49 protein-coding genes, 1 tRNA gene and 1 pseudogene (2 of these 51 cut by a window edge) are annotated in these 57671 nt (G+C 56.9%); 31 read left to right on the top strand and 20 right to left on the bottom strand.

Translation table 11 applies throughout. The annotated features are described in order from the left end of the window. Window positions 1-1497: the 3' portion of a YifB family Mg chelatase-like AAA ATPase gene (locus tag RD1_RS05500; protein WP_011567463.1), read on the top strand. 3 nt of this gene lie to the left of the window's left edge; the window shows 1497 of its 1500 coding nt (coding positions 4-1500); its start codon lies beyond the left edge, outside the window; it ends in the stop codon at window positions 1495-1497. A gap of 4 nt (window positions 1498-1501) precedes the next feature. Here RD1_RS05500 and gshB read toward each other — a convergent pair whose 3' ends face one another. The 3 genes from gshB to rsmI all read right to left on the bottom strand — a co-directional run bounded on the left by gshB (window position 1502) and on the right by rsmI (window position 3862). Continuing rightward, entirely contained in the window at window positions 1502-2443 is a 942-nt protein-coding gene (gene gshB, locus RD1_RS05495; protein WP_011567462.1) for a glutathione synthase, read from the bottom strand. A 175-nt stretch (window positions 2444-2618) separates the two neighbouring features. Then, window positions 2619-3008, bottom strand: a complete 390-nt coding sequence (locus tag RD1_RS05490; protein WP_011567461.1) for a YraN family protein — start codon at window positions 3006-3008, stop codon at window positions 2619-2621. Beyond that, the gene (rsmI, locus tag RD1_RS05485; protein WP_011567460.1) at window positions 3005-3862 is read right to left on the bottom strand and encodes a 16S rRNA (cytidine(1402)-2'-O)-methyltransferase; all 858 of its coding nucleotides are present in this window, start codon (window positions 3860-3862) and stop codon (window positions 3005-3007) included. Before rsmI ends, RD1_RS05490 begins: the two co-directional genes overlap by 4 nt. Window positions 3863-3947: 85 nt before the next feature. Between rsmI and RD1_RS05480 the strand changes: the two genes are divergently transcribed. The 3 genes from RD1_RS05480 to murJ are packed head-to-tail and all read left to right on the top strand — an operon-like array spanning window position 3948 to window position 9467. Further along, a complete protein-coding gene (locus RD1_RS05480) occupies window positions 3948-5117 on the top strand; it encodes a penicillin-binding protein activator (protein ID WP_011567459.1) in 1170 nt (389 codons plus the stop codon). Window positions 5118-5127: 10 nt separating this feature from the next. Further along, the gene (locus tag RD1_RS05475; protein ID WP_050759059.1) at window positions 5128-7905 is read left to right on the top strand and encodes a [protein-PII] uridylyltransferase; all 2778 of its coding nucleotides are present in this window, start codon (window positions 5128-5130) and stop codon (window positions 7903-7905) included. Beyond that, complete coding sequence (gene murJ / locus RD1_RS05470; protein ID WP_011567457.1) at window positions 7902-9467, top strand: murein biosynthesis integral membrane protein MurJ; 1566 nt, start codon at window positions 7902-7904, stop codon at window positions 9465-9467. Before RD1_RS05475 ends, murJ begins: the two co-directional genes overlap by 4 nt. Here the strand turns inward: murJ and RD1_RS05465 are convergent. Next, entirely contained in the window at window positions 9442-10128 is a 687-nt protein-coding gene (locus tag RD1_RS05465) for a rhomboid family intramembrane serine protease (protein ID WP_044032966.1), read from the bottom strand. The two genes, murJ and RD1_RS05465, sit on opposite strands and share 26 nt — an antisense overlap. Before the next feature lie 80 nt (window positions 10129-10208). On the opposite strand from RD1_RS05465, the gene trpS reads away from it, so the two are divergent. The 4 genes from trpS (at window position 10209) to RD1_RS05445 (ending at window position 13756) form a co-directional block, all read left to right on the top strand. Next, complete coding sequence (trpS, locus tag RD1_RS05460; RefSeq protein ID WP_011567455.1) at window positions 10209-11222, top strand: tryptophan--tRNA ligase; 1014 nt, start codon at window positions 10209-10211, stop codon at window positions 11220-11222. A 124-nt stretch (window positions 11223-11346) separates the two neighbouring features. After that, window positions 11347-12447 (top strand): class II histone deacetylase, encoded by a 1101-nt coding sequence (locus RD1_RS05455; RefSeq protein WP_011567454.1) that lies wholly within the window; start codon window positions 11347-11349, stop codon window positions 12445-12447. Between the two features lie 14 nt (window positions 12448-12461). Beyond that, the gene (locus RD1_RS05450) at window positions 12462-13040 is read left to right on the top strand and encodes a nitroreductase family protein (protein WP_011567453.1); all 579 of its coding nucleotides are present in this window, start codon (window positions 12462-12464) and stop codon (window positions 13038-13040) included. Then, window positions 13037-13756, top strand: coding sequence for an EI24 domain-containing protein (locus RD1_RS05445; protein WP_011567452.1), 720 nt, complete (start codon window positions 13037-13039; stop codon window positions 13754-13756). The genes RD1_RS05450 and RD1_RS05445 overlap by 4 nt, the downstream gene beginning before the upstream one ends. On the opposite strand, the gene RD1_RS05440 is transcribed toward RD1_RS05445, so the two are convergent. Together RD1_RS05440 and mce are read right to left on the bottom strand one after the other, a co-directional pair. After that, complete coding sequence (locus RD1_RS05440; protein ID WP_011567451.1) at window positions 13692-13988, bottom strand: DUF1467 family protein; 297 nt, start codon at window positions 13986-13988, stop codon at window positions 13692-13694. The genes RD1_RS05445 and RD1_RS05440 overlap by 65 nt on opposite strands. A gap of 22 nt (window positions 13989-14010) precedes the next feature. After that, a complete protein-coding gene (gene mce, locus RD1_RS05435) occupies window positions 14011-14415 on the bottom strand; it encodes a methylmalonyl-CoA epimerase (protein WP_011567450.1) in 405 nt (134 codons plus the stop codon). 225 nt (window positions 14416-14640) lie between these two features. Between mce and RD1_RS05430 the strand changes: the two genes are divergently transcribed. Next, complete coding sequence (locus RD1_RS05430) at window positions 14641-15360, top strand: response regulator (RefSeq protein WP_011567449.1); 720 nt, start codon at window positions 14641-14643, stop codon at window positions 15358-15360. A gap of 12 nt (window positions 15361-15372) precedes the next feature. Here the strand turns inward: RD1_RS05430 and RD1_RS05425 are convergent, their stop codons facing one another. Then, window positions 15373-16095, bottom strand: coding sequence for a GNAT family N-acetyltransferase (locus tag RD1_RS05425; protein ID WP_011567448.1), 723 nt, complete (start codon window positions 16093-16095; stop codon window positions 15373-15375). Window positions 16096-16132: 37 nt separating this feature from the next. Next, window positions 16133-17908: an aspartate--tRNA ligase gene (gene aspS, locus RD1_RS05420; RefSeq protein ID WP_011567447.1), complete on the bottom strand. Its 1776-nt coding sequence runs from the start codon at window positions 17906-17908 to the stop codon at window positions 16133-16135. Between the two features lie 684 nt (window positions 17909-18592). On the opposite strand from aspS, the gene RD1_RS05415 reads away from it, so the two are divergent. From RD1_RS05415 to RD1_RS05390, 5 genes are all read left to right on the top strand, one after another. Next, window positions 18593-18955, top strand: a complete 363-nt coding sequence (locus RD1_RS05415) for a hypothetical protein (protein ID WP_245897210.1) — start codon at window positions 18593-18595, stop codon at window positions 18953-18955. Next, complete coding sequence (locus RD1_RS05410; RefSeq protein WP_011567445.1) at window positions 18952-20013, top strand: Rieske 2Fe-2S domain-containing protein; 1062 nt, start codon at window positions 18952-18954, stop codon at window positions 20011-20013. Before RD1_RS05415 ends, RD1_RS05410 begins: the two co-directional genes overlap by 4 nt. After that, complete coding sequence (locus tag RD1_RS05405) at window positions 20013-20774, top strand: hypothetical protein (RefSeq protein ID WP_044032965.1); 762 nt, start codon at window positions 20013-20015, stop codon at window positions 20772-20774. Before RD1_RS05410 ends, RD1_RS05405 begins: the two co-directional genes overlap by 1 nt. Then, complete coding sequence (locus RD1_RS05400; protein WP_011567443.1) at window positions 20771-21037, top strand: hypothetical protein; 267 nt, start codon at window positions 20771-20773, stop codon at window positions 21035-21037. Before RD1_RS05405 ends, RD1_RS05400 begins: the two co-directional genes overlap by 4 nt. A gap of 460 nt (window positions 21038-21497) precedes the next feature. After that, window positions 21498-24587 carry a calcium-binding protein gene (locus RD1_RS05390; RefSeq protein ID WP_044032963.1) on the top strand — a complete coding sequence of 1030 codons (3090 nt, stop codon included), beginning with the start codon at window positions 21498-21500 and terminating at the stop codon, window positions 24585-24587. Between the two features lie 293 nt (window positions 24588-24880). Here RD1_RS05390 and RD1_RS05385 read toward each other — a convergent pair whose 3' ends face one another. Then, a complete protein-coding gene (locus RD1_RS05385) occupies window positions 24881-25108 on the bottom strand; it encodes a hypothetical protein (protein ID WP_011567441.1) in 228 nt (75 codons plus the stop codon). A gap of 93 nt (window positions 25109-25201) precedes the next feature. On the opposite strand from RD1_RS05385, the gene RD1_RS05380 reads away from it, so the two are divergent. Next, window positions 25202-26116, top strand: coding sequence for a LysR family transcriptional regulator (locus RD1_RS05380; RefSeq protein ID WP_011567440.1), 915 nt, complete (start codon window positions 25202-25204; stop codon window positions 26114-26116). Between the two features lie 196 nt (window positions 26117-26312). Continuing rightward, the gene (locus RD1_RS05375) at window positions 26313-28727 is read left to right on the top strand and encodes a methyl-accepting chemotaxis protein (RefSeq protein WP_044032962.1); all 2415 of its coding nucleotides are present in this window, start codon (window positions 26313-26315) and stop codon (window positions 28725-28727) included. A 1790-nt stretch (window positions 28728-30517) separates the two neighbouring features. Here RD1_RS05375 and RD1_RS05365 read toward each other — a convergent pair. From RD1_RS05365 to RD1_RS05340, 6 genes are all read right to left on the bottom strand, one after another. Continuing rightward, window positions 30518-31054: a J domain-containing protein gene (locus RD1_RS05365; protein WP_011567437.1), complete on the bottom strand. Its 537-nt coding sequence runs from the start codon at window positions 31052-31054 to the stop codon at window positions 30518-30520. A gap of 452 nt (window positions 31055-31506) precedes the next feature. Beyond that, entirely contained in the window at window positions 31507-32796 is a 1290-nt protein-coding gene (gene glyA / locus RD1_RS05360) for a serine hydroxymethyltransferase (RefSeq protein WP_011567436.1), read from the bottom strand. Between the two features lie 38 nt (window positions 32797-32834). Continuing rightward, window positions 32835-33806, bottom strand: coding sequence for a 2-hydroxyacid dehydrogenase (locus RD1_RS05355; RefSeq protein WP_011567435.1), 972 nt, complete (start codon window positions 33804-33806; stop codon window positions 32835-32837). Next, complete coding sequence (gene sucD / locus RD1_RS05350; protein WP_011567434.1) at window positions 33806-34693, bottom strand: succinate--CoA ligase subunit alpha; 888 nt, start codon at window positions 34691-34693, stop codon at window positions 33806-33808. The genes RD1_RS05355 and sucD overlap by 1 nt, the downstream gene beginning before the upstream one ends. Further along, entirely contained in the window at window positions 34690-35889 is a 1200-nt protein-coding gene (locus RD1_RS05345; RefSeq protein ID WP_011567433.1) for a malate--CoA ligase subunit beta, read from the bottom strand. Before RD1_RS05345 ends, sucD begins: the two co-directional genes overlap by 4 nt. A gap of 33 nt (window positions 35890-35922) precedes the next feature. Next, on the bottom strand, window positions 35923-37161 hold the full coding sequence (locus RD1_RS05340) for an aminotransferase class V-fold PLP-dependent enzyme (RefSeq protein ID WP_011567432.1): 1239 nt from the start codon (window positions 37159-37161) through the stop codon (window positions 35923-35925). A 461-nt stretch (window positions 37162-37622) separates the two neighbouring features. Between RD1_RS05340 and RD1_RS05335 the strand changes: the two genes are divergently transcribed. From RD1_RS05335 to RD1_RS05325, 3 genes are all read left to right on the top strand, one after another. Further along, complete coding sequence (locus RD1_RS05335) at window positions 37623-38600, top strand: HpcH/HpaI aldolase/citrate lyase family protein (RefSeq protein ID WP_011567431.1); 978 nt, start codon at window positions 37623-37625, stop codon at window positions 38598-38600. Window positions 38601-38919: 319 nt separating this feature from the next. Continuing rightward, complete coding sequence (locus tag RD1_RS05330; protein ID WP_011567430.1) at window positions 38920-39639, top strand: ABC transporter ATP-binding protein; 720 nt, start codon at window positions 38920-38922, stop codon at window positions 39637-39639. After that, window positions 39636-40427 carry an ABC transporter permease gene (locus RD1_RS05325; protein ID WP_011567429.1) on the top strand — a complete coding sequence of 264 codons (792 nt, stop codon included), beginning with the start codon at window positions 39636-39638 and terminating at the stop codon, window positions 40425-40427. Before RD1_RS05330 ends, RD1_RS05325 begins: the two co-directional genes overlap by 4 nt. A 10-nt stretch (window positions 40428-40437) precedes the next feature. Here RD1_RS05325 and RD1_RS05320 read toward each other — a convergent pair whose 3' ends face one another. Continuing rightward, window positions 40438-40641 (bottom strand): hypothetical protein, encoded by a 204-nt coding sequence (locus tag RD1_RS05320; protein WP_011567428.1) that lies wholly within the window; start codon window positions 40639-40641, stop codon window positions 40438-40440. 164 nt (window positions 40642-40805) lie between these two features. On the opposite strand from RD1_RS05320, the gene RD1_RS05315 reads away from it, so the two are divergent. From RD1_RS05315 to RD1_RS05270, 10 genes are all read left to right on the top strand, one after another. Then, window positions 40806-42380, top strand: coding sequence for a sensor histidine kinase (locus RD1_RS05315; protein ID WP_245897205.1), 1575 nt, complete (start codon window positions 40806-40808; stop codon window positions 42378-42380). A 10-nt stretch (window positions 42381-42390) separates the two neighbouring features. Beyond that, window positions 42391-43071 (top strand): response regulator transcription factor, encoded by a 681-nt coding sequence (locus RD1_RS05310; protein ID WP_044032960.1) that lies wholly within the window; start codon window positions 42391-42393, stop codon window positions 43069-43071. Between the two features lie 97 nt (window positions 43072-43168). Next, window positions 43169-43276 carry a pyrroloquinoline quinone precursor peptide PqqA gene (gene pqqA / locus RD1_RS05305; protein WP_011567425.1) on the top strand — a complete coding sequence of 36 codons (108 nt, stop codon included), beginning with the start codon at window positions 43169-43171 and terminating at the stop codon, window positions 43274-43276. 24 nt (window positions 43277-43300) lie between these two features. Continuing rightward, on the top strand, window positions 43301-44194 hold the full coding sequence (gene pqqB, locus RD1_RS05300) for a pyrroloquinoline quinone biosynthesis protein PqqB (protein ID WP_011567424.1): 894 nt from the start codon (window positions 43301-43303) through the stop codon (window positions 44192-44194). Between the two features lies 1 nt (window position 44195). After that, entirely contained in the window at window positions 44196-44945 is a 750-nt protein-coding gene (pqqC, locus tag RD1_RS05295) for a pyrroloquinoline-quinone synthase PqqC (protein WP_011567423.1), read from the top strand. 1 nt (window position 44946) lies between these two features. After that, entirely contained in the window at window positions 44947-45222 is a 276-nt protein-coding gene (pqqD, locus tag RD1_RS05290) for a pyrroloquinoline quinone biosynthesis peptide chaperone PqqD (protein WP_011567422.1), read from the top strand. Continuing rightward, window positions 45219-46325, top strand: a complete 1107-nt coding sequence (pqqE, locus tag RD1_RS05285) for a pyrroloquinoline quinone biosynthesis protein PqqE (protein ID WP_011567421.1) — start codon at window positions 45219-45221, stop codon at window positions 46323-46325. The genes pqqD and pqqE overlap by 4 nt, the downstream gene beginning before the upstream one ends. Before the next feature lie 63 nt (window positions 46326-46388). Then, window positions 46389-47225 carry a hypothetical protein gene (locus RD1_RS05280; protein WP_011567420.1) on the top strand — a complete coding sequence of 279 codons (837 nt, stop codon included), beginning with the start codon at window positions 46389-46391 and terminating at the stop codon, window positions 47223-47225. 66 nt (window positions 47226-47291) lie between these two features. After that, window positions 47292-47368: transfer RNA gene (locus RD1_RS05275), tRNA-Met, on the top strand. Between the two features lie 449 nt (window positions 47369-47817). After that, window positions 47818-48408, top strand: a complete 591-nt coding sequence (locus RD1_RS05270) for an SLATT domain-containing protein (protein WP_074958852.1) — start codon at window positions 47818-47820, stop codon at window positions 48406-48408. A 558-nt stretch (window positions 48409-48966) separates the two neighbouring features. On the opposite strand, the gene RD1_RS05265 is transcribed toward RD1_RS05270, so the two are convergent. Both RD1_RS05265 and RD1_RS21270 read right to left on the bottom strand, forming a co-directional pair. Further along, window positions 48967-49932: an IS3 family transposase gene (locus RD1_RS05265; RefSeq protein ID WP_245897203.1), complete on the bottom strand. Its 966-nt coding sequence runs from the start codon at window positions 49930-49932 to the stop codon at window positions 48967-48969. Then, window positions 49899-50018: pseudogene (locus RD1_RS21270) on the bottom strand (transposase); the annotation flags it as partial. The gene RD1_RS05265 and the pseudogene RD1_RS21270, both read right to left, overlap by 34 nt. Window positions 50019-50187: 169 nt before the next feature. Here RD1_RS21270 and RD1_RS05255 point away from each other — a divergent pair. Next, window positions 50188-50943 carry a hypothetical protein gene (locus RD1_RS05255; RefSeq protein ID WP_044032957.1) on the top strand — a complete coding sequence of 252 codons (756 nt, stop codon included), beginning with the start codon at window positions 50188-50190 and terminating at the stop codon, window positions 50941-50943. A 146-nt stretch (window positions 50944-51089) separates the two neighbouring features. On the opposite strand, the gene RD1_RS05250 is transcribed toward RD1_RS05255, so the two are convergent. Continuing rightward, a protein-coding gene (locus RD1_RS05250; RefSeq protein ID WP_076611555.1) for an IS3-like element ISRde2 family transposase occupies window positions 51090-52204 on the bottom strand; the annotation gives its coding sequence in 2 pieces (ribosomal slippage) (window positions 51090-51949 and window positions 51949-52204; 1116 coding nt in all). A 777-nt stretch (window positions 52205-52981) separates the two neighbouring features. Next, a complete protein-coding gene (locus RD1_RS05240; RefSeq protein ID WP_011567418.1) occupies window positions 52982-53281 on the bottom strand; it encodes a hypothetical protein in 300 nt (99 codons plus the stop codon). A gap of 228 nt (window positions 53282-53509) precedes the next feature. Between RD1_RS05240 and RD1_RS05235 the strand changes: the two genes are divergently transcribed. Then, on the top strand, window positions 53510-57671 hold the 5' portion of the coding sequence (locus tag RD1_RS05235; protein ID WP_011567417.1) for an NACHT domain-containing protein. 1043 nt of this gene lie beyond the right edge of the window; the window shows 4162 of its 5205 coding nt (coding positions 1-4162); it begins with the start codon at window positions 53510-53512; the stop codon falls past the right edge of the window.

Below are 57671 nucleotides of genomic sequence, written 5' to 3'. Positions count from 1 at the left end.
TCGCTTACCTATTCAGTTGCTTTTCGCGGCGTCGAAGCCTGCCCCGTCGAAGTTCAATGTGCGCTGGCGCCGGGTCTGCCGGGTTTCAGCATCGTGGGGCTGCCGGACAAGGCGGTCTCAGAAGCCAAGGAACGTGTGCGCGCGGCGCTGGCGAGCATGGCCATCGCCTTCCCTTCCAAAAAGGTCACCATTAACCTCAGCCCTGCCGATCTGCCGAAGGAAGGTGGGCATTTCGATCTGCCCATCGCCCTGGCGCTTTTGGCGGAGTTGAGCATCATTCCCCATGACGTGATCCTGTCCGTCGTCTCTTTGGGCGAGCTGTCACTGGACGGCAAACTGGTGCCGGTCACGGGTGCTTTGCCCGCGGCGATGACCGCCGCCGAGGAGGAAAACATCCTGCTTTGCCCTGCCGAGTGCGGCAAAGAAGCGGCTTGGGTCAGTGGTGCGCGGGTCATCGCCGCCAGATCACTGGGCGATGTTGTGCGCCATTTTACCGGGCAGAACCTGATCACGGATTCCCACCCCGGCGAAGTGATCACACCGGAAAAGACGCTCGAGTTGCGCGACGTGCGCGGTCAGGAACGTGCAAAACGCGCGCTGGAAATCGCTGCCGCCGGGCGACATCATATGCTGATGGTTGGCCCGCCGGGATCGGGAAAATCCATGCTGTCGCGGCGTTTACCCGGTATTTTGCCCCCGCTGAGCGCACAGGAAGCGCTGGAAACCTCCATTATCCATTCGATTGCCGGCTTGTTGGACGAGGGCGGTATTTCGCGTCAACGCCCGTTTCGCGATCCGCATCACACCTCATCAACGGCGGCGATCATCGGTGGCGGACGCCTTGCGAAACCGGGCGAGGTGTCACTGGCACACAACGGGGTTTTATTCATGGATGAATTGCCCGAATTCCCGCGCAATGTGCTCGAAACCCTGCGCCAGCCGCTTGAGACCGGCAACATCATGGTATCACGCGCCAATGCGCATGTGAAATACCCCTGCAAATTCATGCTGATCGCTGCGGCAAACCCGTGCAAATGCGGCTATATGACAGATGCCGAACGCGCCTGCGCCCGTGTGCCGACCTGCGGCGAGGACTACATGGGGCGCATATCTGGACCCTTGCTCGACCGGTTTGATCTGCGCGTTGATGTGCCGCCTGTAAGCTATGAAGACCTCGATTTGCCCGCCAATGGCGATACTTCCGAGACGGTCGCCCAGCGGGTGGCGGGCGCATGTGAACGACAGTCCGCGCGTTTTGCGACCCATGACGGCATCCGCTCCAACGCGGATATCGAGGGCGAAGCGCTGGAAGAAATCGCAGCGCCGGATGCGGAAGGACGCGATCTGTTGCTGCGCGCTGCCGAGAAGTTCCGGATGTCCGCGCGCGGGTATCACCGGGTCATGCGGGTGGCGCGCACGATTGCCGATCTCGATCATTCGGAAGGCGTGCGCAAGCCACATGTGGCTGAGGCGATCAGCTACCGCATCAATGCCTAGAGGGTCAGCGCGCCGCTGCCCTGTCTTCAATGGCCTGCCAGATGTGTGCCGCGATGTTCACCTGATCAAATCGTTCAAGTTCCTGAATGCCCGTGGGGGACGTCACATTAATCTCGGTCAGGTAGTCGCCGATCACGTCTATGCCGACGAAGACCTGCCCCTTTTCCTTCAAAAGCGGGCCGATGGCGGCGCATATTTCCTTGTCACGCGCGCTCAGTCCCACCTTTTCAGGACGCCCGCCCACATGCATGTTGGAACGCGTCTCACCAGCGGCGGGCACACGGTTGATGGCCCCAACCGGTTCTCCATCGACGAGGATCACGCGTTTGTCCCCGTTTGAGACATCCGGCAGGAATTTCTGCACAATCAACGGTTCGCGCGAAAATCCGGTAAAAAGCTCGTGCAACGACGTGAGGTTCCGGTCGTTCGCATCCAGACGGAAAACGCCCGCACCGCCGTTCCCGTAGAGCGGTTTGAGAATGACATCGCCGTGCTTTGCCTTGAAAGCCTTGATCGTGTCCAGATCGCGCGCGATCGTGGTCGGCGGGGTCAGGTCCGGGAAATCCAGCACCAACAGTTTTTCGGGATAGTTGCGCACCCAGAACGGGTCATTCACCACCAGCGTCGTGCTGGCCAAACGATCCAGCAGGTGGGTCGATGTAATGTAATGCATGTCAAAAGGCGGGTCCTGCCGCAGCCAGACCACATCGAATTCCGCGAGGTTCACCTCGCGCATGGCACCCAGCGTTGCATGTGCGCCCTGCACGCGCTGGACCTGCAGGTCCTGTCCCTTGGCGGTGATGCGCCCTTCCTGATAGGCCAGATGATCGGGCGTATAGAAAAACAGGGTATGGCCGCGCGCCTGCGCCTCTTCGGCAAGGCGGAACGAGCTGTCTGCGTTGATGTCAACCGCATCAATTGGATCCATCTGGAAGGCGATTTTCATGGCAGCTCCTTGCGTTTATGCCGCTTAATGCGTTGTGCGAAAAACCTGGATCACCCAACGGTGCCTGACATCAAAGATGTCAATGCGTTGGGTACTGCACGATGCCTCAGGTATTTCATCAGGCGCTATAAATGGCGCAGCAAGCTCAGGACCGCAATGGGCAGCAACAGAGTTTTCACCCCTCGGACAGCGCATTTTCCAGTATTTGCACCGCGCCCGCAGCATCCACCAGCGCCACATCAAATCGCATATCTGTCAGCAACCCTTGCGGTTCTTGCGCGACAAACTCCTCACCTGTTGCGAAGATGCGGCGCTTTTGAGTGGGGGAAATGCGCAAGGCGGCACGTTCGAAGGATTTGCTTTTCTTCACCTCGACAAAGACAACCAATCCACTTTTTCGCAGGACCAGATCAATTTCGCCCACCTGCCCCCGCCACCTTTGCGCCTCGAAAACATAGCCGTGACTTTCGTATTCACGAATGACCGATGCCTCTGCCGAGAGGCCTGCATGGTATGCCATGCGTCCGGCATGAACCCTTGCATTGGTTTGCGGCATCTGTGTCATCCTTCGTTCAGGGCAAGCGCCATCTGATAGACCTGTCGGCGCGGTATGTTATGCGCCTTGGCAACCATATCCACGGCATCCCGCATGGAATGCCCTGCCAGCGCCTTCGTCAGGTCCGTTTCTAAATCAGATTCGGTAATTTTCTCTGAACGGTTACGGTCAATCAGAACGACGATTTCGCCCCTTACCTTTTGATCCGCGTAGGCAGCGGCCAGTTCCGACAGCGTTCCCTTTCGGGTCTCCTCGAACTTCTTCGTGATCTCGCGACACACGGAAACCTGCCGTTCGCCCCCGAACACCTCGGCAGCATCTGCAAGAAACGCTGCGAGGCGCTTGGGCGATTCGTAGATTACAAGCGTCGCGGGAATATCGCGCAGGTCTTCCAACCCACGCCGCCGCGCCGCCTTGGCATTGGGCAGAAATCCGGCAAAGAAAAACGCATCCGTCGGCAAGCCCGCAAGTACCAGTGCCGTTAAAACGGCTGATGGTCCCGGCGCACAGGTCACCATCTGATCGGCCGCATGAACCGCGCGCCCCAACTCGAAACCGGGGTCCGCAATCAGGGGCATCCCGGCTTCTGACGCGTAGGCCACGGATGACCCCGCTGCGATTGCTTCGACCAGACGCGCGGCGGTTCCACCACCTGTGTGATCGTGCAGCGAGATCACCTGCCTGCCCGCCAGCGGCACAGCGTGTATATCCATCAACCGGCGCAGACTGCGCGTGTCTTCCGCGGCCAGAATATCCGCGCTTGCCAGCACATCCAGCGCCCTGAGCGTAATGTCGCGCGCCGTCCCGATCGGCACGCCGACAAAATAGAGCCCCGCCGCCAAAGACACCTTTTGAAAATTCAACGCTGGACCCGCCTTTCGTGACGACTATGATCGCGATATCTGATCCGCGCCCGCCGCGGGCGCACCTTGTATGGAGTATCGCCTCATGTTTGCCGTTTTCCGTTCCGCCCGCAAGGGATTGCGCGTTTTGACGCTGCCACTGCTGGCGTTGACGCTGGCCGCTTGCGACACATTGCCGGTCACCAATTCGGGCGTGGCCTCGGGCGATCCGGTTCAGGTCGCGTTGCTGGTCCCCAGCGGGACAGGTGACGGTGCGACCGAATCCATTGCCCGCAGCCTCGAGAATGCGGCACGGCTGGCGATGCGCGACCTGAACGGCGTGACCGTTGATCTGCGCGTCTATCCGACCGCAGCGGATGCGTCACTTGCGGCGGCGAATGCTGAAAAGGCCGTCAGCGAAGGCGCAAAAATCATTATCGGACCGGTCTATGCGGCCCCCTCCAACGCGGCGGGCCGCGCAGTGGCGGGCAAGGGTGTCAACGTTCTGTCGTTTTCGAATAATGCAGCGATTGCCGGTGGCAACCTCTTTGTGATGGGGCAGACATTCCGCAACACTGCCGAGCGGATGGCCAGCTATGCTGTCTCGCAAGGAAAGCAGCGGTTCGTGGTCGTCGCTGACACCGGCGCTGCCGGCGCGCAGGGCAAGAGCGCGATCCAGCAGGCGGTAACGGCGCAGGGTGCGAGCGTTGTCGGCACGGTTGAATACGCGTTGTCCCAACAGGACGTGATCGCTTCGGTCCCAGCAATCCGTGCGGCTGTGGCGGACAACGGGGCGGATGCGCTGTTTCTCACCACGGATACGGCAACCGCCTTGCCCCTGTTGTCGCAACTGCTGCCGGAAGCGGGCGTTTCAACCGAAGCGACGCAATTCATGGGGCTGACGCGCTGGGATATCCCGGCCCAGACGCTGAGCCTGCCCGGCGTGCAAAACGGATGGTTTGCGCTGCCCGATCAAGGTGCCGCCTCTGCCTTCAGTGGACAATACGAGGCAGCCTATGGCACCGCGCCACACCCCATTGCCGGGCTGGCGTTTGATGCGATTGCCGCAATCGGCGCGCTGGCCAGTCAGGGACAGGGTGACACGCTGACAGCCGCCGCATTGACACAAGGTGCCGGTTTTCGCGGTGCAAGCGGTATTTTCCGCCTGAACCCGGACGGGACCAACACACGCGGTCTGGCGGTGGCAACAATCACGGACGCGCAGGTCAAGGTGCTCAGCCCGGCACCGCAACGCTTTGGCGGCGCAGGATTCTGAGGCAATTAAAATGACTGTGACTGCTGTTTCGGCGGACCACCCGGAGGTTTGGCAACTGATCTGTCCGCCGGAATACATCTTTGACAGACCGGCCTTTGACGAAGCGCTCAGCGACGTGATCAAAAACGCCGCAACGCCTACGGATATTCGCAAGGCCGCGGTCAGTTTGTTGCGCGAGGCGCAAGCCTCCGGGCGCGCCAGAATTGCGGAGGGGTTTGCCAGCGAACCTTTCGAGGCCCACCGCCTGACGCGCTCATATACCTATCTGACGGATCAGCTGGTGAACGCAGCACTGGTTGTCGCGACTGATATCCTGCACCCCAAGCCCAATCCCACGGCCAGTGAACATCTCGCCGTGATTGCCGTAGGCGGCTATGGGCGCGGTGAGATGGCGCCGTTTTCGGACGTCGATCTGTTGTTCCTGACACCCTACAAGATCACCGCCTGGGCGGAGAGTGTGATTGAATCCATGCTCTATATTTTGTGGGATCTGAAACTGAAGGTCGGCCATTCCAGTCGGACGATCAAAGACTGCATTCGCCTTGGCGCACAGGATTTCACCATCCAGACCGCCATGCTGGAACACCGCTTTCTCGCAGGTGACATGGCACTTGCCCAGACCTTTGCCGCGCGGTTGCGCACAGAGCTTTTCGCCGGTTCCGGCAAGGAATTCATCGAGGCAAAACTCGCCGAACGCGAAGCGCGGCACATAAAATACGGCCAGCGCTATGTGGTGGAGCCAAATGTGAAAGAGGGCAAAGGCGGCTTGCGTGATCTGCAGTCCCTGTTCTGGATCGCCAAACATATTCACGGCGTGAATGATGCCGCTGATCTGGTGGGTTTGGGCGTTTTCTCTGCCGAGGAATTCGAGCAATTCAAACAGGCGGAAAACTTCCTCTGGGCCGTGCGCAGCCATCTGCATCTACAGGCCGGACGCGCCACGGAACAGCTGACCTTTGACATGCAGGTGCAGGTCGCCAAAGCGATGGGGTATCAGGATACGAAAGGGCGGCGCGAAGTCGAGATTTTCATGCAGGAGTTCTTTCTGCATGCGACCGAAGTCGGCGACCTGACGCGCATCTTCCTGACCAAACTCGAAGCCGATCACGTCAAGGCGGAACCCTTGCTTGAGCGCATTTTCCGCAGACGGCCCAAGGTGAAACGAGGATACGTGGTCGTGAACAACCGTATCGCCGTCGAAAATGAAGCCGCGTTTCTGTCAGACAAGCTGAACCTGCTGCGTTTGTTCGAAGAAGCCTTGCGCACGGGCATGCTGATCCACCCGGACGCCATGCGGCTGGTCAAGGCGAACCTCGACATGATTGACGAGGATATGCGCACAACGCCCGAGGCACGGCGCATCTTCTTTGATCTGCTGCTCAAACACGGCAACCCCGAACGCGCGCTGCGCCGCATGAATGAGCTGGGGGTTTTATCCGCGTTCATTCCCGAATTTGAACCCATCGTCGCCATGATGCAGTTCAACATGTATCACAGCTACACGGTCGACGAACACATCATCCAATGCATCAAGAACCTCAGCCAGATCGAGCGGGGCAAGTTGGAAGAAGACCTGCCCGTCGCCTCATCCATCCTGAAGGAAGGCGTGGACCGCAAGGTGCTTTACACTGCCTTGCTGCTGCATGACATCGGCAAGGGACGGCCCGAGGATCATTCGATCCTTGGTGCGCAGATGGCCCGCAAGATCGCCCCGCGGCTGGGTTTGGGCAAAGCCGATACGGATACCGTCGAATGGCTCGTGCGCTATCACCTGTTGATGTCCGACATGGCGCAAAAACGCGACATCGCTGACCCGCGCACCGTCCGGGATTTTGCCAAGGCGGTGCAAACGGTCAAACGGCTCGATCTGCTGTGTGTGCTGACGGTCTGTGACATTCGCGGTGTCGGGCCGAATACGTGGAACAACTGGAAGGCCGTTCTGATCCGCGCGCTTTATCGGCAGACCAGACGCGCACTGGACACCGGCCTCGAAGAGTTGAACCGCGAAAACCGCGGGGCAGAGGCAAAACGCGCGCTGCGCGACGTACTCAGCGATTGGCCGCGCAAGGATTTGCAGGTCGAAACCGGGCGCCACTATGATCCCTATTGGCAGGGTCTGCATGTGACCGCGCATAAGGTCTTTGCACAAATGCTGCGCGACATCGGCGATGACGAGATCAGAATTGACCTGCACCCGGACGAGGACCGGGATGCCACCCGCGCCTGCTTTGTCATGTCCGATCACCCCGGTATTTTCGCCCGTCTGGCCGGGGCGTTGGCGCTGGTGGGGGCCAATGTCGTGGATGCGCGCAGCTACACCACCAAAGATGGTCTTGTGACGGATGCATTTTGGATACAGGACGCCGATGGCAATCCCTATGATGCCACCCGCCTGCCCCGTCTGCGCAAGATGATCGAACGCACGCTTATGGGCGAAGTCGTCACGACCGAAGCGATAAAATCCCGCGACAAGGTCAAGAAACGCGAACGTGCGTTCAAGGTGCCAACCCATATCACCTTTGATAACGAAGGCTCGGAAATCTATACCATCATCGAAGTCGATACGCGTGACAGGCCCGGCCTGCTGCACGATCTGGCGCGGACCCTGGCGGAATCCAACGTCTATATCGCGAATGCTGTCATCGCGACCTATGGTGAACAGGTGGTGGATACCTTTTACGTCAAGGACATGTTCGGGCTGAAATACTATTCGGCAAGCAAACAGCGCAATCTGGAACGCCGCCTGCGCGCGGCGATTGAGCAGGGCGTCGAAAGGGCCGAGAGTTGAAACCCATTCGGCTCCTGTCGGGCTTTTTCACAGTTGGCGGCTGGACCCTGATGAGCCGGGTTTTCGGCTTTGTCCGTGATGCGATGATCCTGGCCTACCTGGGCACTGGGCCGCTTTATCAGGCCTATGTGGTGGCGTTCCGCCTGCCCAATATGTTCCGCCGCTTCTTTGCCGAAGGGGCGTTCAACATGGCCTTTGTGCCGATGTTTTCCAAAAAGGTCGAAGGAGGTGAAGATGCCGATGGCTTTGCCTCTGATGCCTTTGCCGGGCTGGCCAGCATTCTGATCGGTCTCACGGTGCTGGCACTGGCCACGATGCCATGGCTGATCTACGCGCTCGCTTCTGGTTTTGCCGGGCAGGAACAGTTCGGCCTGTCCGTCGAATTCGGACGCATTGTGTTCCCCTACATCCTGTTCATTTCACTGGCCGCGCTTTTGTCGGGCATGTTGAATGCGGCGGGCCGGTTTGCCGCCGCAGCAGCGGCACCTGTTTTGCTCAACGTCCTGCTGATCCTCGCCATGGCCGCGGCGGCGGCCCTTGGCGGCGATGTGGCGCGGGCTTTGATCTGGGCCATACCCGTCGCAGGTGTTGCGCAATTTGTGCTGCTCTGGGTTGCGGTCAAACGCGCGGGTTTCAACATCTCGTTCCGCTGGCCCCGCCTGACGCCAGAGATGCGCAGACTCGTGCGCGTCGCGATCCCCGCAGCGCTCGCGGGCGGGGTGGTGCAGATCAACCTGCTCGTCGGACAACAGGTCGCGAGCTATTTTGACAAGGCGGTCAGTTGGCTCTTTGCGGCGGACCGTTTGTATCAACTGCCCCTGGGCGTCGTTGGTATTGCCGTGGGCGTTGTTCTGCTCCCGGATCTGTCGAGGCGTCTGAAAGCAAACGATGACGCAGGGGCCAAAATCGCGCTGAGCCGTGCGGGCGAAATCGCACTGGCCCTCACGATCCCCTCGGCAGTGGCGCTCATCGTGATCCCCTTGCCGCTGGTGTCGGTCCTGTTTGAACGCGGTGCCGCCACTGCAAGCGATTCAGCCGCGATTGCGGTGGCCGTTGCCATATACGGCCTTGGGTTACCTGCCTTTGTGCTCCAAAAGATCATGCAGCCCGTCTTTTTCGCCCGCGAAGACACACGCAGACCGTTCTATTACGCGCTGGTGTCCATGGTGATTAACGCCGCCCTTGCCATCGGGCTTGCCCCGCTGATCGGCTGGTTTGCCCCGGCGATTGCCACGACCAGCGCGGCATGGGCGATGGTGTTTCTGTTGTGGTACGGCGCGCGCAGCTACGGGGATGTGGCCCGGTTTGACGCCCGTTTTCACGGGCGCATCTGGCGCATGGTGGGGGCCTCCGTGATCATGGGTGCGGTGTTATGGGCCGCGGCGGTTGGACTTGCGCCTTATCTCAACCTGCCGTGGTGGCGTGCCCTCGCGCTATGTGCGCTGATCGGGATTGGCGTTGTGACCTATTTCGGGGCGGGTCAGATGCTGGGTGCGTTCCGGCTGGCCGAGTTCAAGGCCGCGATGCGCCGCAGCCCTAGTCGCGCCGAAAGTGATAAATAACCCGCGCCAGCCCCCCCGGCACCAGCAAAACCGACGCACAGAACCCGAAGACAAAACCCGCCAGATCCGCGACCCATTCGGTTGTGGGGCCGAACAAGGCGCCGAAAACAAGCTGCAGACCCAGCAAAATCGCAATCAGGCTAAAGGCGCGAAATTGCGGCCCGCCTGTATCCGCAAGCCGCTGCCACATCAAAAATGTATATCCACCGATCAGCCCGTAGACCGCCGGAAAGCCGCCGATCAGCCACGCGGGATCATTCAGAAACAGCGCATAGATCAGCGCGCCAAAGATGCTGCCGCCAAAGTAGAGCACCAGCACCGCCACCTGCCCCATGGTTTCGCCCACGAGCTTGCCCAAAGCGAGCATCAGCACCGCCGAGAAAAGCGTCGCGGTAAACGAGCCGTGCACAAAGGCATAGGTGACAAAGCGGGCCAAGTGTTCTGGCACCCAGCGGCCATTTGTCATCATCCAGTCGAAAATATCCCCCGAGAAAGCATATTGCTGCACGGCACTCAGGCGCCATCCAATCGCCTCCGGTCCGCCGATCCAACCCTGCGTTCCGAGCAGGAAGACGATCTCCGGCACCACCAGCGCCAGACACAACACCATGACAACAGGGGGCAATGGGTTTACGGGCGGTGTGTTCTGCGTCTCGTTCATAGTGCGGGGTTCCTTGACGATGCTCTGGCTCATGGGTAAGCCAGCGCAGACTTCATTGCCAGCGAGAACGGACGCCTTTCATGACCAGCCCCACCTTCGCCCCCCGTGTTTTTTCCGGCATCCAGCCTTCGGGCGGTCTGACGCTGGGCAATTACCTCGGCGCGATCAAGCGTTTTGTTGCGATGCAGGATGATTTTCCCTGCGTCTACTGCATGGTGGATTTGCATGCGATCACCGTCTGGCAGGACCCCAAGGACCTTGCGCATAACACGCGCGAATTGGCCGCCGGGTTTATCGCATCGGGCATCAGCCCTGAGAAGTCGATCCTGATCAACCAAAGCCAGGTGCCCGAACATGCGCAACTCGGCTGGGTCTTCAACTGCGTGGCCCGCATGGGCTGGATGCAGCGGATGACGCAATTCAAGGACAAGGCGGGCAAAAACGCGCAGAATGCATCGCTCGGTCTGTTTGGCTATCCGGCGCTGATGGCGGCTGATATCCTGATCTATCATGCAACGCATGTCCCGGTCGGCGAGGATCAGAAGCAGCACCTCGAACTGACACGCGATATTGCTGCCAAGTTCAACCATGACTACGGCGTTGATTTCTTTCCGCTGACCGAACCCGTAATCGAAGGGGCGGCAACCCGGGTCATGTCCCTGCGCGACGGGTCCAAGAAGATGTCGAAATCCGATCCATCGGATGCCAGCCGGATCAATATGACCGATGATGCGGACGCAATTGCGAGGAAGATCCGCAAAGCCAAAACCGATCCGGATGCCCTGCCGTCGGAAATCGACGGGCTGAAAGATCGCCCGGAAGCGCGCAATCTTGTAAACATATACGCAGCCCTGAACGACCAGACCGTCGAAGACGTGCTGGCGGATGTGGGTGGCCAGCAATTCGGGACCTTCAAGCCGCAGTTGGCGGAGCTTGCGGTCTCGAAACTCTCGCCGGTATCGCGGGAAATGGCGCGGCTGATGGATGACCCGGCAGAGATCGACCGCATCCTTGCCAAAGGTGCCGCACAGGCGCGCGAAATCACAGCGCCCATCCTGCACAAAACCTACGAAGTCATGGGCATGGTGCGCTAGTCGCACCCGCCGTTTTGTCGAGCCAAACAGGCATGTTGGCAACGGCGTCTGCGCAGAAAATGGCGCGTGGACTTTTCCCGGCGGCTGCTTCACTCTGCTGGCGGACAATGAACGAGAGAAAGATATGAGCACCGGCTTTTTCTGGGATGAGCAGTGTTTTTGGCATGCAGGCGGAAACTATGCCTCCACCCTGCCGATTGGGGGGCTGGTGCAGCCGCTGAACGCGACCGGCCTGCCCGAAACACAGGAAGCAAAGCGCCGCCTGAAGAACCTGATGGATGTCACCGGCCTGTCGAATGATCTGGATGTGCGCCGCGCGCCAATGGCGACGCGTGAGGATTTGCTGCGCGTGCATCCGGCCTCGTACCTCGATGAGTTCAAACGCCTGTCAGATGCAGGCGGCGGTGAACTTGGCCGACGCACACCCTTTGCCACCGGGGGGTATGAGATCGCGTCGCTTTCTGCCGGGCTGGTTGTCGCCGCTGTTGATGCCGTCGTGAGCGGCGATCTGGAAAACGCCTATGCCCTGTCGCGCCCGCCGGGCCATCACTGCCTGCCCGACTATCCAAACGGGTTTTGCCTGCTGGCCAATATCGCCATCGCCATCGAAGCCGCGCAGGCCAAGGGGTTTGCGAAACGTGTCGTTGTTCTGGACTGGGATGTGCACCACGGCAATGGCACCGAAGCGATCTATTATGACCGCCCGGACGTGCTGACGATCTCTCTGCATCAGGAGGGCAACTACCCGCTCGACACCGGAGGTATCGCTGATCGCGGCACGGGCGATGGTGTGGGCTACAACCTGAATCTGCCCCTCATCGCCGGCACCGGGCATACCGGATACCTACATGCGATGGACACGATCGTTCTGCCACAAATCGCGGCGTTCAAACCCGATCTGATCGTCGTCGCCTGTGGATATGACGCAAGCGCCATTGATCCCCTTGCGCGGATGCTGGCCACGGCGGAGACCTTTCGCAAGCTGACCGAACGCATCAAAACCGCCGCGCAGGAACACTGTGACGGGCGTTTGGTGCTCGCGCATGAAGGCGGCTATTCCGAGGTCTACGTCCCGTTCTGCGGCCATGCCACGCTCGAAGCGCTTTCGGGCAGTGACAAAACAGCCCCCGACCCCTTGGCCGAGACATTGCGCGTGCGCCAACCGAGCGCCCGCTTTGATGCCTTCATCAGGGGTGAAATCGACCATCTGGCCAGCCAACTCTAACCTGCAGGACACCCATGCCCGACCCAAACCCCAATGCACTGGACTTTTTGCTGACGCGCCGCTCGAGACCGGCCAAGACCCTGCAGGCCCCCGCGCCGGATCGCGCCCAACTGCGCCCTTTGTTGCAGGCCGCAGCACGCACGCCCGATCATGGCAAACTGGAGCCATGGCGTTTCATTGTGATCGAAAAACCGGCCATGGCGCGTCTGGCAGAGATCGCGCAGCGGCGGGGGGAGGCCTTGGGGCTGGACGCAGATCAGATCACCAAGGGGCGTTCGCAATTCGATCAGGGCCATCTGGCCGTCGCAGTGATCGAAAGCCCGAAACCGTCCGAGAAAATACCCGCCCTTGAACAAACCTATTCCGCCGGGGCGGTTTGCCTTGCCTTGCTGAATGCAGCGTTGTCTGCGGGTTGGGGGGCCAATTGGCTATCGGGCTGGCCCAGTCACGACCGTACCTTCATGCGCGAAGCCTTTGCGCTGGCGGATCACGAACGCATTGCCGGGCTGATCCATATCGCAACCGAAACATCGACGCCTCCCGATCGCCCGCGCCCCGATCTGGACACCATTACATCCTGGATGCCGGAATGATCTTTGACTCCTTCTTTGCCGCACTGGCCCAGATGAGCGATGCGCGGTTTCGCAATGTGCTGCTGACCGGGATCGGGCTGACCATTGCGCTGCTGATCGGGGCCTCGGCGCTTTTTGTCTGGCTGATGGGCGGGCTTGTCGGTGAAGAAGCGAACCTGCCGCTGATCGGCGAAGTAACATGGCTGAACGATCTGGTCAGCTGGGGGGCTTTCGTCGCGGTCGCCGTATTGTCGATCTTTTTGATGATCCCTGTGGCTTCGGCCATCACATCCATGTTTCTGGATACGGTCGCGCAAGCGGTGGAGGACAAACACTATCCAAACCTTGGCCCTGCGCAAAGCGTACCGCTGATGGATGGGCTGCGGGACACCTTCAGCTTTCTCGGCGTTCTGATCGTGGCCAATATCTGCGCGCTGGTGCTTTACCTGTTCTTTGTCCCCTTGGCACCGTTCATCTTCTGGGGTTTGAACGGGTTCCTGCTGGGACGGGAATACTTCACGCTGGCCGCCATGAGGCGCGTCGGGCGGCAACAGGCCAAAGTGCTGCGATCCCGCTATATGCTGCGGATCTGGGCGGCAGGGGTTTTGATGGCGATCCCGCTATCCGTGCCGCTGTTGAACCTGATCATCCCGATACTGGGAGCGGCAACCTTCACCCATCTGTTTCACCGGCTGTCGCCTCAGGGGCCATACGCCCAAACCAGTCCAGATCCCTGACGGTAATCATTTCCGACAAGATAATCGTTGAAATAATCACCCACAGGATAAGGCTGAGCACCGTGGTGATTTTCGCCTTTTTCCCGACGTCATGCACTTCGGGCGCACCGGCATGGGTGCCGGGCACGATCTTTCCCAGATCCCCTTGGGTTTTCACCCGGATGGGCAGGATGATCAGGAACATGAGGGACCAGATCACCGCAAATAGTACCAAGGCAGACGTAACACCCATATTCAGGCCTCCAATCAAAAGCTCAGGTTTGTTCCAGTTCCACGAGGCACCCGTTGAAGTCTTTGGGATGCAGGAACAGAACCGGTTTGCCATGTGCCCCGATCTTGGGCTCTCCGCTGCCAAGGACACGCGCGCCGGTTTCAACAAGGTGGTCGCGTGCTGCTAGGATATCCTCGACTTCGTAGCAGACATGGTGAATGCCCCCTGCGGGGTTTTTATCAAGGAAGCCCTGGATCGGGCTTGCCTCTCCCAACGGATAAAGCAGTTCGATTTTCGTATTGGGCAATTCAATGAAGATCACCGTCACGCCGTGGTCCGGCTCATCCTGCGGTGCGCCGACATTGGCCCCCAAGGCTGTGCGGTATTGATTTGCTGCAGCTTCAAGGTCTGGCACTGCAATCGCAACATGGTTCAGGCGGCCGATCATTGGTTTTCCCCTGTTGATAATCGTTTGGCTGGTTATGGAACTGTGCTCGATCCAGTGCAAGTGCAAGAGCGACGCAGGCAGGCCCACAGCCACCAGCCGCTGTTCAACGGGTAAATCCCCGGTTTCTTTGCCCGGTGCGCTACACTCGGGCCCTGTTCCTCTTAACCCCCTGTTATCCATCTTCGGCCATGCTAAACGGCGAAACCAGTGATTCCGGAGGCAGTAATGGACGAAAAGGACCCTTTTGCGGCAACGATTCCCACACCGACTGCGGCGCGACCGCTTCTTGGACTAACTGTTCTGGTCATCGAAGACAGCCGATTTGCCTGCGAAGCCATGCGCCTCTTATGCCTGCGCAGCGGGGCACGGATCAGACGCGCTGACTGCTTGCGGTCGGCCCGGCGCCACCTGCAGGTGTACCGCCCCTCTGTGGTGATCGTGGATCTTGGCCTGCCAGACGGATGCGGTGCCGAGTTGATCACCGAACTGACGCAGACGGAGCCGCGTGTGGATGTGGTACTTGGTACATCGGGCGATCTCAATGGCGAGGCCTTGGCGCAGGCCGCGGGGTGTGATGGCTTTTTGACAAAGCCCATCGTGTCACTTGCAGTTTTCCAGCAAACCATCCTCGCCAACCTCCCGGCGGAACGGCAACCCGCCGGATTGCGCGAACTCCCTGACGAGATCATTCATCCCGATCTGATGGCGTTTCAGGACGATATGGCCCATATCGCCGATGTTTTGGGCGGGGAAGACAACGAAACGGCCATTGATTATGCCGCTCAGTTCATAGGAGGCGTGGCGCGATCCGCGCAGGATACCGGGTTGGAGCAAGCCGCCGATGCTTTGGCAAAAGCGCGTGCCTCCGGCGCATCTGCACAAAATGAGGTGTCAAGACTGGCTTCACTGGTGCAACAACGACTCACCCGGAAGCTGGCAATCTGAGGGCGGGATTACTTACAACAGTGGATCACTGGTGACCCTGACCGTGCGGGTCAAATCACCAAGGCTGGTCAACTGCCTGCCCTGTTCGAAGTTTTCAGGGGCCAACCATGTCTCAAACGCACGCCGTAGCGCGGGCCATTCCTGATCAATGATCGCAAACCATGCGGTATCCCGGTTGCGTCCCTTGCTCACGGTGGCTTGCCGAAACACACCTTCATAGCTGAACCCGAGCCGTTGCGCCGCCCGACGCGACCCCAAGTTCAGCGCGTTGCATTTCCATTCATAGCGACGAAAGCCGATACCAAAGGCATTCTGCATCATGAGATACATGGCCTCAGTGCCTGCGCGCGTCCGCTGCAGCGCGGGGCTGTAATTTATGTGCCCGACTTCGATTGAGCCATTCGCCGGATCAATGCGCAGATAACTGGCGACACCTTCGAAAACACCGCTCTCCTTGTTTTTGATCGCATAGAACTGATGGATCGGCGCAGAGATCGTCCGCTTGACCCACGTCTTGAATTCGGTGGCTGTCTCGAAGGGCCCATAGGGCAGATAATCCCAGATCTGGTCATGGCCGCTATAGGCATCAAACAGCGCCGCACCGTGCAGATCAGCATCGAGCAGGTGCAATTCGGCATAGCGCCCGATAAGCGATATGCCTTGGGGCGCATCGGGCACTGACCAATTCGGCACAGGCATACCGAGAACCGGCGATTGACTGGTACTGCGCGGCATCTGCAAGCCTCCCGTTAAAAGTCGGGGCGTTATGGGGTCAGTCCTTGGGAATGACCCGCAAGCCCAGCTCCATCAGCTGTTCGCTTTCCGGTTCAGACGGCGCGGACATCATCAGGTCTTCGGCACGCTGGTTCATCGGAAAGAGGATGACCTCGCGAATGTTGGCTTCTTCGGCCAGCAGCATGACGATCCGGTCGATCCCAGCGGCACAACCACCATGCGGGGGCGCGCCATATTGGAAGGCATTGACCATGCCACCGAAACGTTTGCGCACCTCATCTTCGCCATAGCCCGCGATTTCAAACGCCTTGAACATGATCTCGGGTTTGTGGTTTCGAATGGCGCCCGACACCAGCTCGTATCCGTTGCACGACAGATCATACTGATACCCCACCACGCTGAGCGGATCGCCCTGCAAGGCCTCCAGACCGCCCTGAGGCATCGAAAACGGGTTGTGTTCGAAATCAATCCGGCCGGTTTCGCTGTCTTTCTCATAAATCGGGAAATCGACGATCCACGCAAAGGCGAACCGATTCTGATCCGTAAGGCCCAGTTCCATACCGATGTGGTTTCTGGCTTTGCCCGCGACGGTTTCAAAGGCCTTGGGCTTGCCGCCGAGGAAAAACGCCGCATCCCCGACGCCAAGGCCCAGTTGCTGACGGATCGCCTCGGTACGCTCCGGGCCGATGTTCTTCGCAAGCGGCCCTGCGGCTTCCATGCCAGCGCCCTGATCGCGCCAGAAAATATACCCCATGCCCGGCAGACCTTCTTTCTGCGCAAAGGCATTCATGCGGTCACAGAACTTTCGGCTGCCGCCACCCGGCGCGGGGATCGCCCTGATCTCTGTGCCTTCCTGTTCCAGAAGGTTCGCGAAAATGGCAAAACCGGATCCTGCGAAATGCTCGGAAACCGATTGCATCTTGATCGGGTTGCGCAGATCGGGCTTGTCCGATCCATACCAGAGCGCGGCGTCCTTATAGGAAATCTGTGGCCACTCCTGATCAACGGCCTTCCCATTGCCGAACTGCTCGAAAACCTGCGTCAAGACAGGTTGGATGACATCAAAGACGTCCTGCTGTGTCACGAAACTCATTTCGATATCGAGCTGATAGAAATCGGTCGGCGAGCGATCGGCGCGCGGGTCTTCATCTCTGAAACACGGCGCGATCTGAAAGTATTTGTCAAAACCTGATACCATCAAAAGCTGTTTGAACTGCTGCGGCGCTTGCGGCAGCGCATAAAACCGGCCCGGATGCAAACGCGATGGCACAAGGAAATCGCGCGCGCCTTCCGGGCTGGAGGCGGTTATGATCGGTGTTTGGAATTCGCGAAAATCGGCTTTCCACATCTGCTGGCGGAGTGAGGCAACCACATCCGAGCGCAGTTTCATGTTCGCCTGCATGTTGGCGCGACGCAGATCCAGATACCGATACTTCAGGCGTGTTTCTTCGGGGTACTCCTGATCGCCAAAAACCTGAAGCGGCAGTTCCTCCGACGCCCCAAGCACTTCGAGATCCTTGACGAACAACTCGATCTCACCTGTCGATATCTTGGGGTTAATCAAACTGGCATCCCGGGCTTTGACGACTCCATCCACGCGGATACACCATTCGGCGCGCACCTGTTCCATCTGTTCAAAAACCGGGCTGTCGGGATCGCACAGAACCTGCGTGATACCGTAGTGGTCACGCAGATCAATAAAAAGCACCCCGCCATGGTCGCGCACACGATGCACCCAACCAGACAGCCGCACCGTTTTACCTACGTCCTGCGCGCTCAGATCTGCGCAAGTGTGACTGCGGTACATGTGCATGAGACTATTCCTTTGCGGGAGTGGATTTCGCCGCCAGATACACCTTCTGCATATCAGGAAGTCAAGCCATGCGCGTTGATCTTTTGACGCTGCGGCGCAGGGCGGGGTTTTTCACAGGCCAAACGCCACCTTGGTTGGTAACCGCAGACGCGCGCATGCAAGAATATAGTGCCGCTGGTTTGTGACCTGTCGTGTCACAGTGCACATCAGCGTTGGCTGCGCGCCGGCGTGCAGACTGTTCCCGGCGGCACCCACGGCTTTCGAACGCGGGGGCCGAAAGTTCTCATTCCGAGACGGGCAGAACGGCGTCGGGATGTGGCAAGGCATGCGGCAGACGCTTTTCGAACCATAGGCAGGCAAAATTGGATCCTGCGCTGGCAGACCGAAACCGCGCTTACCTCACTCCATTCTGGGCAGCCCGCTCCAACAACCGAGGCTATCGGGCTTAGGTCACATCTTCACAAGAATGCTCGCGCTTGTGTGAACGCACCGGTTTATGGGTTGACCGTGGGTGGAATTCCTCGGCTTTATGGGATTGGAACCTCATGTGACCAGGGCACCGGTCCCTTGACCAGGTGTTTTTGGCGGAAAGCAACAACCTGTGACACAAGCCGCTCAAACCCCACCAAAGCCGCAGCATAGCCGGGATGTCGGCGCACCTAGGCGCTTATGACGGAGGCGGGCTTGATACTGGAGCTCCTGCGAGGTTGGGGCATGGTTGGCGCACTCGTGGCTGCTGTTTTCCTGACCGTCGGGTTGGACCGGATCGACGCTGATGCGCGCGGGGCCTATATCTTCCGCCCCCTTTTGATACCCGGCGTTCTTGTCATCTGGCCGTTGGTTTTATGGCGCTGGTATCTTTATGAAACCGGCACCGAGCGCTGGGAGAACAGATACGATCCCCCGCGCAAGGCGCATTTCACCGTTGGTTGGCTGATGCCGATCGGCATATGCCTGATCATTCTGGCGGGGCTGTCCGTGCGCCAAACCGCGCCGACAGACTTCGAACCCATCCAACTCTCAGCACCGCCGGAAACAGCCCAATGAGCGTCAAATACATCCCCGTTCAATGGAACAACAACAAATACATCTATGACGCGGTGATGCTCGTGGGGGCCGCGCTGTTTCTCTACGTTTTTCTATATGCCGCACCCGGCGCGCTGAACCATGAACGCGCGGTCAACCCGCAGATTCACAATGCGCGCGCATTCGGGGCCTGTGCCTTTGTCATGCTGACGGTCATTCTTTGCATTGGCCCGCTTGCCCGGCTCAATCCGCGGTTTTTGCCGCTGCTTTACAACCGGCGTCATTTTGGTGTGATGACGACGTTTGTTGCAATCACCCATGCCTCCTATGTGGTCGACTGGTATTTCGCCTTCTCAAGGTCAAACAAATACGAAGCGGTCCTCTTTGCAAACACGTCCTACGGTCAGCTCGCTGGCTTTCCGTTCGAGATATTCGGGGTTTTCGCGTTATTGGTGCTGATTATCCTTGCTGCGACCAGCCATGACTTCTGGCTGAAGTTCCTCAGCCCGCCGGTTTGGAAAAGGCTGCACTACCTCATCTATCCGGCTTACCTTGCTGTTGTGGCGCATGTCAGCCTTGGCATTTTGCAGGATCAGCAAAATCATACCTTCACAGTGATCTTTATCGGCGGCGCGGGCGCTGTTGGTGGATTGCACTTGCTTGCTGCACTGTCTGAGAGGCGGCAGGAAAAGACCGAAGAGACGCGCCAAACAGACTGGGTGGATGTGTGCAGGACGTCCGAAATGACCGACGGCTTTGCCAAGATCAAACTGCTCGCAAACGGAGAACGCGTGGCTGTTTACCTCACGCAAGGCAAGCTCAGTGCAATTTCCAATGCTTGCGCCCATCAAAACGGACCCTTGGGCGAAGGTCGCGTGATCGACTGCCTCGTAACCTGCCCCTGGCACGGGTTTCAATATGATGTCACCTCCGGTCGCTCCCCTGCACCCTTCACCGAAGTGGTGCCGACGTATAACCTGAGGCTCGATGGAGATCGGGTTCTGGTTGACCCCAAGGCGAACCCGCCCGGCACCTATGTGGAACCCATTGAGGTCCGCGATCTTGTGAAAGGTCTGTGATGGACGATAAAAACACACCGTTTTTCGTGGGATACCTGCCGACCCCAAAGGGGTTGCGCGCGCTACTTCTCGGCATCTGCGTGTTTTTCATATCCGGGCTGGCCGGGCTGGGGTTTGCACTGGGAACAGCGCAGGATGATCCCGGCCCGGGGGCGTTTCGGTTCGATTACGGTCGCCAGACAGTGACCGGCGTGATGGAAATGACTCCCTATCCGGTGCTGCGTGTGACCGAAGGCAATGACAGGATAAGCCCCGGCGATACGTTGATGCTTTCGGCAGGTGGGAAAATCGGCGTGCAGGATCGCGCGGCCCCGCTGGAGGGGCAACTGGCAAAGGTCTCCGGCGTCATTCTGGAACGCGGCGATCTGTACATGATGCAGGTGCGCGGGGGACGGCAGGGTATTTCAGCCGTTGAGGGCGAAGCGCCCGTGCAAAGCGTCGAACCACTTGGGCGTTGGAAGCTGGCAGGTGAAATCTGCGATGGCAAATGCCTCGCCGGTGCAATGCGGCCCGGGACCGGGCTGGCCCATAAGGCCTGCGCCAACCTGTGCCTGTTGGGCGGCGTGCCGCCGGTGTTCGTATCCTCCCAGCCGGTGGATGGAGACGAATTCCTGTTGATCACGGGGCCGGACGGCACCGAATTGCCACCGGAAACCTATGACTACATCGCACAATATGTGACCCTCGAAGGCGAGATTGAACGGCGCGGCGACTTGCTTGTTCTGATGCTGGACCCTGACACGCTGGCGGTTCTGGAATGATGCGCCGCTGGATCACACTGGCCTTGATTGCGTCGATTACACTGATCTTCTTTTATGTGTCGCGCTTTTGGTATCTGAACCTATGGCCGCGCCAGGGTCTGTTCGGCATAGAAGGGTTGCGCCCGCAAGGCGGATTGCTCGCGCGCTGGCTGCGGGGTACGGATGCCGCTCCTTACGAGTTGCTCATCTGGGCCATCGGTTTTTTCGCCGTATTGAGCATAGCGCAGAAGATCTATGACAGGCTCCCGCATCGGGACGATTGAAGCCCGTGCGCATGGGGTCCGTCGCGCCCTGTTTTTCACCCTATCGGGCCTCAAAAACGCCGATTGTGGCACCATCGCAGTCACGGCTGACAAGGTCATGGCATGGCCTTTCCTTATGCGTCGAAGCGGAAGCAAATGTATTATTTTGCCGCGCCGCACGGTCACGAAACCAGACTTCTCAGCGCAAGATGAACCCTTTTCGAACGATCAAGATGTGCGTTTTTCACAACATAGCGGATGGCTCGAGGCAGGCCACAGCTTTAGCGCAAGTCATTGTTAAATAAAATCTTTCATACCATCCTACCCTTGCACCACCCTCTCTTGCACTGCCTCATGCAGCGGGGCGATGTCGGTGGGTGACTGAGCCAGTTTTTGCTTAACACAAAGTGATTGTTGACCGACTCGGTACAATACGCTCACACTATTGGCATTTAGTATTGGTTAAAAAAGGATTAAAATCATGGCGACTCCAACAGTATGGCTCGATGCATTTCAGGTGAACACTGGCCTTGCCGCGGGTGGCAGTCAAACCCTTCCGAAAATCATTGGATTGAATAACGGACATTTCGTTGTTGCGTGGCAGGAAAACGCTGCCGGGCAAACCACCATCCCCGCAGGCGCTATCGCGACTGAGCGCGGCACAGACATTGTGGCCAAGGTCTATGACGCCGAAGGCAATGTCGTGCGCGACTCGTTCCGGCTCAACTCGGACCGGAATTTCGATGATGAACTGGATTTCGACCTGGTTGCGACCCACGATGGCTTTGCCATGGCGTACATTGATGATTCGATCAGCGTGACAACTCTGACATCCGTGTATTACGAGCGGTTCGATTTTGATGGCACGCCCCAGACGGGTACCGGCAACGCATTCGAAATCGACACTGAAAATGTCGCAGCAGACTTTCTGCGCAACCCGCAAATTGCAGCCAACCTGATTGCATCCAACGACGACATCTATGTCGCCTATGACGATGATGTCGGCACAAACACCAATATCAACGCAAAGATCATCGACCAGGCGGGCGTGCTCTCAGCTGAATTCGGATCAGCGCAAAACAGCATTGATTTTGACCGTCTCGGTGACGTGACAGTTCTGAGCAACGGCAACTTCGTGACAGCGTACCTTGAAGAAGACGGCAGTACGACCAGTCTTGAATTTGTCATCCGCGACCAGACCGGGGCGCAGGTCGGCGTAAACGCGCGGTTCCTTGCGAATGAAGGGGCCGAAGTCAACATTTCCGCGCTTGAAGGCGGTGGATTTGTCGCTGTCTACACGTTGAACAATGACATTCTGTTCCGCACCTTCGACAACGCAGGCTCTCTTCAAGTTGGGCCCCTTGCCGTTGCCTCAGGGCCGAACATTCAAAACGAGCCCGTCGTGGTCGGCCTCGCCGATGGCGGTTTCGTTGTAGCGTGGGACGACGATACAACCGGCAACCTGTTCGCCCGCCGATACGAAGCGGACGGCACCACGGACGGCACCACCTTCACGGTTGAAAACACAGGCACCACGCAGATCGACATCGGCACCACGGGTGACGGTCGCATCCTGTTTAGCTGGCTGGCGCAGGGCGGTGAAATCTTTGCCTCTATCTGGGATCCGCGCCCATCCGTGATCGACCCGGACGACTACGACGGGTCCCGTGCGCATGTGCTGGATTCTGACGTGATCACGACCGGCATTGGCGGCTCGACCGTGCTTGCAGGGGTGGGTTCAAAAACGGTGTTCGGACAGGGTGGAGATGACATCATCAATGCCTCTTCCGGCGGTGGCGAATACTTTGGCGGCGGCGGCAATGATATCATCTTTGCCAGCAACACCGCCTTTGAAACACTCGACGGCGGTGCGGGCATCGATACGCTGAACACCACGCTGTTCAATGGCACCTATGAAATCAACCTCGTCACAGGCGTGACCAACTTTGCGCCAGAGTCGTTTGTGAACTTCGAGAATGTCGTGACCGGCAACGGGAATACCACGATCACCGGGACGGCCGGTGCGAATGTCATTACCACTGGAAACGGAAACGACACGGTAAATGCCGGATCGGGCAATGACACGATCAACACTGGCAGCGGTGATGACACGGTCAACGGCGGCAGTGGCAATGACACGATCAACACTGGCGCGGGCAACGACACGGTAGAGTCCAGTACAGGGTCCGATACGATCTTTCTGGGCGATGGCGATGATACAGCCACCTCCTCGGGGACGGATACGATCTTTGGCGGCGCCGGCAATGATCTGATCTTTTCGGGTCTTGGCCTGCCCGAAACGCTGGATGGCGGCAACGGGATCGACACGCTGAACACCACGAGTTTCAGCGGTTCCTATGTCGTCAACCTCGCAACCGGTCTGACAAATTTCGCAGGCGAGGTCTTCACCAACTTCGAGAATATCATTTCCGGCAGTGGCAGTGATGAACTGTTCGGCACAAGCGGCGTCAACATCATGGAAGGGGGCGACGGCAACGACCGGATTCTCGGGCTTGAGGGCAGCGACACCCTGCGTGGGGGCGGCGGCAATGACGTTCTGAACGGCGGATTGGGCAACGACATCCTGCGTGGTGACGCCAATGAGGACCGCCTCTTCGGACGCGAAGGCGACGACAACCTCGATGGTGGATCAGGGGATGACCTGCTCGTCGGCAATGAAGGCAACGATATCCTGAACGGCAGCGGCGGGGATGACTTTATCCGCGGTCAAGCCGGGGTCGATTTCATCAACGGCGGCGACGGAAACGATGAAGCCTTTGGCGGTGATGGGAATGACACCATGCGCGGCGGTGAAGGTGACGACCTGCTCGACGGCAGCGCTGGTAACGATTTCATCGACGGGGAGGACGGCAACGATGTCCTTGTCGGTCAGATCGGCAATGACACATTGCTTGGCGGCGACGGGTCGGATGAGTTGCGCGGCGGCGGCGGCAATGATTTCCTGAACGGAGAAAACGGCAATGACACGCTGTTTGGTGGCGCCAATGAGGACACGTTGTTCGGCGGTTCTGGCGATGACTTCCTGCAGGGCAACCAGCAGGACGATGATCTCTTTGGCCAGTCCGGCAATGACCGCTTGTTCGGCGGTGATGGTTTTGACTTCTTGGATGGCGGCATCGGTGATGACCGGCTTGAGGGCAACAACGGGCGCGATACGCTGGTGGGCGGCACGGGCGCGGATATCCTCATCGGCGGGGCCTTGGGCGACACGTTCCGGTTCAACAGTGTGGCGGATTCCAACCTTGCCAGCAGAGACACGATTGTCGGCATCGATGGCATCGGCGTGGCCAATGGCGACGTGATCGACGTCTCCGTCATCGACGCGAACACCACAATCGGTGGCAATCAGGCCTTCACCTTCCTCGGGTTGCAGACGACCGCATCGGCCCTGTCCTTTGGCGCAGGCGCGCTTTGGGTCGAGAACGCGGGAGGGCCAACCCTGCTGTTCGGGAACATCGACAACGACGCCACGATCGAGTTCGCCGTCCAGATCAACGACGGTGCGGGCACCTCGGCGGCAGATTACACCTTGGGTGACTTCATCGTCTGAAGCACGCCCTTGACCTGAAAAACCACCACGCGCCGCTCAACACAGAGCCCGCGTGGTGGGCACCAAAGGCCCGCGACCTACGCCGGCCACTTTTCTTTCGCGGATCAAAACAGCTCTGACCGACATTTAATAAAACAACCAGTTGCAATAAGGGCATGGCAAACGTTCGATTTCAGAACGATGTGAATGACAAGTGCGCCCCTCCTGTGTCGGCGCTGCTTGCAGGAGCGAGAAATTCCGAGAGTGGAGCGCAACGCAAAGCACGGACACCGCCCTTGGCAATTCGAACAGCGCTATGTTTCTTCCGATTTCAGACAGAGTTCAACGCGCAGGCGCGCGACCTTCAATTCCTTGAAAACACTCATATGACCTTTACGCTCGGAATAACGTTCGAGATCGCGCATAACGTCCACCACCCAGTAAATGTCATCCCTGTCGAGCGATTGGCCTACACGGTTCTTGATGAGCCTCTTTTCGGCATCCTGCGGGACGACTGACAGCTCTCCATTTTTGTTTTTCATTCAGAAAGCCCTATCGCGATGCTTAAAAAACCCTCACTAATTTAATAATGATTGGAGTTACAGATTGATCAATTTAGAAAAACTTAAAAATCCATGAAAAATTTCGATGTTTTGTCAATTGACGGTAAGCTTTTGAAGGTCTTCCTGACCGTTTTCCAAGAAAAATCAGTGACCAAAGCAGCCTGCGCTCTGGGCACCAGCCAATCGACCATAAGCCACAGTCTCGAAAAGCTTCGTCACTGCGTTGGCGACCCGCTTTTTGTCAAATCTGGCAGGGGTATTGCGCCGACAAATGTCGCTGCAGCGCTTGCACCGAAAGTCTGCCGGATCATCAGTGAGCTTGAAGGGCTTGCCATGCAATCCGAGTACTGCCCGCGGCAGGATACGACAACTCTGACAATAACCACCAACGTGACCGAACTATTGCCGGTGCTGATCCCCGTAAAACAGGCGATCAGACAGGCAGCACCGGACGTCACGATCCGTTTTACCGACCTTGGTGCGCGCACCAACGCATTGAGCGTATTGGCAAACGGGCTCGCGGATGTCGCGATCACCGCCTCGATAGGTCCCTACCCTTTGGAGCTGGCGATAGATCAATATTACAAGGATGATTTCGTTTGCTATTTTGACTGTGAACAACGCAACGCACCAGATACTGTTGAGGCATATGGCAAGGCGCGGCATGCGGTGCTCGACTTTGGCGGCGCCACCAAAAGCATTGTCGATGCAGCATTGGAAAATGCGGGGCAGACACGCGAAATCCATCTGGCAGCGGCGAACTCCTATGCCCTTGCAAAGCTTGCCTCGGGTACGGATTTGGTTGCCACGTTGCCAAAGCGCCTCAGAGCAACGGCGTTCAAGGGATTTGCCTATGTAACGCCCCCGTTTCCGCTGCCACCCGTAACCTATGATCTGGTTTGGCATCGTCGCACCTTGGACAGTTCACGCCACAAGTGGCTGAGACAAACAATGATGGCTGCGATTTCAAATTTTGAAGTGAAATAGCCGGACCAGCGGCATGGAAAAGAACGACCTTCCCGGCATTTGACTGGACACGGATTTTTGCAGTTCTGCGACCGTCTCGCAGACGACGCCGAAATCGCAACAGGATCCGATCTTTGCGCGCCGTCTTCCTGCGTAAAGTGTTTGGAAACACTCTCGCTATAGGACAGCGCAAGTATCAGTAATCAGGAAGTCGACTATGTCTCTCGTCATGCGCATCTACGTTGGAATGGGGGCGATGATTGCGCTCATCATGTTGGTTGGCGGTTTCGCGATTTTTCAAACCAACAGCCTCGCGAAGACGCTTAAGGACTATCGCCAGATCGCAACATCCGAAGTCTTGGCAACACATATGGAAGAGGACCTCTTCAAAACACGCATATCCGCCTATCGGTTCAGATCAGACAAAAACCCCGAAAACCTGACTGATTTGTCAGGGCATGTTGCGTCCATCATGGACCAGCAAGCCGAGCTCTACGAGCGCCTTTCTGGGTCCATGGTTCAGGATCAAATCATTCCAATTCCAGACTTGCTCACCGAATACGAAGCGCTGATGAAAGATGCCGTAGAACTGCAACAGGAGCGCGATGCATTGGTCGCACAAACAAGCGCCATTGGAAGCAAAGCACGCCAACAACTGTCCGAAGTCATGTCGGTCGCACTCGAAGACCGCGACACCGAGGCAAGCTCGCTGGCGGGTTTGGCCTCGACCAACCTGATGCTGGCGCGCCTCTATCTCGAGCGTTTCCTTGTCTATAACAACCCCGATGACGCAGAACGCGCAAGTCTGGAGACCGAGAATGCACGCGCGGGCGTGAACCGTTTGCTCTTCACACTCCGCAATGCCAACCGTCGAGAATTGGCAAAGCAAACGCTTACCGACCTCGATCAATTCGAAGCCGCTTCTGCGAATGTCACGGAAATCATTCAGACGCGAAACGCTAAATTTACGCGGATGGATGAGATCGGGCCAATCGCACTGGACAAACTTGCCGCTGTCGTGAGTGATTTGTCAGCGCGTCAAAAAGTGTTGGGCGCCGCGAGTTCGGCTCGGGCAGAAAGCGCCATTCTAGCCGTAATAGCCATGGTTTCGGGCGGTACAGTCATTGGCGCTCTGCTGGCTTTCTTTACGGGGCGTATTATTTCGCGCCGCCTGACCAAGATCACCGAAGACATGGGTGAGCTTGCCGATGGCAACCTTGACGTTGATATCCAACGCAGTACTGAAAAGCATGAGATTGGCAAGATGACAAATGCCATGGTTGTATTCCTCGAAAACGCGCGCAAAGCACGCGACCTCGATCTCGAAGTCAAGGAGAACGAACGGCTAGAGCGTGAACGCGAAGTGGCTGAACAGGCGCGTGAAGCGAAAGTAGAAGCAGAACGCCGTGCCGCAGAAGAGCGCGAACGCCAAGCGGAGCTGCAGCGCATGAAAACGCTTGAGAACTTTCAGAAGGATATGGAACGCGTGCTGGGCGAAGCTGCGTCAGGTAACTTCTCCAACCGCATGTCGGACTCAATGGAGGATGCGGGACTCGTGGCTTTGGCAGGTGTTATAAACCGGTTGCTGGAGGTTACGGAAACCAACATCGCGGACGTCGTGCGGAGCATTGATGAGCTATCCAAAGGTAATCTGGGCATCCGGATCGAAGGCAAGCGCGAAGGTGCATTTTTGCAGATGAAGGACGATTTCAACACCGCTTTGACAACGCTGTCGGCAACGATGGCGCGCATCATGCAGAGTGGGCAGACCGTGTCGGCAACATCTTCTGAACTGGAGGATTCGGCATTGGGTATGGCGAAACGCGCAGAGGACAATGCAGCCGCCGTGGAAGAGACTTCAGCCGCGATTGAGGAAATTTCAGCGAGCGTTCGCCAAGTCGTGAACAACGCAAAAGCTGCAAACGACGCTACGAAAAAAGTACGTGAAAGCGCTGACAAATCACGCCATATCTCCAACGATACAGAAGCTTCGATCAATGAGATGACGGAAGCATCCGCGCAGATCAACAACGTGGTGAAGGTGATTGAGGATATCGCATTCCAAATCAACCTTCTTGCATTGAATGCCGGTGTGGAGGCCGCACGCGCGGGCGAGGCCGGGCGCGGGTTCTCAGTTGTTGCATCAGAAGTGCGCGGGCTTGCACAACGTTCTCAAGAAGCGGTCCAGGAAATCGGGCAAGTCATAGAAAAGAACAACCGAAGCGTCGAAGTGGGCGTTGAAAAGGTTGCACGGTCGAGACAGGCGCTCGAAGGCATTATTGCCGATGTGGAAGTCGCGTCGGACCAAATCTCAGCCATCGCATCTGCCGTGGAAGAACAGGCCGTTGGCATTGATGAAGTAAACTCTGCCGTGCGTTCTATCGACACCACCACACAAACAAACGCCGCCGCTCTTGAGGAGATGACAGCGTCCAGCGTATCGCTCAGCCAAGAGGCGAGCGAACTCGCCAATACATTGGGCCAATTCCACGGGATCGATCTTGATGCAGTACGTCCTATCGAGCCAAAAGCAGCGCCCGGCGATACACAAGAAGTACATCGAGGCCAAAAGATAAAGGATGAAAATGGCGCGATGAAAGCGACTGGCACAACAGGTTGGGAGGAGTTTTAACGCATTCTATCGGAAAGCTCAGGCGATATCTCGATCGCGCCGAGTGTGGATGTTGGACCACGCTGGGTATGCGTGCAATCGTTCAAAACGAACAAGGCTCGCAAATCGAAACGGCTTGCCGCCAGTTTGGTTAGGAGTGGTTTTAGCGTTCGCAAGTGGGACCTAAGGGTTCTTTCGGCTCGGGAAAAAGAGAGGTTGAGCGGTTAACCCGCTCAGTAAATTCAAACCCGTATTTTGTCTTCTGGGCCATCAGTCACTATTCTCTTTGAGCAAAGGCCGGAGCCATTTTGGCATTGCACCACCGCTCGCGAAACGGGCCATTCATTGCCCGGCAAACGTATGATAAGCCTACTGCACGGAGCGGAGCAGCCCACAACACGCCGCGCAAACAGGCTGCTCGTGGCTGCCATATGAAGCCAACCTGTCACACTCCAAAAACAGTAAAATCCGCAACGGAATACACGACGGGCGCCGGTTGCATCGCAGAGAGGGAACTTATGGTTCGGGCGCCCCGGCGCGGATTCTCGAGCGCGTGCAAGCCTGCATGATCAGGCGAAAATCTCAGTACACGTTCCCGTAGAGAGCCAGCAGAGTGTTAGGTTCAAGCTCAAAGCGTGGTTGTCGTCTCGTCTCAACCATATGCCCATGTGGTTTTCGACTACATGAGCAACCAACTTAGTATCTCAGTTACACCCAGCACTCTTGAAATAGTTCCGGCACGCGCGGCGTGTCCCGGTCGCGGTTTCCGGTGAGCGCATTAGCATGTCATCAAGGGATCACGTACCGATCCTGCGCAGGTGCACGGCGAGTTTTAAGGAGGCCAACTCGATCGGGCGCCGGTCACGGGTATATGGCAGCAAGAACCAAAGCCAGCATCCGGCGGATCGCTTTCGCAGCGGCAGGGTTCGCGTGTGGGGCGGGGTTTTCCAAGATAACGACAGCGCTCGGCTCCGGCGCGGGGGTGAAAACTGACCGACAGCGGTAGCGAATGCCGCACCCTTGATGACGCAAGGTGCGATCACGCCCACGGCGCTCAGGCCTGCGGCGCAAATCCGAGTTTCATAGGGCATCTGACGAAATACCTGCAACATCAAGTATCACGTAATGCGTTGAAATCTTTGGTTTCGGGCAGCGCTACGTGATCGAGGTTTTTCGCATGACGCTTTAGGAACCAAAGGGGCATCCATGAGCAAACCGTTCCCCCCGTTGTGAACACCCCCGCTGGCCGGTCATGTTGCCTCATCCACGGGCTGGCCGGATATTGCGCAGTGATGCCCCAAGACGCAAAAAAGGCAACACGCTCTGATTGCTCCGAACCGGCGCGCGCGGTGTTCGATCAAGCCATCGCGCTGTTGCCCTGCCTTTGCACGGTGCCCTTGTCGCTCGGACCATTGGCGCTCCACGAACAACCGCTCGGTCGCGACCCGTGCCTTTTTCGGCGTGATGCCGAGCCCGCTCAGGGAACGGCCCAACCGCGTCCGCATGCGCCCCAATACCGGTCAAAACTGTCAGCGCAGCGCTTCGCGACGGCATCGTTATGTGGCCACCTCAGTGAATCACTATAATCAGAGTGGAATGAGATGGATCGAACGCGCACCTTCCGCCAGGACCACCTTCAGGCGCGCCCAGTACACCACAGAGCGCCCGCTTAAAATCTCTTCAACACACTTCCAAAGACCGCACAGGCTGTGCAGCAGTCTAAGATGCTCATACGACCAACCCTGCCAAAAAGGGTCAATCAAAGATCAGCACTCAGGGGATCCCCCGGTCCATGCTTCAGCCCGGACGTTCTAGGCAGCGGTCGTGAAACGCAACGCGCGCGCATCGACGGAGCGCAGCCTGTCAGGTTGGGAAATCTGCTGCAGGACCGTCTGGTAAGACCGAGCCGCCGCACGGATCAATTCATTGTCGCGCGCAGAATGCTCAGAAACCAAAGCGGGCGCCATACACTCATTGACCGCGGTTCCGCCCGTCCCCCGTGCAACCGCTCTTGTATCGGTCTGCGCATGCGGATTTTGTGCAGTTGCGCCATGCGTTTTACTTGTCTGCTTGCTGTTTTCTGTTTCAGTTTTGCACGTATTGGAAAAGTCTGTGTAGTTCGGCCGCCGGGTTTTGACCCCTGGCTTGGACTTGCCTGAAATATACGCGATCAGCGTGTCAGCCGCCGCATTGACACGCGCCATGTGACGGTTGGATGTGGTGACATCTGAATGGCGATCCGGGTGATACTTCATGGCCAGTTCACGGCGTGCGCGCCGCACATCTTCCATACTTGCCCAAACGTCAAGCCCAAGTACGCGTGCTGCATGCTCTGGTGTTGCGGCCATGAGAAATCCAAACCATTTTAATAAACTGACTGTGCTCCTTTCATATTGTAAAAAACTTTAAACAAATACGTTGATATTTGTTTGTGGTTAATCGCAGGGCACATAAAGGCACCGCGCTCCATCAAATGGGGCAGCGCTATACGTCAACGGCGAAAAACGATCTGGGATAGTTGGCCGCCACTTAAAGCGTCGTGCGAAAACCCTGAATCACGCAACGCCGCTTGAAATCAAAGATTTCAACGCGTTGCGAGATACTCGATGTTTCAGGTACTTCGTCAGACGCCCTAGAGGATAGCATCAACCAGAGAGGTCAGCCCCCGCAAATGGCGTCAGTTGATGACGTAACATGCGAAGTGTCGCCACTGCGCTTTGGAAACAACGCGCGATACGATGGCGCGACAGAAAAACGCGCAGGGCGAATAACCCTGCGCGCCCGGCGTTAGAATGTAGGTTTAGTAGATCGGAAAGGCGTCACAGAGCGCCTGCACTTTGGCACGAACACCCGCTTCCACTTCGCCGTTTTCCTCGGGACCATGGCGCGCGATGCCATCCACCACTTCGACAATCCAGCCCGCGATCTGCCGGAACTCAGTTTCAGTGAACCCACGCGTTGTTCCTGCGGGCGATCCCAACCGCAGACCGCTCGTGATCATCGGTTTTTCAGTGTCAAACGGAATGCCGTTCTTGTTACAGGTGATATGCGCGCGGCCCAAAGCTTTTTCCGCCACGTTGCCCTTGACCCCTTTGGGCCGCAGATCAACCAGCATTAGATGGGTATCGGTGCCCCCTGTCACGATGTCGAGGCCGCCTTTGATCAACTCATCCGCCATGGCCTGCGCGTTCTTGATGACCTGCGCCTGATAGCGTTCAAAATCAGGTTCCAGCGCTTCACCAAAAGCGACGGCTTTGGCGGCGATCACATGCATCAGGGGCCCGCCCTGAATGCCGGGGAAGATAGCGGAGTTGAACTTTTTCGCCAGCGCCTCGTCGTTCGTCAGGATCATACCACCGCGCGGTCCACGCAGGGTTTTATGCGTTGTCGTGGTTGCGACATGCACATGCGGGAATGGCGATGGGTAATGCCCGGTCGCGATCAGCCCGGCGTAGTGGGCGATATCCGCAAGAAGATAGGCACCAACCTTGTCTGCGATCGCACGGAAGCGCGCGAAATCCAGTGTGCGGGGGATGGCCGATCCCCCGGCAATGATCATCTGTGGCTTATGTTCCAACGCCAATGCCTCAAGCTGATCATAATCCACGTCCAGCGTGTCTTTTCTCACGCCATATTGAACCGCGTTGAACCATTTTCCGGATTGGTTTGGGGCAGCCCCGTGGGTCAAATGACCGCCCGCATCAAGGCTCATGCCGAGGATCGTGTCACCGGGTTTCAACACCGCCTGAAACACGCCCTGGTTGGCCTGGCTGCCGGAATTCGGCTGCACGTTGGCGAAGTCACATCCGAACAGTTTGCAAGCGCGCTCAATCGCCAGGTTTTCAGCCACATCCACATGTTGGCACCCGCCATAATACCGACGCCCCGGATACCCTTCGGCATATTTGTTGGTCATGACCGAACCCTGGGCTTCAATCACGGCTTGGCTCACGATGTTTTCCGACGCGATCAGTTCGATTTCGTCACGTTGGCGTTTCAGTTCCAAGGCTACTGCCGATGCGATTTCAGGGTCCGTTTGTGCAAGGCTGGACGTAAAGAAGGTAGAAGTGTTTCGGTCAAGCGCGTTCATCGCCGCCTCCAATCTGTTTGTTGTGAAATGTCGAATGATTATGCGACGCGGTCGCGTGGTGTGCGCCCGTCAAAGAAGTCGGCAAGATTGTCCAGCACGCGAAACCCCATCGCCTCGCGCGCTTCGCGTGTGGCACTGCCCAAATGTGGCAGCATGACAAGATTGTCGCATTGCGCCAGCGTCGGGTTGATCCGTGGCTCGCCATCAAACACGTCCAGCGCGGCGCCGCCGATGGTGTCGAACATCAAAGCCTGTGCCAGCGCGTGTTCATTCACGACTTCGCCGCGCGCAGTATTGATCAGGAATGCGTCTTCCTTCATCAGGTTCAGCCGGTTCGCGTTGATCATATGGCGGTTTTCCTGTCCGCCGGGGCAATGCAACGAGACGAAATCACAAAGCGGCATCAGATCATCCAGCGTTGCGACCTGTTGCGCGTTGAATTGCGCCAAAACATCGGGCGCAACCTTCGAACGATTGAAGACGACGATCTTCATACCAAAGCCATGATGTGCACGGCGCGCCACCTCTTGCCCGATCCGCCCAAAGCCAACAATGCCAAGCACTTTGCCTGAAACCTTCGTGCCCATCAGATGCGTCGGACGCCAGCCGGACCAGTCACCAGCGCGCAACTCGCGCTCTCCCTCGCCAGCACGCCGCGCCGCCATCAACATCAGCGTCATGGCCAGATCTGCGGTGCATTCGGACAGAACATCAGGCGTGTTGGTGATCGCTATCCCTTGGGTTTTGGCAACATCAACGTCGATATGCGTATATCCGACACCGTAGTTGGCCAATATTTTGGTTTGCACATTGCGCGCATCGAGCGCGTCCGCCCGGATCTTGTCCGTAACGGTCGGCAAAACAGCATCATATTTGGCAATCGCCTCGCGAAACTCTTCAGGGGTCAGGGGGCGGTCCGTCCGGTTGAGCTGCACGTTGTATTTTTCCGACAGCTGGCGCTCGACGATCTTGGGCCAGCGACGTGTGACGAGGACACTTGGCTTGACCATCACGCGGCCTCCATCACTTTGGCGATTGTCTCACCGATGACAGCCGGGTTTTCGGCAACCGTGACGCCTGCCGCCGACAGGATTTCGACCTTTTCGCTCGCACTTTCGCCAAAGGCCGAGATGATCGCGCCCGCATGGCCCATGGTGCGCCCCTTAGGAGCGGTCAGGCCCGCGACATAGGCCACAACCGGTTTGGTCACATGCGCGCGGATGTATTCGGCTGCTTCCGCTTCTTGCGGTCCGCCGATCTCTCCGATCATCGCAATCACATGGGTGTCTTCGTCTTCTTCAAAACGCTGCAGAATGTCTTTGAACGATGAACCATTGATCGGGTCGCCGCCAATCCCCACCGAAGTGGAAACACCGATGCCGCGTTCCTTGAGTTGTGCGGCCGCCTCATAGCCCAGCGTGCCTGAACGTCCCACGATACCCACGTGGCCTTGCAGGTAGATATGCCCCGGCATGATGCCCAGCAGCGCCTTGCCCGGGCTGATCGTGCCGGCACAGTTTGGTCCGGTGAGCACCATGCGGCGCTCTTTCGGATAGCGGTACATGTAGCGTTTCACACGGATCATGTCCTGTGCGGGGATACCGTCCGTGATGCAGACGCAGTACTGAATTCCCGCATCTGCGGCTTCCATAATGCTATCAGCCGCGAAAGGCGGCGGGACGAAAACCAGCGACGCCTCCGCCCCGGTTTGCGCGACCGCCTCTTCAACGGTGTCAAAGACAGGCACGCCTTCGACCGTTTCGCCGCCCTTGCCAGGGACCACGCCACCGACGACGTTAGTGCCGTATTCGAGCATATCCTTGGTGTGGAAGCGGGCCATCTTGCCGGTGATGCCCTGCACAATGACTTTGGTGTCGCTATCAAGAAGTATGCTCATGATACGGCCCTCATTCTTGTACCCTGCGACAGGTCATTCTGCCACGCACCGACCGCGCGCTCGGCGGCTTCCATCAGAGTGGTTGCGCGGATGATCGGCAGGCCGGATTGGGCGAGAATCTTCTGCCCTTCCTCCACATTGGTGCCGGCCAGTCGCACGATCACGGGCACATCGACCTGCACTTCCCTGAGGGCCTGCACGACGCCTTCGGCCACCCAGTCACAGCGGTTGATCCCTGCAAAGATATTGACCAAGATCGCCTGCACGCTCTTGTCCGACAGCACCAGCCGGAAAGCCTTGGCCACACGTTCGGGCGTGGCCCCACCGCCGATATCGAGGAAATTCGCAGGCTCCCCACCGGCCAGTTTGATCGTGTCCATCGTCGCCATGGCAAGGCCAGCCCCGTTCACGATGCAGCCGATATTGCCGTCCAGACCGACATAGGACAGACCGCGATCGGCAGCCCGGCTTTCGCGCGGATCCTCTTGCGATTTGTCGCGCAATTCGCTGATCTGTGGGTGGCGGAACAACGCATTGTCGTCAAAAGTCATCTTGGCATCCAGCGCAATCACGCGATTGTCTGCGGTAATGACCAAAGGGTTGATCTCCACCATGGTCGCGTCCAGCTCGGTAAAAGCCCGATAACAGCCTTGCAAGGTACGCACCATCTGCTGTGTCAGACCCGCATCGACGCCCAATTTGAATGCAATCTGGCGGCACTGAAATTCGCGCAGACCAACGGCAGGCTCCACAATCGCCCGAACGATGCTTTCGGGGCGTTTTTCAGAGATTTCTTCAATCTCCATACCGCCTTCGGCACTTGCAACGATCATGACCCGTTGCGTCGTACGATCAAGAACAAAGCCCAGATAAATCTCGCGATCTATCGGCACCGCAGCCTCGACATAGACGCGGTAGATGCCTTTGCCTTCTGGTCCGGTCTGATGCGTGATCATCTTTTTGCCAAACATCTCTTCGGATGCTTTCTGGATTTCGACGTCGCTTTCACAGACTTTTACGCCGCCCGCCTTGCCGCGCCCGCCGGCGTGTATCTGGGCCTTAACAACCCATCTTTCACCGCCGAGCTCGCGTGCGCGGTAGGATGCCTGTTCCGGGCTGTACGCCAAAGCGCCATCCGGCACAGCGACCCCGAAATTAGCAAGAACTTCTTTCGCTTGGTACTCGTGGATATCCATGGTCGCTCCTCCCAGAAGACGCGGATGACAGTTTTATTCGGCGGCGATTGCTTGACCGTAATGCTCATCCAATGCGCTAGAGACGGCATCCTGATCAAAGGTTGCACCCAGATCGCGAATGGCTTGCCCGAATTTGTCGACGATACCTGAAATGGCCTGCTGGTTGAGCAGGTTCAGAATTCCGATCCGGACCTGTACCGGCTCGGACAATGTCGGCCAGATGCCGAAATTCTGCGCGCGGCAATGCTGCACAAGTTCCATCTCGCGGCCCGCCATATCCGCCGGCAGGTTCAGCACGATCAGCGAGGTCATATTCGACGTGATCTCGCACCCCATTTCAGTCAATGCCGCACGCAGCGCCGCCTCGTGAAAGGCATAATCCTTGGCCCGTTGCGCAACCGTTTGCTGCAGCGTGATGCGCAGCGCCTCATGGAATGCGGCAACGGCATAAGCCGAGTGGGTGCGGTGGTAGGTGCCTTTTTCGACGTCCTGACCATCAATGATACCCCAGTGACGCGCCTCCATGATTGGGTGATGAACGAAGGTCCGTGTGCCGGTCTTTTTCAACTGCTCAATGAATTGGTCGGAAAAAGATACAGGCGCATAGGTCAGCGGCAGGCAGCAGATGCCTTTCTGCGGGCAGGACGCCCAGCCGTGGACACCGGGGTAGTCATCAATGCGAAAATCCTCGACGCCCAGAGACGATACCGCGTCCACAAGACCCATCGCGCCATGTTTTTCGCAGGCATCCGAGAAGCCCTGAATGTCATTCACACGGCCCGATCCAGTTTCCCAATGCGCCATCGCGGCCCATTTCGGCTTGTGTTCGGCCAGCGCTTTTTCCACGATCTCGCCAGTGACGGATTGTCCGTGTGGCACGTCAATGATCGTCACGCTTGCCGGTTTGGGATCACTTGGATTGGCTGCCAACTCTTCGGCAGTCGCTGCTTTCATGCGCACCGTGAGGCCATCAATACCCGAGAAAGTGCCGTTGACGAACATCACGACCTTGTCGCCGGGCATCACACCGCTGAACATCACATCAAGGCCGGACCAGCCCGTACCCGCGACGCCGTATGTGTGCACGTTTTTGGTACCCATGACGTCGCGCAACATCTTTTTGCACTCGACCATTCCACGCAGAACGTCCGGGTGCATGTGATCCGCAAGGCCTGCGCCGGCAAAACGCGCCAGAACCCGCGCATCGGTATTGCCGGGGCCCGGTCCTGCTGCGATTGTTTCAGGGATTTCGAGTTGCGGGAAAATGGTCATAGGTCCTCCGAAAAATGTGGCGAGCAGAACTTGGCGGCTCGAGTGTCGTTGAACATAACATAGACGCATGTGCACCTGCTGCAACGCCCTATACTCCTGCTTTTGGTCATCTAAATAGGTAGTTATATACCTACCAATACGTATAAAATACCGTCGTATACCAAATATCCCATACTAATGGGTGGGCGAATTTGGGGATTCTCTGTGATTGATCACTTTACGTCCCTAGAAACGCTCCAATTGGCAGAGCGCAGGCCGCCAACATGCGGCTCGGTCACAGGCCGCCCCTGTGTGCTTTGCCTCGGCCTATGATTCTCTACCGTCGCCATCACCGTGACACGTCGTGCGGTGCGGAGCAAAAGATGCAGTATACCGAAATAGACTGAAACTCTCCTTGACATATTCAGTCCCGGAGAAGCTATCTGGCGCAATTTTATTACAATCCAGAAAGGGTACGATCCATGTCATTCCATCCTGTTGAACAAGCTCCCGGTCGCCTGAACAGATCGGAGCTGGCTGTTCCTGGTTCTCAGCCTCAAATGTTTGAAAAAGCGGCGCAATCCGACGTTGATGTGATCTTTCTGGACCTTGAGGACGCGGTCGCTCCGGATGAAAAGGAACAAGCGCGCAAGAACATCATTAAGGCCCTGAACGAGATCGACTGGGGCACCAAATCCATGTCGATTCGGATTAACGGTCTGGACACACATTACATGTATCGTGATGTCGTGGACGTGGTGGAGCAAGCCGGAGAGCGGCTTGACCTCATCATGATTCCCAAGGTCGGGACGGCTGCGGACGTCTATGCCGTGGACATGATGGTCACACAGATCGAGGACGCGAAAGGGTATTCAAAACGCATCGGGTTTGAACATATTATCGAGACCGCTCTGGGGATGCAGAACGTCTCTGAGATTGCCGCCGCTTCAAAGCGCAACGAAAGCCTGCATTTCGGTGTGGCCGATTATGCGGCCTCCACGCGCGCGCGCACCACGATCATTGGCGGCGTAAATCCGGACTACTCCGTGCTGACCGACCCGGACAGCGATGGCAATCGCGCAACCCATTGGGGTGACATGTGGCACTATGCGCTCGCGCGGATGGTTGTCGCTGCACGTGCGAACGGGTTGCGTCCCATCGATGGCCCATTCGGTGATTTTCAGGATCCCGATGGGTATAAGGCGGCCGCCTACCGCGCGGCGGTCCTGGGATGCGAGGGCAAATGGGCGATCCACCCCAGCCAGATCGCGCTGGCGAACGAGGTGATGAGCCCGTCCGAGGCTGAAATCACCAAGGCCAAGCGCATTCTGGAAGCCATGGCGCAGGCCGAGGCCGAGGGCAAAGGCGCCGTTTCCCTTGACGGCCGGCTCATCGACTACGCCTCCATCCGACAGGCAGAAGTCCTCGTCGAAAAGGCGCGGCAAATTTCAGGTGCCTGACCAACATTTCCGGCCTCTATCGATAGAGTAAAAACTAAACCGCGTTGTGCAGTTCTGAAGAACCTGCGCAACGCCACGACACATTCCGTCACCTTGCCGTCGAAATACCAAAACCTGTTTAAAGGCATCGTGTAAAACGCCAGTGCATACACATTCATCTTTGGCCGGATGCACCTGTACCTGAAACAACTGTCCTACGCACAGACAAAAGTCGTGCCGGACAGTCCTTGTTGTGCGTGTCATTTCATAGCAGACTTGAATGACCGGTGAGACAGGAGGGAAAAGTAATGACTCTGGCACGTGATGGCGGCTACATTCCATGACGCTGGGGCTGTCAGTGCAGGGCATCAACTTTAACTATGGTGCGAAAACGGCGTTGGATGACGTGTCTTTCACAGTGGCACCCGGTCAATTCTGTGCCTTGCTTGGACCAAACGGCGCTGGAAAATCGACGTTAATCTCCCTGTTGACGCGTCTGCTGGTCGCCCCGGAAGGTGACATTTCGATTGCCGGGCATGATCTGCGCGCGACCCCACGCCGCGCACTTGCACAACTGGGTGTCGTTTTCCAGCAACCAACGCTCGATCTGAACCTGACTGTTCGCCAGAACATGAGCTATTTCGCCGCGTTGCACGGCTTGCCCCGCGCAGAGGTGCCCGGTCGGATTGACCAAGCACTGGACAGGCTGGACATGCGCGCGCGTGGCGATGAAAAGGTCCATGCCCTGAATGGCGGGCACCGTCGGCGTATGGAACTCGCCCGGGCTTTGTTGCATGAACCCGCCGTCTTGCTGCTTGATGAACCGACCGTGGGATTGGACGCCGCAGCACGCCAGAACATCACAGAGCACGTCCATGACCTCGCGGATCAGGGCCTTTGCGTTTTATGGACCACGCATCTGACAGATGAGGTGCGCGACAGCGACGCGCTGCTGGTGTTGCACAAAGGTAAAATCATCAATTCGGGCGCGACCGGCGAAATCCGCGGTGAAAGGCCGCTGTCGGACTGGTTTCTCGCGCAAACAGGGGCTGCAGCATGACCGGATTCTGGGGCGTGACGCGCGCCATTGTGGGGCGCGAATTTTTACGCTTCGTGCACCAGCGCGAACGCTTCTTCGCGGCGCTTGTGCGGCCTCTGGTCTGGCTGCTGATCTTTGCTGCGGGTTTTCGCGCCGCCCTCGGTCTCTCTATCATAGCCCCCTATCAGACGTATATCACCTATGAGACCTATATCGTGCCGGGTCTGTGTGCGATGGTGCTGCTTTTCAACGGCATGCAAAGCTCGCTCAGTCTGGTCTATGATCGCGAAATGGGGTCCATGCGGCTCTTGCTGACCAGCCCGTTTCCACGCTGGTGGCTGCTGTTTTGCAGGTTGTTTGGCGCCACGACAATTTCGGTGCTGCAAGTTTATGCGTTTTTGGCCATCGCAGCCCTCTTTGGCATCACCATGCCCCCGCTTGGTTATGTCGCTGTTTTGCCCGGGCTGATCCTGGGCGGTCTGATGCTGGGCACTTTGGGCCTCGTACTGTCGAGCTTTATCTCGCAGCTTGAGAATTTCGCAGGGGTGATGAACTTCGTCATTTTCCCGATGTTCTTTTTGTCCACCGCGCTTTACCCGCTTTGGAAAATGGCGGAAAGCTCACCGCTGTTGCGTGACATCTGTGCTCTAAACCCGTTCACCCATGTGGTTGAGCTCATTCGGTTCTCCCTCTACCTGCAGTTCAACCTCTCGGCCCTCGCATGGGTGCTGGCAAGCACGCTGGTTCTCGGGCTTATCGCGGCCTGGGGATATGATCCCTCGCGCGGTATGATGAAGCGCAAAGGATAGGCCGATGTGCTCAAGTCTCGCGTTCAGCAAAAGAGACAGCACGGCAGCGCCAGCTTTTGATGTCCTGATTGGGATGGGACGCTGCCCATTTGGCAAGCTCGGGTTGCGCGCCCATCAAACACTGCATCGGTGTAACATCGGTGAAAACGAGACTGCGCTCACGGCATTCATCCGGTGCCGTGGCAAGGCACGCAATAAAGAGGAGTTCGATCATGGCTATGGTCTTCCTTTAATCTGCTTTGCTCTGTCCTCCCGCTCACGATGCAACCCTATATCAAACGCAGTAAATTCGACGTTAAGACAGCATGCGCGCCGGGGCGTGCACCCGCCGCCGGCGTGTTTCGTGTCCGCAGCATGATGCGTAAAAGCAAGACACCAATGCTATCGCTCAAGGCCCGGCTCGCGGCGGGTGCGGCCATCCTCAGCGCGGGTACGATCCTGACGGCACTCACGCTTTACCTCGGGCTGAACGAGGTTGCGCAACGCCTTGATGCTGCGGTTACATCGGAAACGCGCGTGGCCCGCTATTCCACTTTGTCCACACAAGCGGCAACCTTTCTGGTTGTCGCCAGCGAAGCGGTTCAGACCGGCATGACGGCGCAGACCCGCATGGATCGCATCACACCGGTGACAGATCAGTTGCGCCGCACCTTCACTCAGTTGCACCGCGACGTTGAACAGGCGGTCTTTGCGGCGCGGTCCCTCGGGGTTGACGCACAATCGCGATACGGCACGCAGTCTCTTGGCCTTGCGCGCATGGAGGCGCTTCTTGGCGCCACGCTCAGCGGTTTGGCCGAAGACACCGATGATACCGACCGGCTGCGCGCGCATATCGACACGTTTGCCGCCGGTTTGGACAGCTTGCTGAGCCAGGCGGTCAATACGGAACTGTTGTTTCGCAACAATATCATGACAGGCATTGGTGATCTGCGCCTGCAATTGACCCGTATCGCATTGGCCATTGTCGCGGCGACGCTGCTCGCGGTTGCGGTTTTCTACCTCGGTCTCATCCGGCCACAATTCAACCGCCTTGACCGCTTGCGCAGGGCCGCCACCCAGATCGGACAGGGCGATTTCGATGTGGCGCTGCCAGTCTCGCGTCTTGACGAAATCGGGCAGCTGTCTGCCGAAACCAACCGTATGGCCCGCGCCCTGCTGGCGCGGCGCGAAGACGTGCAGGCTCAATGGGACCGCCTGAATGATACCATCGCACAGCGCACGGAAGCGCTGCGCTCGGCGAATGCGGCACTCGAAGAGATCGACGATAAACGCAGACGCTTTTTCGCCGACATCAGCCATGAATTGCGCACGCCCTTGACTGTCATCCTGATGGAGGCACAGATCGGCAAGACAGGCAGCCCCGACCCGGCAGCCGCCTTTGCCACGATCGAGGCGCGCGCGGCGCGGCTGAACCGCCGTATTGATGACCTGCTGAGGCTGGCGCGCTCGGACACGGGGCAACTGGCGCTTGACCCTGACCGGGTCATGCTTTGCGACCTCACCGAAGATGTAGCCTCGGAGGTGCAGGCGGAGGTGGACAATGCCGGCATGACGCTGAACATGGATGCGATGCCCGACGTTGCCGTTTATTGCGATCGCAATTGGGTCCGGCAGGTCCTTGTAAGCCTGCTGCGCAACAGCATCCGTCACGCCCGTGCCGGGCGGCATATCCATGTGTCACCGGAGCTAGGCGATGACCATGCCGGGGTTAGTGTCACAGACAACGGTGGCGGCATTCCCGCCAAGGATCAGGCGTCTGTTTTCGACCGGTTTTCGCAAGGCAACTCAGCCACCGCAAACGAAGGCTTTGGCGTCGGTCTTGCCCTCGCACATTGGGTGATCACGGAACAAAACGGCAGTATTACGCTGACAAGTCCCGTGCCCGTTGAGCAGGCACTTGGCGATGCACCCGGGACGAAAATCGCGGTTTGCCTGCCGCGCCACAATACCTAATATAATGCGTATGAGCACTTTGCTGATCATTGATGACGACCCTGAAATCACCTCTGCGCTGTCACGTGGGCTTGCCTTGCATGGCTACGAAACTGAGGCTGAAAACCGGGCAGACCGGGCGCTGAGCAGGCTGCAAACGGGCCGCTATGACGGCGCGATTGTCGATGTGATGCTGGGCGCAGACAGCGGGGTCGATCTGGTGCGCTTGGCCCGTGCAGCTGGCGTAAGCATGCCAATCCTGATGCTGTCCGCCCTGTCAGATGTCGAACATCGCGCCGCAGGCCTTGAGGCGGGTGCGGACGATTATGTGGTGAAACCTTTCAACTTTGATGAACTGGTGGCCCGCCTGCGTGTGCAGGAGCATCGTTCCGCGCAGCATCGCCCCCTGCCCCCACAGCTTGTACGCCGCACCCGCGAGTTAAGGAACGACTGCGCCAGCGTCACCTTGACCGAACGCGAATTTGCGCTTCTGGACCTTTTGGCCAAACATGCCGGCACGCCCTTGTCACGCGGGGCGATCTTTGACGCACTCTGGGCGGGCGACGGGTCGAGTAACGAGAATGTGGTTGACGTATACATCGGCTATTTGCGCAAAAAGCTCAAAAACTATGACTTTCATTTTGAAATCAAGACATTACGCAACCAGGGGTTTAGTCTTGAGGGTCCCGCGCCGCAATTGAGCGACCTCTGAACACCGATTAAAGTCGTATATGCTCTTATAAATTAAGAGTCGCGCAAACCGAGATCCTCTGTCAGAATGAAACGATAAATCAGTGGAGGAGACCCCCATGGCTTGGACGAAACCAATCATCCGCGAAATCGAGTGCGGCATGGAAATCAACATGTACGGACCAGAGAACGAAGATCGTCACGACGACCGCGACGACCTGTTCTAAACATATCGCGCGCGGGCAGACACAGTGACTTTCCGCGCGCATATCCTTGGGGCCGCCGCCGGTGGCGGGTTGCCTCAATGGAATTGCGGGTGTGACAATTGCAACCTCGCACGCGCCGGCGAAATTCCCGCGCAGACACAATCGTCGATTGCAGTAACAGCCGACGGCGAAAGCTGGGCGATACTGAATGCGTCGCCCGATATCAGACATCAGATGGCCGACTGTGCCGCACTGCACCCGAGCGGGTTGCGGGAGCTGCCGCTGAGGTCGGTGCTGGTAACAAACGGTGACATTGATCATGTGGCGGGTTTGCTGACGCTGCGCGAGATGCAGCCGTTCACCTTGTTTGCAACAGCCGGGATACATGAGGTGCTGGCACAAAACCCCATCTTCGACGCGCTGAACAGCCGCGTGGTCGTGCGTGAAACCATCGCGTTGGATGCGCCCTATGAACTGGCCCCGGGATTGACGGCGACGCTTTTTGCGGTGCCGGGCAAAGTCCCGCTCTACCTTGAGGGGGAGACGGTACAAACAGATCTCATCGGCGACCAGACCGTTGGCGTGAAACTGGAAACCGGGACAAAGACCGCATTCTACATTCCGGGTTGCGCGATGCTCAATGACGATCTGCGCGGGCGGCTGGACGGGGCGGATTTGCTGTTTTTCGATGGCACCCTGTGGCAGGATGATGAGATGGTGCGCGCCAATCTGGGCCAAAAGACCGGCAAGCGTATGGGCCATATGTCGATAAGCGGTCCGGACGGCTCGATTGCCGCTTTTGAGGGGCTTGCGATTGGCAAAAAGATATTTGTGCATATGAACAACACCAACCCTGTCCTGCGCCCGACCTCTGCCGAAAAGGCACAAGCGGAGGCCGCAGGCTGGATCATCGGACAAGACGGCATGGAGATCACCTGACATGACCCAATCCAGAGAAGAATTCGAAGCCCGCCTTCGTCAGATCGGCGCGGAACGCTATCACGACCTGCACCCTTTTCATGATCTGTTGCACGGCGGCGGGTGTACGCCTGATCAGGTACGTGCGTGGGTGATCAACCGGTACTATTATCAGCATTCGATCCCCATGAAGGATGCAGCCTTCATGGGCCGGGTCGAGGACCCTGCCCTGCGTCGTCAATGGCGCTCGCGTATTGAGGATCACGACGGCACGGACGACAATGAAGGTGGCATCAGGCGCTGGCTGCGGCTGGCGCAGGCGGTCGGGCTTGACCCGGATTATGTCGCCTCCTGTGAGGGCGTGTTGCCGGCGACGAAATTCGCGGTGGATGCCTATGTCCGCTATGTGCGCGAAAAAACCCTGCTGGAGGCGGTGGCGGCATCACTGACCGAACTTTTTGCGCCCAAGATACACGCGAACCGCATTCAGGGGCTGCTCAAGAACTACGATTTTGCCGATGACAGCTCCCTGTCCTATTTCAAGAACCGCCTCAAGGAAGCACCAAAAGATGTGGCCTTTGGTCTGGCCTGGGTACTGGATCAGGCGGATACTGCCGAAAAACAGGATGCGGCAGCAGCCGCCTTGACGTTCAAGACAGATGTGCTCTGGTCGCAACTCGACGCACTTTGGGGGGCCTATGTTGCGCCCGCGCGTGTGCCGCCCGGGGCTTGGGTGCCCGGCGACGGGCTATTGTTACAAAGGGCTTCGTGATATGCTGAGCACTGATATTCCTTGCCTGCCGCGTGGCGTGCGCCTGCACCATGATCGTATACGCAATGCATGGGTTCTCCTCGCGCCGGAACGCGCCATCACTCTGGACGCGGTCGGCCATGCAATCCTGAACGAGGTGGATGGCGCGCGCAGTTTCGGCGAAATCACCAGCGTGTTGGCAGACCGCTATGACGCCCCGCAAGACCAGATTCAAAAAGACAGTGCCGGTTTTCTGGATGCCTTGCGCAGCCGTCGGTTTCTGGATGTGTCTGAATGAAACCACCCGCCCCGATTGCGATGCTGGCGGAGTTGACGCACCGCTGCCCCCTGTCCTGCCCCTATTGTTCAAACCCTGTCGAGTTGACCCGGCAAAACGCAGAACTCGATACGCAAACATGGGCGCGTGTTTTTCGCGAAGCGGCGGATCTGGGCGTATTGCAATTGCACCTGTCGGGGGGAGAGCCTGCGTCGCGCCGGGATCTGACCGAGCTTGTGATCGCAGCGCGCGAAGCCGGGCTTTATACAAACCTGATCACCTCGGGCATCGGGCTGACGCAAAAGCGCCTCGGTGAACTGGATGCGGCGGGGCTTGATCATGTTCAACTGTCGCTGCAGGGGACGAACCCTGAAATGGCTGACGAGATTGGCGGCTATAACGGCGGCTTCAAACGCAAGATGCAGGTTGCCGAATGGCTCGGCGAGATCGGCTTTCCGCTGACGCTCAACGCTGTTCTGCACCGGCGAAACCTGCACCAGCTGCCCCGCGCGCTCGAGATGGCGCAGGAAATGGGCGCACGCCGGATCGAAGTCGCCACTGTCCAGTTTCATGGCTGGGCGCTCAAGAACCGCGACGCCTTGATGCCCACGCGCGCGCAGGCGCAGGAAGCAAACCGCATCGTGGCAGAAGCCCGCAAGCAACTGAAAGGCACATTGGTCATCGACTATGTGCCCGCCGATTATCACGAAGACTATCCCAAACGCTGCATGGGCGGATGGGGGACATCCGGTTTCAACGTGATCCCTGATGGGCAGGTTCTGCCCTGTCATGCGGCGCAATCCATCCCGCATCTCAGCTTTGATCGTGTGCAGGACAAGTCGCTTGCTGACATCTGGTACAACGGAGAGGCGTTCAACGCCTATCGTGGCACCGAGTGGATGGCGGAACCCTGCCAAAGTTGCGAGCGCAAGACCATAGACTTCGGAGGCTGCCGGTGTCAGGCTCTGGCCATCGTCGGCGATGCATCCGCGACCGATCCCGTTTGCATCAAATCGCCCCATCACGGCGCGTTGCAGGCGCAGGCGGACACCCACGCAGCGCAAGTCGACGCCCCCCTCGTCTATCGGGCATTCCCCGGCAAGGAAACGGAGCCTGCCGAGTAGGACAAGCCCGCCCCACGGAAATGAGGCTTGATGAACGAGGGGCGCGCTGTTAGCGCTGTTGGCATGGATAAGGTCATCGTCTGCATCAACTGGGGCACCAAATATGGGGCGCCCTACATAAACCGCCTTTATGAAATGGTGCATGGCAACATCACGCCCCCGTTTCGTTTCGTGGCCTTTACCGACACAAGCGACGGCGTTAACCCGGCGGTTGATTGTTTTGATTTGCCGGAAATGCCCGGGTTCATGCCAAAAAACACGATTGGCCAGTGGCCCAAATCGCGGCTCTGGGCGCCGGTGCTGGGGGACCTTTCGGGTCCATTCCTTTTTGTCGATCTCGATGTGACGATTACCGGCTCCCTTGATCCGTTCTTTGAATTCGGATCGCCCGACGATGTGGTTCTTGCGCGCAATGCCGCAAAACCGCTGCAAAAGCTTGGCCAGACATCAATCTACCGGATGCCCGTTGGCGCATTGGCACCGCTGCAGGCGCAGTTCGCGTCGGACCCGCAAGCGGTCGCGGACAAGTATCGGTTTGAGCAGCATTTTGTGACCAAGAATGCGCCCAATGGGGTCAAATTCTGGCCCGTGAAATGGGTTCGACATTTCAGAATTGAATGCATTCCAAGGTTCCCGTTGAATTATTTCCTCGATCCGCGCCCCCCGAAAGGAACACGCGTCGTGATTTTTGCCGGCGCCATGAACCCCCCGGATGCGATCGCCGGGCAATACAACCGCAGAACCCCGCACCTGCCGCCGCTCGCTCACGTAAAGCGCGCGTTGAAGTCGAAAAACAAGCTAAAGGCGCTTCGCCAATATGCACGTCCCGCGAAATGGGTCGCAGATATCTGGTCGCAATCAAACACCTACAACGCAGCGCATGGGCCTGTCGAAAAATAACCGCAAAGAAATTGCAAACTTGGTCTTGCACCTTCCGGAGCAGTAACATAACTACACCGATGTTGGCGCGGGATGGAGCAGCCCGGTAGCTCGTCAGGCTCATAACCTGAAGGTCGTAGGTTCAAATCCTACTCCCGCAACCAAATTTTTACTTATATTACAATGCATTAGCGCCCTACGGGGCGCTTTGTGCTTTTGGCAGCAAACAGTTGTGGAAGCACTGTGGAAGCAATCAGCGGGAGTTCAGCCCTGTGACTCAGCAGCAACGCTCGCGAATCTTTTAGAACAACGATTGGTCTTAAAACAGGCATTCGTGCGGCACCCGTTCCATGACCGCTCCTAGCCCCAAGCGGACATTGCAGACACGCCCGATCGTCACCGCAAAGGGCTTATGCGCCCTTTTTCGCCCCCTGCTTGCAAAAGTGACCCAAAATGCACACATTTGGTTGGTGCGGGCGGAGCGCATTGCGCTAGTTCCCCTAGCAGGGACTATTCTTAATGCACGGGCATGTCCCAGCTTAGGCTACTTCTAGATACTCTAGGAATCCAAACTGTGAAATCATTGCGCCCGCACAAATTTTCGAGGACGTAATTGAAAAATAAAGAAGAAAATCAAAAAGGTGATCAGTTCGGGAATATCTGGATCACATCGCGCACACGGATGCAGTCACACGCACGCTACAAGCGATATGATCTTCTCTCGCATATCGTACTGACAGCATACTCGGTGCTGTTATTGGGGTTTTCTGTGTTTTCTCATCACTTAAACGGAAGCCAGATCGGTCCGTACGTCTCGGAGATATCGATAGTTCTCTCATTGTCAGTACTTTGCGCGTCGCTTGTGATCTGGGGTCTCAAATTTGGAAAAACCGCCGACGAACATAGAGAATGCTATCTAGCTTTGCAGCGCCTCTACGAAGATGATGATGCCAGAAAAGATACTTCTACATATCATCAAATTCTAGATCGCTACCCGAACCAGTCTGACTTCGACTACGAGGCGATGCTCTATAGAAACGTGTGGTGTCAAGGCAAAGAGCTTTTGGACCGATCTGGTGTCGTTTCATTTGGCTGGTGGCGTGCTACGAAGTTTCAAATCGTTCGCTCGTTGCGCATCATTGGAGCGACATTTGTTCTTACCCTACCGCTCATTTTTTTAGCTGTTTTGTATGCCGCAGAATGATTATCCGCTCACCTTCGAGCAAGTTTTTTCAGAGGCGCATCTAAGGTCGATTTTTGATGATCGGCTCAAGGACGCCAAGTTTACTGGGTTGGATGGGATATCAGTTTCGTCGTTCAAGCAGAACATCGATGCAGAGATCGCTCTGATCAGCAGAAAGGTGTTAGATGGAACTTTTAAGTTTACCAGATTCCGCGAAAAGCTGATCCTCAAGACTGCTCGCAAGCCGCCCCGCCAAATTTCAATACCCACAATCCGAGACGCAATAGCGCTCCGTGCTTTATGTGATCACCTTACGTTCCAGTTTCATGAGAGCAGGATGCGGCCGCCTCACGACTGCACCAAACGCGTTGCGCAGGCCGCGAAAGAAGCAGGTGCCTCAGACAGCTTCTTGCGTTTGGATGTCGTGAATTTCTATCCTTCAGTTGATCATGATATTTTAGTCAATCAGCTTCGAGATAAGAATGCGGACGCAAGAGCGATTTTATTGATTGAGAGGGCAATTAAAAACCCAACTGGTTTGGTAATCCCCCCATTTTCGGAGGGGCGCGTCAGTAGAATCTATGCTGCTTTCAGTTTCTGTATCGGTGTCACTCCGCCGATCCCCATGTTTGGTCTTTCGTTGTTATATGTCCAGAGCCAACGGGTGGCATGGTCTTGCACCTCTTCGATGCTGTTGAAGTGATACCGCCCAAGCCATTCCGTGCGGACAGTTCTGTTGTATCTCTCGACATAGGCGTTCTGTTGGGGCTTGCCGGGCTGGATGTAGATCAGCCCGATCCCCGCCTTCTCTGCCCAGTTCTGGAGCCTGGCGCTGACGTATTCTGGGCCATTGTCCACACGAATGGCCAACGGCTTGCCACGCCATGCAATGATCTGGTTTAGCGTCCGAACCACGCGTTCTGACGGCAGTGAGAAGTCGACCTCAATGGCCAAGCCTTCTCGATTGAAGTCATCCAGCACGTTCAGCGTCCGGAACGATCTGCCATCCGCCAACTGGTCGGCCATGAAGTCCATCGACCACACTTCGTTCGGGGCCTCCGGCACGGCCAGTGGCTCAGGCTTCTCCCGTTGCAGCCGTTTTCGGGGCTTGATCCGCATGTTCAGCTCCAACTCGCGATAGATGCGATAAACGCGCTTGTGGTTCCATTTGAACCCTTTCACGTTCCGCAGATGCAGCAAGCACAGGCCGAAACCCCATGTCTTCTTGGCATTCGTCAACGCGACCAGCCAATCAGCGATCAACTCGTTCTCATCGCTGAGCTTTGGCTGATATCGAAAGCAGGTCTCGCTGATTGAGAACGCCCGGCACGCCAGAGCGATGCTGGCGGAACGGTAGCGCACCGCCCATTCGGCCATCTCGCGTCTTTGAGACGGCCTCACCACTTTTTTCCAAGGGCTTCCTTCAGCAGATCGTTCTGCATGCTCTTCTCGGCATACATCTTTTTCAGCCGCTTGTTCTCTTCGTCGAGCTCCTTCATCCGCGCCATCAGACTGGCATCCATGCCGCCATATTTTGAACGCCACTTATAAAAGCTCGCGCTGCTCATCCCATGTTCGCGACACAGATCAGACACCGGCACGCCGTTCTCCGCCTGCTTCAAGATCGCCATGATCTGCGCGTCGCTGTACTTCGATTTCTTCATCAGAATCTCCTCTTCCATCTTCGAGAAAATTCTACTTCCGCAGACCCCTAAATTTCGGGGGGATTACCGTTTCGATGAGGGTGACAGGTCAGAAATCGGTGTGCCCCAAGGTTTGAGCATTTCAAACATTTTATCAATGCTTTACCTAGAAGGTTTTGACCACTATTTCGCGCAAAAGTATCGGTATTTTAGGTATGTCGATGATATTCTTTTAGTGGTGGGAGAGGAGCAAGCGGTCGGAATTCATGATGAGATAGCACGTCATATGAGAACAGAACTTCGCCTTAAGACGCACGATCTGGACCCCAACCAGCCAGACAAGACAGCTATCACTCCCGTGAAAATTGGTACTGAATATCTAGGTTATCATATTTCAAGTGACGGACTTCGGATCAGGGAACGATCCTACAAGAAGATGTTTCGTGCCATTGTCGGATGCCTTAGAGCATTGAAAGGCACTGCCCGAGTTGAGCAAGTACTTTGGCGCTTGAACTTGATTATCACGGGATGCCGCGTCGAAGAAAGATCGGTGGGATGGGTTTTCTTCTTTAGGCAATCGACAGACGTAGGGCAATTTCACAGGATGGATGCCTTTGTGCGAAAGCAACTAACGCTGTATGGTCTAAAAGATCAAATTTCGATCGTTAAACGCTTTGCTAAAGCCTATCATGAGACAAGGTTCAACCGGGATAATACGAATTATATACCAGACTTTGACAACTTCAGCCTCGCTGACATGATGAAGGCAATTCACCTAGTGAAAGGTATATCACTAGAGAAGCTGGGATCAATGGATCGCTCTGATGTGGAAGAGTTATATTGGAAGATGGTCAAGCGCGAAGTGGCGAAGCTCGAAAGAGAAACGGTGGACTTCCTCACTTATGGATCATGATGAGCCATAGTGAGTGGCTGGTGCGCAAGTCATGACTTGTGGCCCAAACGTCAAATCCCAACAAAATTATGCCGCGGAAGAGGCGCACAAATCTGGTATGAATTGGCCTGCCCAAGTTCAAATTGACCTGCTCCCCTGAGAGTCCGCTACTTTAGGTTAGCACTGTTCAGGTTTTGGTCTTCCTTTGACCGTTGGTGATACTCCCACGGCGTGAGCCCGTCGAGGCTCGAATGTGGGCGGTAGTGATTGTAGTCGCCGCGCCATGCCGCAATCATGCGGCGGGCATGGCGCAAAGACGGGAACAGGTGTTCATTGAGGCATTCTTCGCGCATTCGCCCGTTGAAGCTTTCGACAAGACCGTTCTGCATCGGCTTTCCTGGCGCGATGTAGTGCCAACCAACTTTGCGGTTTTCCTGCCATTTCAGCATCGCATTGCTGGTCAGTTCTGTGCCGTTGTCTGAGACCACCATGCAGGGATAGCCACGGAGTTCTGCGATGCGATCCAGCTCACGGGCAACACGCGTGCCTCCGATGGATGTGTCCACCACAGCGGCCAGGCATTCCCGGCTGAAGTCATCGATCACATTCAAAACCCGGAACCGGCGACCATCCTCCAATGCATCCGACATGAAGTCGAGTGACCATCGCTGGTTCGGCCCCTGCGGGATCGCCATAGGCGTCCTGGTGCCCACAGCACGCTTGCGCCCGCCCCGTTTGCGAACGGTTAACCCTTCTTCGCGGTAGAGCCGGTACAGCTTCTTCCAGTTCACTTGCCATCCCTCGCGCTTCAGTAGGATATGCAGACGGCGATATCCGAACCGTCGCCGCTCGGACGCCAGTTCCTTCATCCTGGCCCGCAATTCCGTGTCGGCGGGGCGCTTCGACCTTCGCCGATAAACACGCGGATCGATCCCGGCCAAGGAACAGGCCCGTTTCTGATTGTAGCCCTTGGTCTTCATGGCCCAGTTCACAGCATTCCTCCTCGAACCGGGCCTCAGAAGTTTTTTCCGAGCATCTCTTTCAGCGTCGCCACGTCCATCATCTGCTCGGCCAGCATCTTCTTCAGTTTGGTGTTCTCGCTTTCAAGCGTCTTGAGCCGCCGTGCGTCGGACACTTCCATGCCGCCATACTTGGATCGCCACTTGTAAAAAGTCGCATCGCTGATCCCATGCTTGCGGCACAGCTCTTTCGCGCCAAGCCCGGCCTGGTGCTCTTTCAAAATGCCAATGATCTGCTCTTCGCTGAAACGGCTTCTCTTCATCGTCTGTCTCCTCAGTTGGAGAACAGGCTAACCAAAATTCGAGGACTTTTCAGGGGAGCAGGTCAATCCAAAATCCGTTCGTCGAATGACTGATCAAGGGTGAAACTAGGTGTTCCTTTTCTGACGGTATCGGCCCTTTACTGACAATTGTCTTGACGACCGCTGCCGCGTTGCGGCTTCTTCAAAGCTGACGTTGGGCCTGAAAATTCCCGATGGGCAAGTCAGTCCCAACCAAACTCTTCGACAATGCGAGTTCTGTAAGCCGTTGCAATCTGGTCGGGCGCTCTACGAACGTACTCTTCAGCCCTAGCGGCAGAATGTCCTGAAAGACCAACGAGGTGCGAGATGACATCCTCAATAGACGGATGATCGTTGTTCTGCTCCGTGATTGGTGATTTGGAGGGTAGACCAGTCCACACGACCCCCGCAAAACCAAGTTTGTTCGCCCAAGCCTCAACAAGCTCCGCGCCATGGTGATCAGATGAACCATCGCCAGTCCAAAATGCTGAGTTCTTTGTGCTTGGGAGGCCTTCGCGCTTAGCAAGTGCTTGGCGCGCTTCCTCTAACGAGGTAGATGACAGAGTGTTCCATAGCGTCGGACACACAGTGCCCCGCTCGCAAACAACAAGTGTCATGCGTCCGTCATTCGATTTTCGAGCGAATTCAAGCGGCATCTTGGGCCCATCCTCGCGCCACTCATGCGAAACGGGTAGGCCGCCGGGCTCCCAAATCAACGATCCCCAACCGAGGCAAGCAAATCTAGTTTTGCCCTCTTGTCTATTCATTTTCGTGCCATTCGCGGATGGTTCTGGTCAGGTTTGACAACGCAAGCCCTCGACTGGTCCGGACATCGAGCATCGCAAAGCCTTCAGCGAACTTCACAACACTCTCCCCGTCCAAAAGGAACTCAAATTGTCCACTCGAATATTCGTCTTCGTGGTCATAATCTACGACCCGCCAGTTTCCGAGAACTTCGCCATCGCGAGTGATCACATCGCCATGCGCCAGTTTAGGTTCGTATCCGCTTTCCATCCACTCATCGTGGCCGACGAAGTTTATCGGGTAAATCAAATTCATATGTTACAGACTAGATCAAATATCAGGCCGCACAAGTAGTGCTTAGATACGGTCGTTAGCGCCTTTCACCCCACAATCGACCTCCACTAGATAATCGAAATGATGGCTGCAGCCCGTCGTTCTGGACATTGCGTTCGCAATGCTGGGGTCTATCCGACAAGTTTATGTTTTTGTTCCTCTCGAGTCCGAGTAACATAGAGCCATTCGAGCAAAAAAGTGGATAAGAGAATGCCCGCGAGTCCTGAAGCAACAGGTGGCGTCGGCTACACCTTTGAAGATTCTGTGGTGGCATCATATTTGACCAGCCTACTTGTTGAAGGCGGTGCGCGGGGAATCTCTGAAGCTATTACTGGTGGCGTCTTTCTGCAGCGTGCGGCTCTTGGTGAGCCGCTAGACGATATAATCGTGGAGGCGTCGGATCGATACGGCCAACCTGCCAAATTGGCTCTCCAAGTAAAGCAGAGCCCAACCCTGAGTTCTGCTGAAACGAATACCGATTTTCGAGATGTCATTTCTGCTAGCTGGAGAGAACTCGAAAAAGACGGCTTAAGAAAAGGTCGGGATCGCGTTGGTTTAGCTGCTGCCAATATCGCTCAGTCCACACTTCGAGCGGCTCGTTCTTCGCTTGAATGGGCTCGTGTATCCACGTCGGCAGACGACTTTTTTAGACGGCTCAAAACCGAGAATTTCGCAAGCGAAGCACAAAGAAGGTTTGTGAGCGATGTTCAAGCCCTGTTGCCGGCAGAGGCGCAAGACGAGGAAAATTCGTGGCAGTTTCTAAGGCATTTCGTCATCCTCGTCTTTGATACGCTTTCAGAGGGAGCGTCAGGCTCATTCGAGGCAATTGAGCGTCTGCGAAACGCGCTACCAACTGGAGAACGTCATCGTGCAGAAGAGCTTTGGGTGCGACTTTCCCAAATATCACGACAAGCGTCGGGCGCAGCAGGTAGCTTTTCAAGGGCAACATTGGTTGAGCAGCTTTCGGGAGCGTTTGATCTTTCGTCTCTTCCAAGCATGCGCAGAGATCTGGTGAAGGTAGCAGAAGAAACAAGACACGCTCTTCAAGGTATCCGAATGGATGTATCTGGGCTGGTTATTCCACGTAATAGTATTCTGGATAAGATTAACGATATCGATGATGGCAAGCGGTTTATCCAATTGGCGGGCGAGGCGGGTTCGGGAAAGTCGGCGGTGTTACGTGCGCTGGCCGAAGAGCACACCCGAAACGGTTTCGCTCTTGTTCTGACCGATAAGCGTCTCGTCGGCCCCGGCTGGCCTTCGCTGGCCGCGCACCTGCGCCTAGAAACGGAACGGCTCGCTGACCTCCTTTTTGAGCTAGCCACACTGGGAAAGCCAACTCTCTTCATCGACGGAATAGATCGCTTAGGTAAAGAGGCCCGTCAGACGATTTCAGACATCGTGACTACTCTTCTTGATGACCCGAGGCTTGCGGACTGGCGCGTTGTGGCATCTACTCGGTCGTCAAATCTCGAAGACTTGAGGATATGGCTCCCTCCTCAACTCATTGAGGAGGGCCAAGCCCACATCGTCGAGATCGATGGATTTGATGATAATGAGGCTGGCGTCCTTGCTGAGCGATTTCCAGCGATGCGCGATGTCCTGTTTGCCGAGGGTCAAGAGCAGGAATTTGCAAGGCGCCCTTTCTTTGCTCAGGTGTTAGCACAACGTGCAGTGGGCACTGATGGAACACCGGGCAAGTTTTCCGAGATTTCGCTAGCACAGGTTTGGCTAGAAGGGCCTCAGGGTTTACATGACAAAGCCTCTTCAATTGAACGTCGTCAAGCGATGGGTGAGCTAGCCGCCAGATGCGCTCAAACAACCAATAGAAGCGGCGCAGTAGAAGGCATTTCCGCCCAGGCTCTGACCGCACTAGTGCAAGAGCGAGCGATTACTGAGGTTGCGGGAAGCGGACAATATTCTTTTACCCACGACATATTTCTTGAATGGGCAATGTTCGGATTGTGTCGCCAAAATGGTCCAGACTGGCCGGGCACCCTCGCGGCTGCTGGCGACAGGCCCGGATTAATCCGGGTAGTGGAGCTACTATCACAGTCTGAATTCGAAGCCGGTGATAGATGGACTGAAATTCAGTTGGCACTAGAGCAGCAAGAAGCTTGGCGTCATTGGAGCAGGGTTTGGCTCCTTGCCCCCTTTGCCTCTCCGGCGTTCTTTGATCGCAAAGAATCAATTTCGGAATTTTTGAGCGAAGACCACCGGCTTATTCGGCTCCTTTCTTCTTTCCGCGCGCATAAAACTATCGAAAACCTTTTGGTGGTTCACGGTGCGTTCGAACTTGGCGAGAAAACTAAATTCGAAAAGTTCAGAATAGCTGACTTTTTGTCATGGCCCCGCCCTGTTCGGAGTTGGAGGAGATTGCTGATCTGGCTGCTTTCTCTAGATTGGAGTGAGGAAACAATCGAGGACATAGTCGACACGTTCGATGTATGGCTTAACCTGTTTCAAGATTATCCCGACAGGATCAAAGATCGTTTTGCTGAACGAAGCGATCAAATGCTGACTGAGTGGGATGCCTATGACTATTGGGATCGGGGCAAAACGACCACTCCGCTGGGTTTTCATAAGGACGGTTTCGGCAGCAAACTTCGACAGGCTTTCCTAAGGTCCTCTCTCACCAACAAGGACCTACTAAGACGTAGGCTTCAAGCGTGGACAACCGAACGGATTGACGACAAGGTCCAAACCAGCGTCTTTGCATGGAGCATGCGTCTTGCCAGTGTTGTCCCTGAAGCCCTAGCAGACTTTTCCTTCCAAGCATTTATCGACCCACTACCATCAGAGTCAGCCGAGAGGTCGCGAGGGCAGATGATCGGTTGGTCGCCCCATATGAATGATTGGGACTCACCCGGCATTAGCAACTATTCGCGCCACTGCCATCCAGCCTCTCCTATTCAGCAACCATTCGCAGCCCTTTTCGAGCACGCGCCTCAAGAAGGACTTCGTTTAATTCGCAAGCTGCTCAGCCGGACCGTTGTCGCGTGGCGAGAGCTACCCCTATACGACTATCGCAACCGTGAAATTCCGGTTCCATTCAGCGTGGATTTCCCCTGGGGAACTCAAACATTCTGGGGCGACCAAAGGATTTATGGTTGGTATCGAGGCCTGTTTTCTTGCGACATCCTCGAGTCGGCACTTATGGCGCTGGAAGATTGGGCGTTCGCCGAGCTTGAAGCCGGACGGGACGTTGATGAGATCGTAAGGGAGCTTGTTACAGGACACGAAAGCGTTGCCACGCTGGGTATCGCTCTGGGAGTCTTGTTGGACAAGGACGCGCTGTCACCTACGGCAGCGGCTCTGGTAGGCTGCCAGCGAATTTGGGCCATGGATGAGTACCGCTGGCAACACGACGTCAAAGGCCATCACTCAAACGAAATCGGAGCTAGCTTCGGCTGGTCAAACGATACAACTCATCTCGAAGCGTTGAGACGCCTCAACTCGAGGCCTTCCCGAAAAAAGAACATCGAGTGGCTGGCGAAGATATTCATCCTCACGGCTAACGAGCAGCGCGAAAAAATGATCGAACAGCTCTCGCGCTTTCCCACTGAATTGCCCTTCACCCACGAAGGTCAAGACCAAGATGACAATTTGATCGCATATTATCGGAAGCGAGCCGAGGAATGGGCAGCAATTGCTGACCTTTCGAACTATGCAAAGGTGGAGACCATCGATGGCAAGGTCGGCGTCGCATTCCAGCCTTCGGACGAACGCGTGCAGCAAGCGGAAGAAGCAAGCGAACGACTAGCCCATTGGAACGAAGGCTTCCAACTGCTGAAACAAGCTGAAGTTTGGTTCGAAAGCGGCACGATCGATGATCAGGTGCGAGATGAGATAGTAGCACTTGCCCTTGAAGTCGATAACGAGGACCTGTTCACTTCCGGTTATGATGCCGGAGACCCCGGTCATCGCCGAGCTGGCGGAGTAGCTGCTGTATCAGCAGCGATGCTGAGTTTTGGGTTGGATATTCCAAAGGATCATCTGGAATGGGCAGAAAGCGTTGCATTCCGTGCCGCTAACACCGTTCCCGCAAACGAAGAGTTTTTTCACGCGGAAGCTCCTGCCGACGACAGACCCGAGACGTTTGCTTCAAAAGGATTGGCGGCGATAGCCAAAAATGGTGGACCATCAGCAAGTTCAGCACAGGAAGAACTGGTTCGGTTGTGCTTTCATCCCTACAACGGCGTGCAGTTGTCTGCCTTGGCAAATGCCGCGTCATGTTGGCGAGAGCAAAAGAAATTCGCTGGCAAGAGCACGGCGCTCGCCTTCAAGCTGACGACTCTTGAATTGGATCGTGGTTCGCCTGATTGGTATCGACGATGTGATGAGCGGGACAACCTTCTGGCCTCCGAAAAAC

It is taken from the genome of Roseobacter denitrificans OCh 114 (assembly GCF_000014045.1).
GTDB classification, from domain to species: Bacteria; Pseudomonadota; Alphaproteobacteria; order Rhodobacterales; family Rhodobacteraceae; genus Roseobacter; species Roseobacter denitrificans.
The sequence above is the reverse complement of the archived record's forward strand: the minus strand, read 5'-3'. Positions and strand labels throughout refer to the sequence as shown.

Coding starts and splice junctions, on each gene's coding strand:
- pqqC (WP_011567423.1), top strand. CDS start 44,196: ATGACCCAATCCAGAGAAGAATTCGAAGCCCGCCTTCGTCAGATCGGC.
- RD1_RS05455 (WP_011567454.1), top strand. CDS start 11,347: ATGAGCACCGGCTTTTTCTGGGATGAGCAGTGTTTTTGGCATGCAGGC.
- RD1_RS05400 (WP_011567443.1), top strand. CDS start 20,771: ATGATGCGCCGCTGGATCACACTGGCCTTGATTGCGTCGATTACACTG.
- RD1_RS05440 (WP_011567451.1), bottom strand. CDS start 13,988: ATGGGTGTTACGTCTGCCTTGGTACTATTTGCGGTGATCTGGTCCCTC.
- RD1_RS05320 (WP_011567428.1), bottom strand. CDS start 40,641: ATGATCGAACTCCTCTTTATTGCGTGCCTTGCCACGGCACCGGATGAA.
- glyA (WP_011567436.1), bottom strand. CDS start 32,796: ATGAACGCGCTTGACCGAAACACTTCTACCTTCTTTACGTCCAGCCTT.
- RD1_RS05480 (WP_011567459.1), top strand. CDS start 3,948: ATGTTTGCCGTTTTCCGTTCCGCCCGCAAGGGATTGCGCGTTTTGACG.
- aspS (WP_011567447.1), bottom strand. CDS start 17,908: ATGCACATGTACCGCAGTCACACTTGCGCAGATCTGAGCGCGCAGGAC.
- RD1_RS05405 (WP_044032965.1), top strand. CDS start 20,013: ATGGACGATAAAAACACACCGTTTTTCGTGGGATACCTGCCGACCCCA.
- pqqD (WP_011567422.1), top strand. CDS start 44,947: ATGCTGAGCACTGATATTCCTTGCCTGCCGCGTGGCGTGCGCCTGCAC.
- RD1_RS05325 (WP_011567429.1), top strand. CDS start 39,636: ATGACCGGATTCTGGGGCGTGACGCGCGCCATTGTGGGGCGCGAATTT.
- RD1_RS05310 (WP_044032960.1), top strand. CDS start 42,391: ATGAGCACTTTGCTGATCATTGATGACGACCCTGAAATCACCTCTGCG.
- RD1_RS05450 (WP_011567453.1), top strand. CDS start 12,462: ATGCCCGACCCAAACCCCAATGCACTGGACTTTTTGCTGACGCGCCGC.
- RD1_RS05425 (WP_011567448.1), bottom strand. CDS start 16,095: ATGCCGCGCAGTACCAGTCAATCGCCGGTTCTCGGTATGCCTGTGCCG.
- RD1_RS05380 (WP_011567440.1), top strand. CDS start 25,202: ATGAAAAATTTCGATGTTTTGTCAATTGACGGTAAGCTTTTGAAGGTC.
- RD1_RS05375 (WP_044032962.1), top strand. CDS start 26,313: ATGTCTCTCGTCATGCGCATCTACGTTGGAATGGGGGCGATGATTGCG.
- RD1_RS05315 (WP_245897205.1), top strand. CDS start 40,806: ATGCTATCGCTCAAGGCCCGGCTCGCGGCGGGTGCGGCCATCCTCAGC.
- RD1_RS05465 (WP_044032966.1), bottom strand. CDS start 10,128: ATGAACGAGACGCAGAACACACCGCCCGTAAACCCATTGCCCCCTGTT.
- RD1_RS05445 (WP_011567452.1), top strand. CDS start 13,037: ATGATCTTTGACTCCTTCTTTGCCGCACTGGCCCAGATGAGCGATGCG.
- RD1_RS05430 (WP_011567449.1), top strand. CDS start 14,641: ATGGACGAAAAGGACCCTTTTGCGGCAACGATTCCCACACCGACTGCG.
- pqqE (WP_011567421.1), top strand. CDS start 45,219: ATGAAACCACCCGCCCCGATTGCGATGCTGGCGGAGTTGACGCACCGC.
- trpS (WP_011567455.1), top strand. CDS start 10,209: ATGACCAGCCCCACCTTCGCCCCCCGTGTTTTTTCCGGCATCCAGCCT.
- RD1_RS05365 (WP_011567437.1), bottom strand. CDS start 31,054: ATGGCCGCAACACCAGAGCATGCAGCACGCGTACTTGGGCTTGACGTT.
- RD1_RS05390 (WP_044032963.1), top strand. CDS start 21,498: ATGGCGACTCCAACAGTATGGCTCGATGCATTTCAGGTGAACACTGGC.
- RD1_RS05410 (WP_011567445.1), top strand. CDS start 18,952: ATGAGCGTCAAATACATCCCCGTTCAATGGAACAACAACAAATACATC.
- RD1_RS05330 (WP_011567430.1), top strand. CDS start 38,920: ATGACGCTGGGGCTGTCAGTGCAGGGCATCAACTTTAACTATGGTGCG.
- RD1_RS05240 (WP_011567418.1), bottom strand. CDS start 53,281: ATGAATTTGATTTACCCGATAAACTTCGTCGGCCACGATGAGTGGATG.
- RD1_RS05345 (WP_011567433.1), bottom strand. CDS start 35,889: ATGGATATCCACGAGTACCAAGCGAAAGAAGTTCTTGCTAATTTCGGG.
- gshB (WP_011567462.1), bottom strand. CDS start 2,443: ATGAAAATCGCCTTCCAGATGGATCCAATTGATGCGGTTGACATCAAC.
- RD1_RS05280 (WP_011567420.1), top strand. CDS start 46,389: ATGGATAAGGTCATCGTCTGCATCAACTGGGGCACCAAATATGGGGCG.
- mce (WP_011567450.1), bottom strand. CDS start 14,415: ATGATCGGCCGCCTGAACCATGTTGCGATTGCAGTGCCAGACCTTGAA.
- RD1_RS05490 (WP_011567461.1), bottom strand. CDS start 3,008: ATGACACAGATGCCGCAAACCAATGCAAGGGTTCATGCCGGACGCATG.
- RD1_RS05385 (WP_011567441.1), bottom strand. CDS start 25,108: ATGAAAAACAAAAATGGAGAGCTGTCAGTCGTCCCGCAGGATGCCGAA.
- sucD (WP_011567434.1), bottom strand. CDS start 34,693: ATGAGCATACTTCTTGATAGCGACACCAAAGTCATTGTGCAGGGCATC.
- RD1_RS05335 (WP_011567431.1), top strand. CDS start 37,623: ATGTCATTCCATCCTGTTGAACAAGCTCCCGGTCGCCTGAACAGATCG.
- pqqA (WP_011567425.1), top strand. CDS start 43,169: ATGGCTTGGACGAAACCAATCATCCGCGAAATCGAGTGCGGCATGGAA.
- RD1_RS05355 (WP_011567435.1), bottom strand. CDS start 33,806: ATGGTCAAGCCAAGTGTCCTCGTCACACGTCGCTGGCCCAAGATCGTC.
- RD1_RS05340 (WP_011567432.1), bottom strand. CDS start 37,161: ATGACCATTTTCCCGCAACTCGAAATCCCTGAAACAATCGCAGCAGGA.
- RD1_RS05475 (WP_050759059.1), top strand. CDS start 5,128: ATGACTGTGACTGCTGTTTCGGCGGACCACCCGGAGGTTTGGCAACTG.
- RD1_RS05255 (WP_044032957.1), top strand. CDS start 50,188: ATGCTTTACCTAGAAGGTTTTGACCACTATTTCGCGCAAAAGTATCGG.